The organism is Acinetobacter calcoaceticus, from assembly GCF_051947995.1.
Taxonomy (GTDB): domain Bacteria; phylum Pseudomonadota; class Gammaproteobacteria; order Pseudomonadales; family Moraxellaceae; genus Acinetobacter.
The window spans coordinates 1-57,671 of the sequence record NZ_JBLVVH010000005.1 but is presented as its reverse complement, the minus strand read 5'-3'; the positions used below and the strand labels follow the sequence as shown (position 1 = coordinate 57,671).

50 protein-coding genes, 1 tRNA gene, 1 other RNA gene and 1 pseudogene (1 of these 53 running past the window's edge) are annotated in these 57,671 nt (G+C 43.1%); 22 read left to right on the top strand and 31 right to left on the bottom strand.

What is annotated here, in order from left to right; all coding sequences use genetic code 11:
• From ACNQO6_RS11215 to ACNQO6_RS11205, 3 genes are all read left to right on the top strand, one after another.
• Positions 1 to 934, top strand: the 3' portion of a protein-coding gene (locus tag ACNQO6_RS11215) for an aminopeptidase P family protein (RefSeq protein ID WP_440209003.1). It extends 869 nt beyond the left edge of the window; the window shows 934 of its 1,803 coding nt (coding positions 870-1,803); its start codon lies beyond the left edge, outside the window; the stop codon is at positions 932 to 934.
• 296 nt (positions 935 to 1,230) lie between these two features.
• Positions 1,231 to 1,815 carry an anthranilate synthase component II gene (locus tag ACNQO6_RS11210; RefSeq protein WP_202740705.1) on the top strand — a complete coding sequence of 195 codons (585 nt, stop codon included), beginning with the start codon at positions 1,231 to 1,233 and terminating at the stop codon, positions 1,813 to 1,815.
• A 360-nt stretch (positions 1,816 to 2,175) separates the two neighbouring features.
• Positions 2,176 to 3,540, top strand: a complete 1,365-nt coding sequence (locus ACNQO6_RS11205; protein ID WP_440209002.1) for an L-cystine transporter — start codon at positions 2,176 to 2,178, stop codon at positions 3,538 to 3,540.
• A gap of 59 nt (positions 3,541 to 3,599) precedes the next feature.
• Here the strand turns inward: ACNQO6_RS11205 and ACNQO6_RS11200 are convergent.
• Positions 3,600 to 6,366: pseudogene (locus ACNQO6_RS11200) on the bottom strand (M1 family metallopeptidase).
• Between the two features lie 13 nt (positions 6,367 to 6,379).
• Positions 6,380 to 9,112 carry a TonB-dependent receptor plug domain-containing protein gene (locus ACNQO6_RS11195; protein WP_440209001.1) on the bottom strand — a complete coding sequence of 911 codons (2,733 nt, stop codon included), beginning with the start codon at positions 9,110 to 9,112 and terminating at the stop codon, positions 6,380 to 6,382.
• Positions 9,113 to 9,463: 351 nt separating this feature from the next.
• Here ACNQO6_RS11195 and trpD point away from each other — a divergent pair, with 351 nt between their 5' ends.
• Positions 9,464 to 10,513, top strand: a complete 1,050-nt coding sequence (gene trpD / locus ACNQO6_RS11190; RefSeq protein WP_440209135.1) for an anthranilate phosphoribosyltransferase — start codon at positions 9,464 to 9,466, stop codon at positions 10,511 to 10,513.
• Positions 10,514 to 10,522: 9 nt separating this feature from the next.
• Positions 10,523 to 11,329 (top strand): indole-3-glycerol phosphate synthase TrpC, encoded by an 807-nt coding sequence (trpC, locus tag ACNQO6_RS11185; RefSeq protein WP_440209000.1) that lies wholly within the window; start codon positions 10,523 to 10,525, stop codon positions 11,327 to 11,329.
• Positions 11,330 to 11,398: 69 nt separating this feature from the next.
• On the opposite strand, the gene ACNQO6_RS11180 is transcribed toward trpC, so the two are convergent.
• Entirely contained in the window at positions 11,399 to 12,136 is a 738-nt protein-coding gene (locus ACNQO6_RS11180; RefSeq protein WP_440208999.1) for a hypothetical protein, read from the bottom strand.
• Between the two features lie 94 nt (positions 12,137 to 12,230).
• On the opposite strand from ACNQO6_RS11180, the gene ACNQO6_RS11175 reads away from it, so the two are divergent.
• The 4 genes from ACNQO6_RS11175 to ACNQO6_RS11160 all read left to right on the top strand — a co-directional run bounded on the left by ACNQO6_RS11175 (position 12,231) and on the right by ACNQO6_RS11160 (position 14,699).
• Positions 12,231 to 12,824: a TetR/AcrR family transcriptional regulator C-terminal ligand-binding domain-containing protein gene (locus tag ACNQO6_RS11175; protein ID WP_440208998.1), complete on the top strand. Its 594-nt coding sequence runs from the start codon at positions 12,231 to 12,233 to the stop codon at positions 12,822 to 12,824.
• A 174-nt stretch (positions 12,825 to 12,998) separates the two neighbouring features.
• Positions 12,999 to 13,685, top strand: a complete 687-nt coding sequence (locus tag ACNQO6_RS11170) for a Smr/MutS family protein (protein WP_440208997.1) — start codon at positions 12,999 to 13,001, stop codon at positions 13,683 to 13,685.
• A gap of 91 nt (positions 13,686 to 13,776) precedes the next feature.
• Positions 13,777 to 14,325, top strand: coding sequence for a GTP cyclohydrolase I FolE (gene folE / locus ACNQO6_RS11165; RefSeq protein ID WP_171062185.1), 549 nt, complete (start codon positions 13,777 to 13,779; stop codon positions 14,323 to 14,325).
• Positions 14,326 to 14,339: 14 nt separating this feature from the next.
• Entirely contained in the window at positions 14,340 to 14,699 is a 360-nt protein-coding gene (locus ACNQO6_RS11160; RefSeq protein WP_440208996.1) for a cupin domain-containing protein, read from the top strand.
• Between the two features lie 3 nt (positions 14,700 to 14,702).
• Here the strand turns inward: ACNQO6_RS11160 and ACNQO6_RS11155 are convergent, their stop codons facing one another.
• From ACNQO6_RS11155 to hemE, 5 genes are all read right to left on the bottom strand, one after another.
• A complete protein-coding gene (locus ACNQO6_RS11155) occupies positions 14,703 to 15,545 on the bottom strand; it encodes a PoNe immunity protein domain-containing protein (protein WP_440208995.1) in 843 nt (280 codons plus the stop codon).
• Complete coding sequence (locus ACNQO6_RS11150) at positions 15,545 to 17,425, bottom strand: Lnb N-terminal periplasmic domain-containing protein (RefSeq protein WP_440208994.1); 1,881 nt, start codon at positions 17,423 to 17,425, stop codon at positions 15,545 to 15,547. Before ACNQO6_RS11150 ends, ACNQO6_RS11155 begins: the two co-directional genes overlap by 1 nt.
• A gap of 78 nt (positions 17,426 to 17,503) precedes the next feature.
• Positions 17,504 to 17,974 carry a DUF3015 family protein gene (locus ACNQO6_RS11145; RefSeq protein ID WP_440208993.1) on the bottom strand — a complete coding sequence of 157 codons (471 nt, stop codon included), beginning with the start codon at positions 17,972 to 17,974 and terminating at the stop codon, positions 17,504 to 17,506.
• 171 nt (positions 17,975 to 18,145) lie between these two features.
• Positions 18,146 to 18,940: a DUF817 family protein gene (locus ACNQO6_RS11140; RefSeq protein WP_343578777.1), complete on the bottom strand. Its 795-nt coding sequence runs from the start codon at positions 18,938 to 18,940 to the stop codon at positions 18,146 to 18,148.
• A 44-nt stretch (positions 18,941 to 18,984) separates the two neighbouring features.
• A complete protein-coding gene (hemE, locus tag ACNQO6_RS11135) occupies positions 18,985 to 20,058 on the bottom strand; it encodes a uroporphyrinogen decarboxylase (RefSeq protein ID WP_032866303.1) in 1,074 nt (357 codons plus the stop codon).
• Positions 20,059 to 20,257: 199 nt separating this feature from the next.
• Between hemE and ACNQO6_RS11130 the strand changes: the two genes are divergently transcribed.
• The gene (locus tag ACNQO6_RS11130; RefSeq protein ID WP_440208992.1) at positions 20,258 to 21,463 is read left to right on the top strand and encodes a L,D-transpeptidase family protein; all 1,206 of its coding nucleotides are present in this window, start codon (positions 20,258 to 20,260) and stop codon (positions 21,461 to 21,463) included.
• 62 nt (positions 21,464 to 21,525) lie between these two features.
• Here ACNQO6_RS11130 and ACNQO6_RS11125 read toward each other — a convergent pair whose 3' ends face one another.
• Positions 21,526 to 22,797 (bottom strand): diguanylate cyclase, encoded by a 1,272-nt coding sequence (locus tag ACNQO6_RS11125; protein WP_440208991.1) that lies wholly within the window; start codon positions 22,795 to 22,797, stop codon positions 21,526 to 21,528.
• A gap of 162 nt (positions 22,798 to 22,959) precedes the next feature.
• On the opposite strand from ACNQO6_RS11125, the gene pyrC reads away from it, so the two are divergent.
• The 3 genes from pyrC to ACNQO6_RS11110 all read left to right on the top strand — a co-directional run bounded on the left by pyrC (position 22,960) and on the right by ACNQO6_RS11110 (position 24,739).
• Complete coding sequence (gene pyrC / locus ACNQO6_RS11120) at positions 22,960 to 23,994, top strand: dihydroorotase (protein WP_440208990.1); 1,035 nt, start codon at positions 22,960 to 22,962, stop codon at positions 23,992 to 23,994.
• Positions 23,979 to 24,644: a ribonuclease T gene (rnt, locus tag ACNQO6_RS11115; RefSeq protein ID WP_032871505.1), complete on the top strand. Its 666-nt coding sequence runs from the start codon at positions 23,979 to 23,981 to the stop codon at positions 24,642 to 24,644. Before pyrC ends, rnt begins: the two co-directional genes overlap by 16 nt.
• 19 nt (positions 24,645 to 24,663) lie before the next feature.
• Positions 24,664 to 24,739: transfer RNA gene (locus ACNQO6_RS11110), tRNA-Glu, on the top strand.
• A gap of 82 nt (positions 24,740 to 24,821) precedes the next feature.
• Here ACNQO6_RS11110 and ACNQO6_RS11105 read toward each other — a convergent pair.
• The 6 genes from ACNQO6_RS11105 to ACNQO6_RS11080 form a co-directional block, all read right to left on the bottom strand.
• Entirely contained in the window at positions 24,822 to 26,066 is a 1,245-nt protein-coding gene (locus ACNQO6_RS11105; RefSeq protein ID WP_440208989.1) for an NADH:flavin oxidoreductase/NADH oxidase family protein, read from the bottom strand.
• Positions 26,067 to 26,165: 99 nt separating this feature from the next.
• Positions 26,166 to 27,770: an ABC transporter ATP-binding protein gene (locus tag ACNQO6_RS11100; protein WP_440209134.1), complete on the bottom strand. Its 1,605-nt coding sequence runs from the start codon at positions 27,768 to 27,770 to the stop codon at positions 26,166 to 26,168.
• Positions 27,748 to 28,761, bottom strand: coding sequence for an ABC transporter permease (locus tag ACNQO6_RS11095; protein ID WP_440208988.1), 1,014 nt, complete (start codon positions 28,759 to 28,761; stop codon positions 27,748 to 27,750). The genes ACNQO6_RS11100 and ACNQO6_RS11095 overlap by 23 nt, the downstream gene beginning before the upstream one ends.
• Positions 28,758 to 29,828, bottom strand: a complete 1,071-nt coding sequence (gene yejB, locus ACNQO6_RS11090; protein ID WP_440209133.1) for a microcin C ABC transporter permease YejB — start codon at positions 29,826 to 29,828, stop codon at positions 28,758 to 28,760. The genes ACNQO6_RS11095 and yejB overlap by 4 nt, the downstream gene beginning before the upstream one ends.
• Positions 29,829 to 30,157: 329 nt before the next feature.
• Complete coding sequence (locus tag ACNQO6_RS11085) at positions 30,158 to 31,999, bottom strand: extracellular solute-binding protein (protein ID WP_440208987.1); 1,842 nt, start codon at positions 31,997 to 31,999, stop codon at positions 30,158 to 30,160.
• A gap of 6 nt (positions 32,000 to 32,005) precedes the next feature.
• Complete coding sequence (locus tag ACNQO6_RS11080) at positions 32,006 to 35,266, bottom strand: LysM peptidoglycan-binding domain-containing protein (RefSeq protein ID WP_440208986.1); 3,261 nt, start codon at positions 35,264 to 35,266, stop codon at positions 32,006 to 32,008.
• Positions 35,267 to 35,596: 330 nt separating this feature from the next.
• On the opposite strand from ACNQO6_RS11080, the gene dnaQ reads away from it, so the two are divergent.
• The 3 genes from dnaQ to nudC all read left to right on the top strand — a co-directional run bounded on the left by dnaQ (position 35,597) and on the right by nudC (position 39,472).
• Positions 35,597 to 36,946, top strand: a complete 1,350-nt coding sequence (dnaQ, locus tag ACNQO6_RS11075) for a DNA polymerase III subunit epsilon (protein ID WP_440208985.1) — start codon at positions 35,597 to 35,599, stop codon at positions 36,944 to 36,946.
• 127 nt (positions 36,947 to 37,073) lie between these two features.
• The gene (locus tag ACNQO6_RS11070) at positions 37,074 to 38,720 is read left to right on the top strand and encodes a chemotaxis protein (RefSeq protein ID WP_440208984.1); all 1,647 of its coding nucleotides are present in this window, start codon (positions 37,074 to 37,076) and stop codon (positions 38,718 to 38,720) included.
• Positions 38,720 to 39,472, top strand: a complete 753-nt coding sequence (nudC, locus tag ACNQO6_RS11065; protein WP_396513719.1) for an NAD(+) diphosphatase — start codon at positions 38,720 to 38,722, stop codon at positions 39,470 to 39,472. Before ACNQO6_RS11070 ends, nudC begins: the two co-directional genes overlap by 1 nt.
• Positions 39,473 to 39,510: 38 nt before the next feature.
• On the opposite strand, the gene ACNQO6_RS11060 is transcribed toward nudC, so the two are convergent.
• Entirely contained in the window at positions 39,511 to 40,014 is a 504-nt protein-coding gene (locus tag ACNQO6_RS11060; RefSeq protein ID WP_440208983.1) for a hypothetical protein, read from the bottom strand.
• Positions 40,015 to 40,225: 211 nt separating this feature from the next.
• Here ACNQO6_RS11060 and ACNQO6_RS11055 point away from each other — a divergent pair, with 211 nt between their 5' ends.
• Positions 40,226 to 40,495: a helix-turn-helix domain-containing protein gene (locus ACNQO6_RS11055; protein WP_440208982.1), complete on the top strand. Its 270-nt coding sequence runs from the start codon at positions 40,226 to 40,228 to the stop codon at positions 40,493 to 40,495.
• A gap of 52 nt (positions 40,496 to 40,547) precedes the next feature.
• On the opposite strand, the gene ACNQO6_RS11050 is transcribed toward ACNQO6_RS11055, so the two are convergent.
• The 4 genes from ACNQO6_RS11050 to ACNQO6_RS11035 form a co-directional block, all read right to left on the bottom strand.
• Positions 40,548 to 41,420 (bottom strand): alpha/beta hydrolase, encoded by an 873-nt coding sequence (locus ACNQO6_RS11050; protein ID WP_005288016.1) that lies wholly within the window; start codon positions 41,418 to 41,420, stop codon positions 40,548 to 40,550.
• Positions 41,421 to 41,423: 3 nt separating this feature from the next.
• Positions 41,424 to 42,134 carry a BON domain-containing protein gene (locus ACNQO6_RS11045; RefSeq protein WP_343579995.1) on the bottom strand — a complete coding sequence of 237 codons (711 nt, stop codon included), beginning with the start codon at positions 42,132 to 42,134 and terminating at the stop codon, positions 41,424 to 41,426.
• Positions 42,135 to 42,199: 65 nt separating this feature from the next.
• Complete coding sequence (locus ACNQO6_RS11040; RefSeq protein WP_396513715.1) at positions 42,200 to 42,607, bottom strand: YraN family protein; 408 nt, start codon at positions 42,605 to 42,607, stop codon at positions 42,200 to 42,202.
• 11 nt (positions 42,608 to 42,618) lie between these two features.
• Positions 42,619 to 43,551 carry a penicillin-binding protein activator gene (locus ACNQO6_RS11035; RefSeq protein ID WP_440208981.1) on the bottom strand — a complete coding sequence of 311 codons (933 nt, stop codon included), beginning with the start codon at positions 43,549 to 43,551 and terminating at the stop codon, positions 42,619 to 42,621.
• 16 nt (positions 43,552 to 43,567) lie between these two features.
• Between ACNQO6_RS11035 and rsmI the strand changes: the two genes are divergently transcribed.
• Positions 43,568 to 44,410: a 16S rRNA (cytidine(1402)-2'-O)-methyltransferase gene (rsmI, locus tag ACNQO6_RS11030; protein WP_440208980.1), complete on the top strand. Its 843-nt coding sequence runs from the start codon at positions 43,568 to 43,570 to the stop codon at positions 44,408 to 44,410.
• A 66-nt stretch (positions 44,411 to 44,476) separates the two neighbouring features.
• Here rsmI and ACNQO6_RS11025 read toward each other — a convergent pair whose 3' ends face one another.
• Positions 44,477 to 45,118: a cation transporter gene (locus ACNQO6_RS11025; protein ID WP_440208979.1), complete on the bottom strand. Its 642-nt coding sequence runs from the start codon at positions 45,116 to 45,118 to the stop codon at positions 44,477 to 44,479.
• A gap of 61 nt (positions 45,119 to 45,179) precedes the next feature.
• On the opposite strand from ACNQO6_RS11025, the gene ACNQO6_RS11020 reads away from it, so the two are divergent.
• Positions 45,180 to 45,629: a MerR family transcriptional regulator gene (locus ACNQO6_RS11020; RefSeq protein ID WP_343579989.1), complete on the top strand. Its 450-nt coding sequence runs from the start codon at positions 45,180 to 45,182 to the stop codon at positions 45,627 to 45,629.
• 25 nt (positions 45,630 to 45,654) lie between these two features.
• On the opposite strand, the gene ACNQO6_RS11015 is transcribed toward ACNQO6_RS11020, so the two are convergent.
• From ACNQO6_RS11015 to ACNQO6_RS10995, 5 genes are all read right to left on the bottom strand, one after another.
• Positions 45,655 to 45,903 (bottom strand): hypothetical protein, encoded by a 249-nt coding sequence (locus tag ACNQO6_RS11015; protein WP_343579988.1) that lies wholly within the window; start codon positions 45,901 to 45,903, stop codon positions 45,655 to 45,657.
• Positions 45,904 to 46,077: 174 nt separating this feature from the next.
• A complete protein-coding gene (locus ACNQO6_RS11010) occupies positions 46,078 to 47,310 on the bottom strand; it encodes an FAD-dependent monooxygenase (protein ID WP_440208978.1) in 1,233 nt (410 codons plus the stop codon).
• Positions 47,307 to 48,518, bottom strand: a complete 1,212-nt coding sequence (gene ubiH / locus ACNQO6_RS11005) for a 2-octaprenyl-6-methoxyphenyl hydroxylase (protein WP_440208977.1) — start codon at positions 48,516 to 48,518, stop codon at positions 47,307 to 47,309. The genes ACNQO6_RS11010 and ubiH overlap by 4 nt, the downstream gene beginning before the upstream one ends.
• 912 nt (positions 48,519 to 49,430) lie before the next feature.
• A complete protein-coding gene (locus ACNQO6_RS11000; protein ID WP_440208976.1) occupies positions 49,431 to 50,744 on the bottom strand; it encodes an aminopeptidase P N-terminal domain-containing protein in 1,314 nt (437 codons plus the stop codon).
• A gap of 69 nt (positions 50,745 to 50,813) precedes the next feature.
• On the bottom strand, positions 50,814 to 51,446 hold the full coding sequence (locus ACNQO6_RS10995; RefSeq protein ID WP_005231702.1) for a UPF0149 family protein: 633 nt from the start codon (positions 51,444 to 51,446) through the stop codon (positions 50,814 to 50,816).
• A gap of 66 nt (positions 51,447 to 51,512) precedes the next feature.
• Here ACNQO6_RS10995 and ACNQO6_RS10990 point away from each other — a divergent pair, with 66 nt between their 5' ends.
• From ACNQO6_RS10990 to ssrS, 3 genes are all read left to right on the top strand, one after another.
• Complete coding sequence (locus ACNQO6_RS10990) at positions 51,513 to 52,067, top strand: hypothetical protein (RefSeq protein ID WP_004773773.1); 555 nt, start codon at positions 51,513 to 51,515, stop codon at positions 52,065 to 52,067.
• A 2-nt stretch (positions 52,068 to 52,069) separates the two neighbouring features.
• Positions 52,070 to 52,357, top strand: coding sequence for a cell division protein ZapA (locus ACNQO6_RS10985; protein ID WP_440208975.1), 288 nt, complete (start codon positions 52,070 to 52,072; stop codon positions 52,355 to 52,357).
• Positions 52,358 to 52,447: 90 nt separating this feature from the next.
• A non-coding RNA gene (gene ssrS, locus ACNQO6_RS10980) (6S RNA) lies at positions 52,448 to 52,629 on the top strand.
• Positions 52,630 to 52,646: 17 nt separating this feature from the next.
• Here ssrS and ACNQO6_RS10975 read toward each other — a convergent pair.
• The 5 genes from ACNQO6_RS10975 to ACNQO6_RS10955 all read right to left on the bottom strand — a co-directional run.
• The gene (locus ACNQO6_RS10975) at positions 52,647 to 53,390 is read right to left on the bottom strand and encodes an NAD-dependent epimerase/dehydratase family protein (RefSeq protein ID WP_440208974.1); all 744 of its coding nucleotides are present in this window, start codon (positions 53,388 to 53,390) and stop codon (positions 52,647 to 52,649) included.
• An 89-nt stretch (positions 53,391 to 53,479) separates the two neighbouring features.
• Positions 53,480 to 54,718: a putative solute-binding protein gene (locus ACNQO6_RS10970; RefSeq protein ID WP_440208973.1), complete on the bottom strand. Its 1,239-nt coding sequence runs from the start codon at positions 54,716 to 54,718 to the stop codon at positions 53,480 to 53,482.
• 285 nt (positions 54,719 to 55,003) lie between these two features.
• A complete protein-coding gene (locus tag ACNQO6_RS10965) occupies positions 55,004 to 55,204 on the bottom strand; it encodes a hypothetical protein (RefSeq protein WP_005231707.1) in 201 nt (66 codons plus the stop codon).
• A 251-nt stretch (positions 55,205 to 55,455) separates the two neighbouring features.
• The gene (tpgA, locus tag ACNQO6_RS10960) at positions 55,456 to 56,247 is read right to left on the bottom strand and encodes a trimeric autotransporter adhesin/peptidogylcan-associated protein TpgA (protein WP_440208972.1); all 792 of its coding nucleotides are present in this window, start codon (positions 56,245 to 56,247) and stop codon (positions 55,456 to 55,458) included.
• A 57-nt stretch (positions 56,248 to 56,304) separates the two neighbouring features.
• Positions 56,305 to 57,671, bottom strand: a 1,367-nt coding sequence (locus ACNQO6_RS10955) for a YadA-like family protein (protein ID WP_440208971.1), incomplete at its 5' end; no start/stop codon positions are given.

Below are 57,671 nucleotides of genomic sequence, written 5' to 3'. Positions count from 1 at the left end.
GGTTGTCTACGACATCAACCCAAGTACACTTTTTAAATCGCGTAAGCATGAAAGCGAAATTGCGCATATCCGCCATGCCATGCTTAAAGATGGGGTTGCCCTTTGTCATTTCTTCCACTGGTTAGAAAAAGCTCTTGATCGTCAGGAGAACATTTCAGAACTGACCATTGATGAGAAAATTACTGCCTTCCGAGCTCAACAAGACGGCTTTATAGGGCCAAGTTTTGCGACGATTGCAGGCTTTAATGCCAATGGTGCATTGCCTCACTACCGTGCAACGCCAGAACACTACTCATTCATCGAAGGTGATGGTCTATTACTGATTGACTCTGGCGGGCAGTACATCGATGGCACCACGGATATCACCCGCGTTGTTCCCGTTGGGACACCAACAGAACAACAAAAACGTGACTATACGCTGGTTTTAAAATGTCATATTGCTTTGGCAAAAAGCATTTACCCAGAAGGTTTAGCTGCACCGCTCCTTGATTCAATTTGTCGTCAGACTTTATGGCAGCATGGTCTGGATTATCGCCATGGCACAGGACACGGTGTAGGTTTTGCGCTGAACGTTCATGAAGGACCGCAAGTGCTTTCTTATTATGCGCCAATACATGCCTATAGCAAATTGCGTGAAGGCATGATTATCTCCAACGAACCTGGGCTCTATCATGAAGGGAAATACGGCATTCGCATCGAGAATCTGGTTGCAAACCGGCTGCATGCTGGCTTTGAAAAAACCTACGGTGAATTTTTAGAGTTTGAAACACTCACCCTTTGCCCCATCCATTTAGATTGCGTCGTGGTAGATATGCTCACGCAGGAAGAGAAAGACTGGATAAATCGCTACCATCAAACCGTTCAAGAAAGACTAGCCAAACATCTCTCTGGAGAGGTTTTAGGCTGGCTGATTGATAACACCCGTAAGATTTAATCTTCTTCCATGACCGAGGCAGAATGTTTTTTTATGTCTAAAGAAAAGCTGATTCTGCCTTGATTGTCGTGATCTCTGTGAACAATCATATGTGCCCCCCGTTAAAGCTTTTTTCTGCAAAGTTGTAATGAATGAAATAGTTAAACTGGCCACTTCATTTTTTGTTATATTAGCCGCTGAGAAAGCGGCTTTTTATTTGATCAAATAAAGGTACTTTTTCAATATTGAGTATAATTGTGAGTACAATTTAAACTTTGAAATACATTCCTTCTACTTATTAGTGAGTTAATCCTAAAATGCTTCTAATGATCGACAATTACGACTCTTTTACCTATAACATCGTCCAGTATTTTGGCGAGTTAAATCAGGACGTAAAAGTAGTTCGCAATGACCAAGTCTCATTAGAGGATATTGAACGATGGCAGCCAAAATATTTAGTGATTGGACCGGGGCCATGTTCGCCAAGTGAAGCAGGAATTTCTATTCCAGCGATAAATCACTTTGCAGGAAAAATTCCTTTACTGGGTGTGTGCTTAGGTCATCAAGCCATTGGACAGGCGTTCGGCGGCAACATTATTCGTGCGAAAACCGTGATGCATGGTCGCTTATCCGACATGTACCATACCGACAAGGGAATTTTTAGCAACCTCCCTTCTCCATTCGCAGCGACACGTTATCACTCCTTGGTCATTGAGCAGGAAACACTACCAGAATGTCTGGAGCTCACTTGCTGGACCAATCAGGCAGATGGCACGATTGAAGAAATTATGGGTGTTAAGCATAAAACGCTTGCTGTGGAAGGTGTCCAGTTTCATCCCGAATCAATTTTAAGCGAACATGGACATCAGATTTTTAAGAACTTTCTAGAGCAGTATGCTTAAAAACCCAAACGTGATTTCCTATTTCGGCCTGTAAACAGCTTATTGCTTCCCAATAGGCTGTTTTTATTTTGAACATATAAAAACAATATACAACTTATACAAACTGCCTGTTTTTTAAGCTTTAAAATTAAACAATGGGCTATACCATTAACACAAATCATTCTTTTTCAATAATTAATCCACTTTTCACAGATTATAAAAAGTAAAGCTGCGACGGGATTTCAGATTAAACAACTCCCTTTTTACTTTTTTAGATTAACTATAGTCATAGGAATGATTAAGTTTCAGGGCAGCTGGATGGTAGAATCTATGCCATTATTTTTTAGCATCCCCCTGAAATATCAATCAGGACAACCTATAGTGAATACCTTGGTTTTATTGAATATTATTATTTTTGTCCTGCTTATGGCCGGATTGTTCTTTTCCTACCGAAAAGATTGGAGCCTTTCCAAGAAAGTTCTGATCGGTATGGTGGTGGGTATCATTTACGGCCTGGCGCTCAAAACCATTTATGGTGACGTTCAGATCATTGAACACTCAGTCGCATGGTTCAACCTGGTCGGTAATGGTTATATCCAACTGTTACAGATGGTGATCATGCCGCTGATTTTCGTTTCAATTTTAAGTGCGGTGGTGAAATTACATCAAACCACATCCCTTGGAAAAATTAGTGTTCTGGTCATTGGTATCCTGTTAGCGACAACGGCGATTGCTGCGCTCGTAGGCGCCACTATTACCAACCTGTTTGGTTTAACCGCAGAAGGTCTGGTTCAAGGGACCAAGGAAACAGCGCGTTTAGCCGCCATTCAGAGCCAATATATTGGACAGGTCGCCGACTTGGACATCCCTAAACTGTTACTTTCTTTATTCCCGCAAAATCCGTTTGCAGATTTAACCGGTGCTCGCCCAACGGCAATCATCAGTGTGGTCATCTTCTCTGCATTTTTAGGTGTTGCCGCTTTAAAGCTGATGGATAAAGATAAGGTTAACGGTGAAAGAATCAAACATGGCATTGAAGCCTTACAAGCTTTGGTGATTAGCCTTGTGCGTCTGGTGATGCAATTTACACCTTATGGCGTGCTGGCATTGATGGCCAAAATGGTTGCCACTGCGAATCTTGCCGATATCGTAAAACTTGGCGAGTTTCTGGTGGCCTCTTATCTTGGTCTTGCGATCATGTTCCTGGTTCACGCACTGATTCTGGTCTTCGTACGCATCAATCCGGTCGATTTTTTCAAGAAAGTCTTTCCGGTATTGAGCTTTGCCTTTATTAGCCGTTCAAGTGCTGCCAGCATTCCACTAAATATTGAAGCACAAACCAAGCAATTGGGTGTACCCGAAGGCATTGCCAGCTTCTCGGCTTCATTTGGCGCGACGATTGGTCAAAATGGTTGTGCAGGTTTATACCCGGCGATGCTTGCTGTCATGGTTGCACCTACGGTCGGTATCAATCCACTTGATCCCTTATGGATTGCCCAACTGGTGGTTGTGGTCACACTGAGTTCAATCGGTGTTGCTGGTGTGGGTGGCGGTGCAACTTTCGCGGCTTTAATTGTACTGCCTGCGATGGGTTTACCGATTACCTTGGTAGCTTTACTGATTTCAATCGAGCCATTGATTGATATGGGCCGTACCGCATTAAATGTGAACGGTTCAATGACGGCGGGTACAGCAACCAGTCAGTTATTGGGGGTCAGAAATCCTGACGCTGCGGATGATGCCTAAATTATCCTGAAAATAGAAAAGCCAACTTTTCATAGTTGGCTTTTTTTATGACGAGTAAATTACAACTTCAATTGCTGCACGATTGAACCATCCTGTTTTGCAACTAAGGATTCACACAGTTGAATCCGCTCTTTGGTCTGATTCAAACCGCGTTCGACTCCAACCAGCTCTTTGGTGCGTGGTGCAAAGAAAGTGTTGAGCTGTGTTGCTTCCTGTTGCGTACATGCCGCGCCACTAAACAAGGCCGGAAAACGTCCAGCAGAAGACTTGCCCAAGCGATCAAACACAGCCTCATGATTGTCCTCAAACCATGCCCATAAACCGCCTTGCTCTCCGCCATAGTTATTGATGGCGTTAATCACGGTACGTACTTCACCGACTTTCACCCGCGGATCTAAAACCAGTTGCTGTGCCAATGGACGTGTTTCAGTCTGGTTGGCTGAACCTAAAGCAGACAGGATGGCCAGACGTTGTGTCGGTTGGGTGACACGTTGTAATTCTCCAGCTAAACGATCAAACGCAGGCTTGCCCTTTTCTTGCACACGGACTGCCAGAATCGCCGGCAATAACTCTGGCGTAAGCTGGGCAAAGTTCAGTTGTGTCTGTTCAAATAAAGTATCCGATTGCTTTAACAGTTGTTGGCGTACTTCTGGTACCTGAATATCCAGTGCAAGGAACTGCGCCAATTCACTCCGCCATAAACTGTCTTCGGCAGACTCACCTGATTTACTGGTATAGCCCAATTGCTTCAACTTTGGCAGATATAAATTCGTGAGTACTTTTCTAAAATGTTCACGTTCCGCCGCGGTTTTTAACACATGGCGATGAATCGTGCTCAATTGCGGGAATAATGCAGTACTGATTTGACGACTGTCTGAAGCAGCGAATTTCTTGGCGACATCCACCACTGCCAATAAATTAATATCACCATGATTAAACGCTGCCGAAACGGCATAGGCATAGGCCAATTGTTCGCTGTTGGATAATTTCCCTGTCGCAGCAGTTAAACGTGCCAACTCTTTTGCCGGCAAACTGAACTGGTAATAACCTGCCGCACCGGCATTCGGAATATACCAGCTATTCACGGTTGCGCCTTTGAGCTCAATTTTGGCATGGGCCTGATCAATCAACTCACACTGAATTTTACTTGAGGCATTCGGTACCTCGTAACGTACACATAAAGGAACGCCCCAAAGACTATTGGCATCACCTTTAGAACCGACAGGGAGATAACGCGTTTGCTGCACATTTAAAAAGACTTTGTTCCCTTGTTGTTGTAAAGAGGTATTCAGCAAAGGTACGCCCGGTTGATCAATAAAACTTTTCATCGCCTTGGCAAAGCGCTCGCCTTGACCCGACTGCTCTGCTAACGCGCTGATTAAATCATTGGCTGTAGCGCTGCCATATTGATGCTTTTTAATATAATTGCGCACCCCTTGTTTAAATTTTTGTTCTCCGAGATAGCTTTCGAACATATTTAAAACCGCTGCGCCTTTTTGATAGGTGATCCCGTCAAAAGCAGTTTGAATATCAGCATTGCTTAAAATCGGCTGGCGGATACGGCGTACACTGACCAGACTATCGCTTTTCATGGCACCCGCAGTATCAACGACGCGTTCCAGATTTGCATTAAATTCAGGGTGCAATTGTTGAGTGATTTTACTTTGCATCCACGTCGCAAAAGATTCATTCAACCACAGGTCATCCCACCACGGCATGGTCACCACATCCCCGAACCATTGATGCGCCAATTCATGTGCATTGACATTAAATGAACTTTGTACAAATGACACAGGAGAGTCTTTATCCAGCAGCATCAGATAATCTCTGAAGGTGATCAGTCCCGGATTCTCCATCGCCCCAGCAGCAAAGTCAGGTGCAGCAAGTAAGTCCAGCTTGTCGAACGGATACCCAAAGGCAAAATAATCTTCTAATGTTGTTAAAATTGCTGGCGTTTCAGATAAGGCATGCTGCATTTTTTCAGCCTTGCCATCGGGTGCAAGTCCACGTAATTTGATCGTTTCTTTACGCCATGCTGTTGCACCAATATCAGGGCCTTTTTGTACTTGCCATGGTCCAACTGCCAGTGCCAGTAAATAGGTTGGTAAGGGTTTTGTTGGAGCAAAGCTAAGGGTTTTCCAACCTGATTTTTCGGTCTGTTCAGCAACCTGAGTGGTATTGGCGAAGCCCGAGTATTTACTTGGAATGGTTAAACGAATGTTAAAGGGTGTTTTAAAACGTGGTTCATCAAATGAAGGAAAAGATTGACGTGCACTGATCGCTTCCATTTGAGTCATGACATAAGGTTTACCCTCAAATTCAATTTTATAAATACCATCCAGTTGCTGGTCATAATCGGCATTAAAATCCAGTACCAAGCTGTACTGACCTGCAGGTACAGCCTTGGCAAATTTAATTATACTCACTCCATCGACTTCTGAAGCCTGCTCATATTTGGCCGTGGTTTTCTGCCCAGCTGCCGATAGGATATAGGCATCTTTTACCGACAAAGATTTACCATGAAGCCAGACATGATCGGTAGCTTGGGTCAGCTTTAAATGAATGGTGGTTTTACCAGTATAGCTTTTTTGTGCTGGGTCAATTTTAAAATCCAGATCATAAGATTCAGGTATGGCCCATTCAGGTAATTTGCCGATAGGAATCTGTTCATTGCTGTTTGATGCAAAAATCTGTGTAGCAGATAAAGAAAGTAATGTTGTCAGTAGCAATTGTTTTTTAAATGAAGGTTTGACCAACATAGGAGATCTGTCCTCTGTAGTTTTTAAAATAAAAAGATGCAGCAAATGCTGTACCACTTCGCTGCATCCGTACATCGTTGTTAGAATTTGTAGTTAAACTCCAGCCAAGCCTGACGGCCGAATGGTGAATAAGATCCTACTGGATAATATGGCCAGCCGCCTGTGTCATCGTGTTTCACTTTGTCAAACAGGTTATTCACAATGATTGATGCAGAGGCTTGAGGTGAGATTTGATAGCTTCCACTCCAGTTCACTAGATAAGTCGGGCTTAGATAAGCCGTTTGATTACCGTTTGGAATCTTGCCATAACGATTGACGAGCACCGTTGATGACCAATCACCACGACTCCAGCCCAGACTGGTATTAAAGCGGTCGCGCCAATCTGGAATGGTCAAATCTTTTAAATAGTTATCTTTCTCGCCATCTTTGGACTGTTGATATTCACGTTCAAGCACACGGCTATAATTCACAGTCCATAAGAAGTTACCCAGACGCTCTGTTTTCCAGCGCCATTTACTGGTGAAATCAATCCCGCGGGTATGGTCTGAGGCCGCATTGATCGGAACAATGTTGATATTGTTGATCACATTTGGATCAACCACGGCATTTGCAGGGTTGCGCTCAACTCGTGCTAATGCATCAATACATGGCGCAGAATTGATATCTTGCGTACCTAAACGACACGCAGCTTCTTGACGTAGAATTTTATCTGGACTGAGATTGGTCACCAGATTATCAATTTTGATATCCCAGTAGTCGACAGAGAGGTCAAATTTATTACTTGGTGACCAGACGAAACCTGCCCCATAAGATTTACCCTCTTCAGGTTTTAGATCTTTATTGCCTGTTAAGGTGTAATTGGCACCCGGCGAATAATCTTTAAAACTACATTTGTCTAAAGGCTGGCCTGTTTGACTGCAACGTAAATAATCGGTGGTACTTGGAAAATATCCCTTCTGTTTATTTAAAAACAGATAATTCATATCTGGAGCGCGGAAACTGGTCGCGTAGTTACCACGAACCAATAAGGTTGGATGGGGCCTAAATTCTAGTCCCGAACCGAAGGTGAACTTATCAATACTATTATCTGACAAGGCATAGCGGTCGTAACGTCCAGATAAGGTTAAATTTAATGGCTTGGCTAAAGGTAAGAACAACTCTGCACCCAAGGCTTGACGGGTACGTGCCCCACCATATTCACCACTGGACGTCGCATTATAAAATTCACCATTTTCCAGCGCTTTATCCGGTTTAATAGAAAAACCTTGACGACCAATTTCTGCCACTGCCGCAAGCTTGGCAGTTCCGGCAGGTAATTCAAACACGTCGCCATTTGCACTCAGGGTTAAACTTTGTGCCCATGACTTATCATTTTCCTCAGTCGTGCCTGAAATAGCTCTAAATTCACTGGCGCTCAGTGGTCGACTGATACGATCTAAATGCGGTGAATATATCGGAATGCCATCGGCATCTGTCCCCAATTGCCGGCCTAAGAAATATTCATCAACATTTGAACGGACCAGACCTTGTTTGCGTAATTGACTGGTATAAATCGAGCCATTATAGGCTGCTTCATAGCTCCAACTGCTGTCCCCAATATCGCCACGGATACCAAAGTTTAAATTGGAGGAGAGTTCCTTCCATTTTTTATTGGCTTGCTCAACGCCACCTAGTTCTTCTGGCGCAAAACGTCGCGTCCAGATTTCATAATTTCCTGTGTCTTGATTGAGGAAATAGCCACTACTTGCACCTAAAGATGTCCATGTCGGTCCACGGGTATTGTTTTCAATTTGATTGGCCCCAATCAAAACATCTGCGAATAATTGAGTTTTCTCATTGAGTTCATAATCCAGACCGAGATAGCCATTCTGGCTGCGATTCTTGGTCTGCACTGTCCAGTAGGTTGGTCGTGCCAGACCACTGGCACAGTTATCTACACCTGCTTTTCCGATATTTTTTACTGAACCTTTAAATAGTCCATCAAATGCGTCACACCCACCAATAGAAAGATACTGGCCAGTGTTGGCATTTTTACGCCCAACAATCGTGTCTGGCTTTTCTCCCCGACGGGTTCGGCTGGTCATAAAGTCCCGGTCTGCTGCCCAGATCGGTTCGCGTCCACTCAGCTCAAGTCCGTATACCAGATTGAGCTTATCCAGTGTTTTACTGCCACTCAGTTGTAGGCGTAGGTTCTCCCCACCTTCTTTGGTCCCACCTGCCTTGATATTGAATTGTGTGCCATCGGTTTTCTTTTTCAGGATAATATTCACGACTCCCGCAATCGCATCCGATCCATAAATCGCGGAAGCACCACCATTTAAGATCTCAATCCGATCAATAATCGCCGTGGGAATATTGGCTAAATTGACAAAATTGACCGCACCATCATAAGGTACAGGATAGTCAGCAACACGATGCCCGTTAATCAAGGTCAAGGTATGGTTCGGTCCTAATCCGCGTAAACTGATCGCATTGGCAGCAGGCGTAAAGGTATTGCCATAGTCAGCCCCTTGTACAAAGCCGGTATTTTGGGTCAGGTTATTTAATGCGTCGAAAGCATTGCTATAGCCGTGTTTTTCAATATCGGCCGCGGTAATCACCGTCACACTGGTCGGACCATCTTTTTGAGCTTTGGAAATACGTGAACCTGTCACTGCAACACGTACCACTTTATCCGACGTCGTCTGGGTTTGTGGTTTTTCTACATTGGTCTCAGCATAGCTTTCTAATGGATGAAGGCATGCAAAAAAGACAAAAACAAAACAACCTTTGTTTTTCACAGCCCCAAGATATTTCAAGTAATTTAGATACATATTTATGGATGCATAAAATGAAGACCGACCTAATATATCCACTTTTATTTATTTGATTTATACTCATTTTTTCTAGTGATATGTAGGATTAAGATATACCAAAAGGTTAATTCCTTATCATAAAAACTCAGAATAAATTAAAGCCTTTTTCCATAAAAAATTGGAGTGAACGCAACATACTGGATTGGTAAACCAGCAATTTTTTTAAAACTCTGATCGAACAACAAAAATCTTTGTTTATTTTCTGATAACATAGCTCACAACTTGTGAATCATGGATCACAAAAAGCCAATCCACCCAGACAACTGACCTCACCCAAAATTTCAATCATTAATGCTATAACTCATGACTATGAATATCCAACAGGCGCTGAACCACATTACCAAAAACATTCATCTGACCCAGTCTCAAATGGAAGATGTCATGCGTAGCATCATGCAAGGCGAAGCAACTGAAGCCCAGATTGGTGCGCTGATGATGGGTCTGCGCATGAAAGGTGAAAGTATCGATGAAATGACGGCGGCTGCACGGATCATGCGTGAATTTGCCATCAAGATCGATGTCAGTGATCTGCCTCATCTGGTGGATATCGTAGGTACGGGGGGTGACGGCCAAAACCTGTTTAACGTTTCTACCGCGTCAAGCTTTGTGATTGCTGCCGCTGGTGCAACCATTGCCAAACATGGTAACCGTGGGGTGTCGAGCAAATCAGGTTCTTCAGACCTGCTTGAACAGGCCGGTATCCATCTTGACCTGGACATGCAACAAACCGAACGCTGTATTCGTGAAATTGGCGTCGGTTTCCTGTTTGCACCGAATCATCACAAAGCCATGAAATATGCCGCAACACCCCGTCGTGAATTGGGGATTCGCAGTATTTTCAACTTGCTTGGACCATTGACCAATCCGGCGGGGGTCAACCGCTTTGTAATTGGTGTCTTCTCCGATGAATTATGTCGCCCAATTGCCGAAGTATTAAAACAGCTGGGTGCAGTACATGTTCTGGTGGTGCACTCTAAAGATGGTCTGGATGAAATCAGTCTGGCTGCACCAACCACTGTTGCTGAACTGAAAGATGGTGAAGTGACCGAATGGACACTCAATCCGGATGATGTCGGTATTCCTTCTCAAACCTTGTCAGGTCTAGTGGTCAACAGTTCAGAAGAAAGCTTAAAACTGATTAAAGATGCATTAAGCCGTGATAAATCAGAGATTGGCGAAAAAGCAGCAAATATGATTGCACTGAATGCAGGTGCAGGAATTTACGTTGCAGGGATTACCAAAACCTATAAACAAGCGGTTGAGCTGGCTCAGGATATTCTTTATGGCGGACAAGCACTCGAAAAAATGAGTATCTTGGCTGAATTTACCAAAACGTTGAAACAATATCAGGCAGACTAAGGACTTCTCATGATCGATATTCAAAATACCATTTTAGGTAAAATTGTTGACCGCAAACATGAGGAGCTGGCAACACGTTTAAAACAACGTAGCTTGCATGATGTTGAACAATGGGCAAAAGAGGCAACCCCTGTGCGTGGTTTTGCTAAGGCCTTGCAACATAAACGCCCGGCTGTGATTGCCGAAATTAAAAAAGCATCGCCGTCTAAAGGTGTGATTCGGGCGGATTTCAATCCGGCAGAAATTGCCCAGCAGTATGAACAGGCAGGTGCTGCGTGTTTATCGGTATTGACCGATGTGGATTTCTTTCAGGGCGCCGATGAAAATATTGCCATTGCCCGTCAGCATTGTGCCCTGCCAGCTTTACGTAAAGACTTCTTGATTGATCCTTATAACGTGGTTGAAGCACGTGCTTTACAAGCCGATTGTATTTTATTGATCGTGGCCTGCCTATCTGATCAACAGCTGGAAGAAATGTCGAAAACGGCCTTTGAGCAACAGCTGGATGTGTTGGTTGAAGTGCATGATGAATATGAATTAGAACGTGCTTTAAAGCTGTCTGATCAATGTATTTTGGGTGTCAACAACCGCAATCTTAAAACCTTTGATGTGGATTTAAATACCTCATTGCGTTTAAAGAAATTATTGCCTGCTTCTCGTATCTTGGTCACTGAAAGTGGCATCGCTACACCTGCTGATGTAGACATGATGCAAGCCAATGACATTCATACTTTCCTAGTCGGAGAAAGCTTTATGAAACAGCCTCGGCCAGATCAGGCGTTTAATGAATTATTTGGACAACCTGTGCAAATTTAAGTAAATCAGGCTCAAGGTAAAATTCTACCTTGAGCCTCGATCTCTCTATGTATAAAAAGAATAAGTGGACTACTTTTTCTCACTCAATGACCATCCAAATGCACTACTGATCCAGTTAGAAAACTCATTTGCCAGATGCCATTGATGTCCTGAAATAACGGTTGGCAAAATCAACAAAGGATATTCAACGGTTAATTTTGCCCTAAAACCATTCCCCTCGTTCCGAAATTGATGTCGAACTCCACCAATAGCCAACCCATGACGTGATCTTGCAACACCTGCGATTTGCAAAGGAAAGTCTGGATCAATATCAGAACGTAAGCTGGATAAGTTTTTGTAGTCGATATAGAAATGGGCTGCTAAAGGTGAACCGCCATTGGTTTCAATCACTTCCTGAACACCATGCGCCGTTGAAATAAGGTAATGATCAGGCGTGCCAGCCAGCATCGCGTCTTCATCATTCTCTTTAGTACACGTTTCAAACCATTCTACAAACTGCTCAGCTCGCGCGTTTTCTACCAATATTTCAGTCACACTTAATCGACGATAACCAAATGATAAACGGGCAATCAAATCCGCAAAAAAATCTGAAATTCTTAACTCATTTTTCAGACGTGCTTTAATTCCCTCTTGCCCCAGTTCGCTCTTTCTTTTAAGTAAAAGCTGTCTGAGCACAATTAAATCATTGCTGTTAGGGCTGACTCCCAGTTTTTTTAATACCAGATGAGCCCGTCGCTTTTCCCATTTAAGAATCGCGGCATTTGCTATGTGCTGACCGTTTATATAAACATGAATGTTAGAATACATTGAAGAATCACCCTTTATACAACCCACTAAAGCAACTATAGTTGCTTTAGTGGGTTGTATAAAGAATTATATGCAGTTTTGGATGAATGGTCAGATGCCAAATACAGAATCAGAAGTTAAAAAACAAAGACGTCCCGGAGGACGTGCTGAAAGAATGGTGACAGCAATACATCAGGCAACTTATCAATTATTACTAACAACAGATTACGAAAATATTGAAATACCAGATATTGCAAAATTGGCACAGGTCAATAAAACAACGATTTATCGCCGTTGGCCAACTAAAATTGAACTGATTCTGGATGTAGTATCCACACGAATCAAAGCCGATGTGGCGTTACCCGATACAGGCGATACGCTTAAGGATCTCTGTTTATTTTTAAAGAATATTGTGATCAGCCTATCTAGCCCCTTTACCCTCAACCTTCTAAAAGCAAGCTTAAGCCATCCGGATGAACAGGTGCAAACAGCAAGGAAACATTTTTGGGAAGAGCGTTTCATGTTAGCAAAACCCTTGATTGACCGAGCTATTCAGCGAGGTGAATTATCCGCTTCAACACAGGTTCGTGATTTTTTTGAGCTCGCCGCCGCACCTATATTTTATCGGGTTTTCATTACTGCAGATGCGATATCAGATCAGGATATCGCTTTTTTTGCCCAAAGAGCGCTTTCTTATTATCATCCTTGAGGGACATTAGCTTACAGGGTGATAGCACAAAAATATTATATTGAGGGTTTAGAATGGTTTTACGATTTATCTTTTTAACTGATACAGTGACCATGCATACAATCGGTTCAAATTATCTCGGTTTCAGACTATAATTTCACACCTCTCTGGTATCTTGCCTATTGTTCTAAAATTATGAGTAAACATGATTCATCGCTTTCTAAAGATCAGTTTAATTTACTGAAAGCCTTTAAAAAGCAAATCTCTAATCCTCAATCCAGCGCGATTGCGAAGCAAGCCGAATCAAAAAAAGCTCAAGCTGCTGAAGAGCTGGAAGATACAGAACTGTTTAAAAAAGCCCTGCTTGGGGTCAAACCCATCGACAATAACAATATTGCCGATACCAAAGTGACGCGTAGCAAAAAAGTTGATGCCCAAACGCTGGCGAAACGTGCTGGGGCAGAAGGTGGTGCCGAGCAAGAGCTGACCGAAATTTCGGATACCCAAGCGATCTTGAACCCGGTTGCAAGTCAGGCTGCTTTAAGCTATCGCATCGCTACCTTACAGCACAAAGTATTTGAAGACTTAAAAGCCGGTAAAATCCGTTGGTTTGAAGCAGTGGATCTACATGGTTGTACTGTTGAACAGGCGCGTGCAGCGGTTCTGCAAATCATTCAAATGGCAAAAGACGAAAACCAGAATGTCATCAAGATCGTGCACGGTAAAGGCCCCGAAGCGATTTTAAAAACCTATGTCAACGGCTGGCTCAGACAACACCGTGATGTATTGGCTTTTGTCAGCGCACCTGAAAATCAGGGGGGTACAGGAGCAGTTTTGGTCTTGCTGAAACGTGCTGAAAAGAACCCTAAATTCAAACAGTAATCGGCCTTTATATCAAAATTAAGATTTTTAATCGTTTTCTGATACAATTGCCGTTTTTGTTCAACCCACCTAAGTGAACATTGTTATGTCTATGCAGCAATCGTACGCAAATATCTTAACTGCCGTTGGTGAAGACCTGAATCGCCCGGGCTTACAAGATACACCGATGCGTGCGGCGAAAGCTTTTTCTTTTTTGACTTCTGGTTATAGCAAAACGCTTGAAGAAGTTACGAATAGCGCACTCTTCCCTTCCGATAACCATGAAATGGTATTGGTTAAAAATATCGAATTTTATTCGCTTTGCGAACACCATTTATTGCCATTTTATGGCCGTGTGCATATCGCCTATTTACCTGAGGGTCAGGTACTGGGTCTATCAAAATTTGCACGTATTACTGAAATGTTTGCACGTCGCTTACAAGTTCAGGAAAACCTGACCCAGCAGATTGCCGAAGCCGTTGCTCAGGTGACTCAGGCCCGTGGTGTTGCTGTAGTGATTGACTCTGCACATATGTGCATGATGATGCGTGGTGTGGGCAAGCAAGAATCGACTACGCGTACGGTTTCTTTTATCGGTGACTTTAAAACTGACAAAGACACGCGTCGCGAGTTCTTGAGCGCTGTGCCAGAAAGCTATTAATACGAGTACTGCATATGTCATCCATTCAGCTCGCCGGTTTCGGTCTTTTAAAAAATGAAGCCAGCATTGATTATCCTCGGCCAGATCGTCTGGTTCAGGGTAATCCTGAACGGCTCACCTATGGCCTGTATCAACATCCGCAGATGGACTGTGGCATCTGGCACTGCGAAGTCGGTGCATGGAAGATTCAATTTGCTGAAAACAAGCAAGAATTCTTTCAGATCATTGAAGGCATGGTGCGCATTCATGATGCAAAAACCAATTCCTTTATTGAAGTGGCTGCTGGCCAAGCAGGCATTATTCCACCTGCATTCGTCGGAACATTTGAAGTGGTGGAAGCTGTGAAAAAATACTATGTGATTGTAGAAGTCTGATCATTAACTTTGATCTAAAAATACGTCAGGAAAACTCTGATATTGCTTCATTTCATCTAGGTCGATTTGATAAAGTTTACATAGAATTAAGGCCTCAAAACGCCACTTTCCAAATAATTCAATTTGATGAAAAAACTTCTTTGACCAATACTTACCTTGTTGCTGGTCCCGCTCGATCTGCTCTAAATACTCCCCTACGCTTGAAGCATCTACACGTGTATTCAGGAGCTGATCGAGCTGTTGAAATGGATAATTCACCGCGTAATCAGGACTAATTGATTCCAGCTCAAGGTAAGGGTAACTGATCAGATCAATTAAACAATCTGAAGGATAACCCAGTAACCCATCTATTATTTTTACAATGTCGGTTTCATCTCCATAACAGATTGCACAGCAAAGTAATAACAAGGCATGTGCATAGTCAGTGGTGAGTTGAATCGCAGTAATACCAGTCGAATGTCCCTGCTGTTGAATCAAGGAAAGTAAATCAGCATAAGCCAGCCAGAATGCATAGACAGACTGATAAATATCGCGGATTTGGTGAGCTTCCAGGCCAAGGTCATAGCCAAGGCGAATCAGATAAGTGATCTCGAGACAGAAATTTTTAAAATAGATTTCCAGTTCTAATAATTGATAAATATCGATAGTTGCTGAGGGATAGGGATCAAAAAATAAAGATTTGTTCTGTTTATATTCAATGATTTGCTCTTTAACGCTATGCCAGTGATCTAAACAACCTGGCTGTGGCACTCTCCAGTTCTGTATATCAGAAACCACGCCGTTTAGCGCTTCAAGGCATTGTTGTAATTTCTCAAATTCATCAGTTAGATCAATATGATACATCATTAGAAAAACCGTACATATCCCACGCCAATTTTATTCCAGTCTTGATGATCCTGCTGCTCAAAATCCCAATTGAAACGCATAGCATCATTTGCACTTAAACGATATTGCAGTTGGGTACCCACTCTTAGATTCCACTGACTTAAATCTTGCCAATACGGCAATTCCACCTGTACCACGCTGTTGATCTTGTCTGACCATAAATTCATACACCCGACTGTAGGCCCCGCGCCAACACGCCAACCCTTATCTAAGGCCTTTCCACCTTGAATATGACTTTGTAACTGGGCATAGCATAAATGTCGACGATCATAATCCGACAAACTGTAACCCACCTGCATATTCAGATTCATCACACCATGTTGTTGGTCTTCACTAAATTGGCCTTTCTCAATGCTTTCCTGTTTCCAGCCTAGATTAAAACCCCAGCTTAAGGGCGATTTAAAAGGCTGAATCGGGTTATATGAGTTGACCGATAACAGATCCAGATGCTCAAGTTTAAGCTTGTCATCACGATATTGCAGGCTGCCATCCAGAAACAGTAATTGAGTACCTGTGCGATAGCCTGCTTGTGGATCAATCAAGTCATGATAGGCCTGACGATGCCCCAGCTCAACAAACTTTTGCCCTTGGATTTCTCCCATATTGAGCGATAAATTACGTGCATGATGCCCTTCTACAGGCTGCTTTTCCGGTCGGATCGGTTCCTGACGCTGTTTAGGTACATCAATCTGACTACGTTGAGCAAGTAACTGACGTAATTGTGGCTGGGCAAAATCTGCATCGACTTGGTGGCTAATATATTGCAGATATAAATCGTCATAAGCCATTTCAAGAATTTTGGCCTGATCTTGTGGCTGATATGGTTTTAACACAGCTTGAGCTTTATCCATTTCGATGAAAGCAACTTGATGAGCGGCCTTGGCTAAAGGGCTACCATGCTGTTTGGCTTGAGCAAGTAACTGGGTTTCCAGTGCTGGACGGTAGACCACTTCTTTGACCAGATTTTGTTGATCGACCGCTTTTAAGGTTTCAATCGGAATCGCTGCATAATTGAACTGTTGTTTTAAGTTTAAATGTGGCCGTACTAGATCAATCAAGCCAAGCAAACGATAAGCACAATTATCGCTGACGAAATAGTAGGGAAAACTGACGTGCTGCATTTCCCAGATATGCTCGACCAGAAAGCGGGTTTCTTGCGGTGTCAGATTAAGTTCATATTCCCACAAATCTCGGCTTTCAAAGTCACCATATTCTTTGACTTTACGGTAGTACGGCATCAATGAATATTCACCCGGATACTGTCCGGTTAAGCCCTTCCATGCATAAGACCAGTTATCTTCCCCTTTCACTGTAGCAGCATAGTTCACTGCATAAGAGACCAGATTGAGCTGCTTCTGATCTTTAGGGTCCAGGCGCAATAAAGTATGCCCAAACATGGAACTTGGATTGCCCATAAAGTCGGTAGCATAAATCAGGGTGGCCTTATACGGCTTGATCTGGTTAATCCAGTCCTCAAATTCAGCACAATTCACTTGGGGAAGCTGTTGAGCATCAATTTGAAGTTGCTGCACCAACCAACGGCTACGGGCTGGGAATTTACATCGAATCGATTGATTATCTGCAGCTTCCAGAAACAAAGCTTGAATATCTGCCTGTAATTCGCTGTTTAAATTTGTTTTTCCATCTTTAGCGTAAAAATACCCTGCATAATCCACTTCACTGTTTTGTTTGTGATCGGCATACATCAACCGTTGCCATGTGATGTGCCGGTCTAATTGTTTTTGTTGAGCAAGGTCTAAATATTTCTGTACATCGGATTCAACCGTGGCATGTGCAAAGTGGCACGACAAAAACGCAAGCGCAAAAGTAGCTAATTTCATTCAATCGCAATTTTAAAAATAATAGGAATCGGTATAAGAAAACCCTGCCATCGGGACAGGGTTTTATCATGCAGCAAATTAAACGTATGCTTTAAGCACGGCGTCTTTTGCCATCACACCTTGTAAAGCATCTAGAACTTGCAGTGAATTTGTATTTTTACTTGAATAAATTTGCGCAAAATTGGCTTTAGATACAGCAAAGAAACGTGCTTTATCATTGGATTTAATTTGCATTAATTCAGCAAGCACATTTAAGCTTTCGCCTTGGCCAACTGCCATATCACGCGCTAAGGCTTCAGCATTTTCATTGGTAAATGTCACCACTTGTGCGGTTACAGTACCCCCTTGACGGCATCCTAAAGTACCAAAAGTAATACCTAATAATTGGTTCGTAAAAATACCATTGGTTGTCGCAGCAAGAATTTTAGGTGCAACACCTTTTTTACCTGCCCAAATTTGTGTACCAGCGCCACAACCGACATCATTATCAGCCATTGCCACAGATGAACCAGCGGCTAACAACGCAGCTAATGCAATTTTTTTTAACATAGGAACGATCTCCAGTATCAATTATTTTTAACTATTTGTTATCACTATTGTGTTGTGTAATTCTGCTTACACAGGATTTAAAATAACCAGCTTAGTCTGTTTTAGCAATTAAATTTTGAAATATATCTGAAATATTCATATCTGGGGCAAGCATGTCATTCACCTGACGATTTAATTTAAGCGCCATGCCCCATGTTTATCTCGGGTACCAAGAATCTTTAATACCAAAACCAGACTCAGTAATAATAATAAATACCAGGAACCTAACTTGCCCCAACCGACCATATGCCATGCATCCACCTGACTTGGATAGAGCCAGATTTGATAGAAAGTACTAATGTTTTCAGCAATCCAGATCAGAAACGCCAACAGGAGTAAAATCGGTAGCATCGGTACTTTAAAGCGATGGTGTTGCAACTGAAAATAAAGTTTGGTCTTCCAGAAAATCACAACACTCCAGATAAATAAAGCGCCCCGAATATCTGGAATAAAAAACTTGGTCATAAAGTTTAAATAAGATAAAACCGCCAGACACAGCATATTGCCAAATTGCGGTAAACATTCAAAAGAGACTTGATAAAGCCGTAATGACCGAGCAAAAAAACTGCCCACGGCTGAATACATGAATCCAGCAAACAGTGGCACAGTCCATAATTTTAAAATAGCCGGTTGCGGATATTGCCAGGAGGCAATCGCAGGATGGGTCAGGAATATCTCCATCCCCATGGCCATGATATGGAACAAGGCAATAACCTTCGCCTCTGCCCAAGATTCTAACTTTAAGTAGATCAGACAAAGCTGAATGATCAAGGCATAAAACAGCAAATAATCATAACGAAAAAAGCCCCAGTACTCATGACTTCCCATGGGTGCTGTGACTGCAAATGCGATCAGCAACAATAACCCAAATAAGGCAGCCGAAGCTGCCTTAGTGATAAAACTGAGTGGTAATACAATAAACTGCACGAAACTGATCCTGGCGTGTTTAAGATTGAAAGGTCTGTTCAATATCAGCCTAAATATTTCGCGCTGTATTCATGTACGGTATCCACAAAAATCTTCGGACGTGCCGGGTCAACCCACTGGGTAATACCATGCCCCAGATTGGCGATATAACCTGTTTTCTCACCATTGGCATAAGCATCATCCAGCATGGCTTTGACCGATTTCTCAATTGAAGCGGCTGAACCATAAAGCACGGCTGGATCTAGGTTACCCTGTAAGGCAGCACGTCCTGCAATAACCTCACGTGCAGTATAAAGTGGTGTGGTCCAGTCCAGACCAAATGCATCTGCACCCGTAGTCAGCATATTTTCCAGCCACTGCCCGCCACCTTTGGTAAAGACAATAATCGGAATACGGCGACCATCTTTTTCTCGCTGCAATCCGGCAATGATTTTGGTCATATAGTTCAATGAGAACTCAACATATTCTCTATGCGCCAGTGCACCGCCCCAACTGTCAAAAATCTGGATCGCCTGAGCACCCGCATCAATCTGTGCATTGAGGTAATCAATCACTGAATCTGCCAGATGATCCAATAACGCATGCAAGACTTCTGGCTGTGCATACATCATATGCTTGGTAAAACGAAACTCTTTACTTGAGCCACCTTCAATCATATAAGTCGCTAAAGTCCAAGGACTGCCAGAAAAACCGATTAATGGTACCTGACCGCCTAAAGCAGATCGGATCGTCGATACCGCATTCATGACATAGGCCAAATCTGACTTGGCATTAAGTTTAGGTAGATTGGCAACGTCTTGTTCAGTACGTACTGTTTTATGAAACTTTGGGCCTTCACCAGTTTCAAAATACAGACCTAATCCCAATGCATCGGGAACCGTTAAAATATCCGAGAATAGAATCGCCGCATCTAACGCATAACGGCGTAGGGGCTGTAAAGTCACTTCACAAGCAAAATCAGTATTTTTGCATAAAGAAAGAAAATCACCTGCCTGTGCACGCGTTTCCCGATATTCTGGTAAATAACGTCCTGCTTGACGCATCATCCATACGGGCGTGGTGTCTACAGGTTCACGTAATAAAGCTCGTAAAAAACGATCATTTTTCAACGTTGTCATTACCAATCTCTAAATTTTTTCATATAACGCGCATGATAACAAAGTTAGACTGGAATTTATAATTTGAATTCCCTACAAAAATCCAGCCTTAAAATAAATTTTCGCTTTGACACAAAACTGCTACTGCAAGCGCGCTCATTTTCTGTAATACTTGCAATATCTTATATCTCAATATGAATAATTCATAAGGTTGAATTACATGTTTGTTCGCTCATTACTCGCTATGAGTTTAAGTTGTATTCTTGCTAATGTTGCTTTCGCTGCCCCAACAACTGAGCAACCATTAAATCCAAAAAAAATCGCTGGTTCAGTACAAGATCCGATTGATCCTCTGGCTATCGAGCGTCCAGCTTCAAGTGTTACGGCCCAGCCTGCTTCGAGTGTTGTCGCACAAGCGGCATCAGAACCACAGGTAAATACTGGGGCTGCTTCTGCTGTATCGCAAAAATTAGAAAACACACCGGATTCAACGACAGCAACTACCGCTACCCCTGCCGCTAAAGTGTCATGGACACTGGACAGTATGAATAATGCCGAATGGCCTGAAGGTTTACCGAAAGGACAACTTCCGGCCTATGCACGTGCACATGTCATGCTCAACAATGCCCATGCTTCTCCTGGCGCTATTGATGGTTCAAATGGTAAAAATACCTTAAAAGCCATCGCTTCATTCCAGCAAATGAACGGTATTACCCCAACAGGTCAGCTGACCAAAGAAACATGGGATGCGCTCGTTGCCAAGCAAACCAAGCCAGCTTATGTAGAATACACGCTGACCGATGCTGACTTTAAAGGCCCTTATGCGGATTCAATCCCGTCAGACTATGCCTTACAAGCAAAAATGAAAGGTTTGTATTACACCCGTGTCACAGAAATGCTGGGTGAAAAATTCCATATGGATGAAGGGTTCCTGAAAAAACTGAATCCTACAGCAACCTTTAAAAAACCGGGTGAAAAAATTATTGTGGCCAATGTCCGCAATGATTTACCTGAAGATATTCATTTGATCGTGGCACACAAAGGCGCACGTCAACTGTATTTATTCAACAGCAATAACCGGATGATTGCCTCATTTCCTGCAACAATTGGCAGTACTGATACGCCTTCTCCGACAGGTACCTATAAAGTAGTGGGTGTAGCGAAAAACCCTTGGTATAGCTACTCTCCTTCAAACTTTGTACAAGGTAAGAACCTTAAACCGCTTTCTTTACCCCCAGGTCCTAATGCACCTGTCGGTAATATCTGGATCGGTTTAAGCAAGAAATCGTTTGGTATCCATGGTACGCCTAATCCGTCTTTGATTTCTAAGACAGCATCACACGGTTGTATCCGTTTGACCAACTGGGATGCCAATGATCTGGGTGCAAAAGTACGTTCAGGTGTAACTGTAAAATTCTTGGAATAATTCAGAATTGTTCTAAACTTAAAAAACCGGCTATCAGTTTTGATATCCGGTTTTTTTATTGCTTAAATATTTTCTTCTACATGAGGTAAAGGCTGATAATAGATCTGGTTACGTCCAAGCTGCTTGGCTCGATATAATGCTTTATCGGCAGTATGGATCAGCACGTCCTGACTGATTTTGGCATTGCCATTAAATACCGTAATTCCCAAACTGATGGTCACAAAATGAGACACCATTGACCTTTGATGCGGAATCATTAAGCGATCAATTGCACGGTAGATATTGGTTGCAACCGCATAAGCCCCTTGAGCCGACGTTTCAGGGAGTAGAACCACAAATTCTTCGCCACCATAACGGGCCACAAAATCCATATGCCGAATTGAGCTTTTGATCGTTTTTGCAATTTCGGAAATGACCTGATCTCCCATTTGGTGACCATAAAAATCATTATAATTTTTAAAATAATCAATATCGATAAACAGCACCGACAAGGCGGTATGTTCTTTACAGGCCTGCTGATAATAATAAGTGCACATTTCCTCAAAAGTACGGCGGTTTGAAACATTGGTCAGTTCATCATGCTGACTGAGATGTAACAGTTCAGAGGCCTGCAGACGTAAAATCTGCTCATCAATTTCCGAAATTTTTGACTTAATAAAGATTTTTCTCTCTTTAGAGGTCAGCATCACACTAATTGAAAAACCCAATAATAAACTGCCAATTAGAGTCCTGCCGATCATGAGAAAATCACAAGGAATACTCAATACATATAGAAATAAAACAATGCTCAAGGCCGCGAAAGCACCAATCCACAACATATGTACCGGTCGAATGCCACTCAGGATAAAGCCTAACATGTACAGGAATGCCACCAGCACCATAGCCTGATTTTGCAAAACCACATTGGAGACACTCATCATTAACAATGAGGTCAATACGATAGTCAGAAAAACAATCACACAAACAGCCGGATAGAATAAGGCACTTAGTTGTTTAAAACGGGATACGGCCCAGAACAGGAACAGCGCTGTACCGACTACAATCAGGCTGAGGATGCTATAAATGAAATCCAGAACAAAATTTTCACTGTTGCGAATTACAATGAAATTGGTGGGTAAAATCAGCAACACGAAAATCGTATAGGTAATAACACCCTGACCGAAAAATTGAATGGCATTTATCCGGGTCCGGTCGATATTAAAGTTCCAGAATTCATTTTCCAGATTTGGGGGTAAAGTTTGATGGGCATTTTTGGACTGGACATGTTGGGCAACAAGCTGCTCTAGATCTTCTTTTGACCTCCTTAATTGATCAAGATCATATTGCTTATCCATCCCGACGACTCTTTTTATAATGCACTGTTCTTGTGCCGCATAAAAATAACACAATTTCTCATTTTGTCATGTGCTTTGCTTAACCACTTATCCGTAATTGTAGTTACCATTTTCACGGTTTATGCATTATTATTTGTATTATTTTTAAGTTTGAAGTAGACCTTGAATACTCTTACACTCTTGCAACCCGATGATTGGCACGCACACCTGCGTGATGGTTTAGCTTTAAAACGTACTGTCCCTGATTTAGCCAAACAATTTGCCCGCGCAATTTGTATGCCGAATCTTGTTCCACCTGTTAAAACGGTCGAAGAAGCTTTGGCATACCGTGAGCGTATTCTGGCTCATGTACCAGAAGGCCTGAATTTTGATCCACGCATGGTACTTTATTTTACCGATCACACCTCTCCGGATGAAGTTCGTAAAATCAAAGAATCAGAATTCGTCAATGCAATCAAGCTCTATCCTGCCGGTGCAACGACCAACTCGGATAATGGTGTCAGTGATATCCGTAAGGTATATGGCGTGATTGAACAACTTGAGGAACATCAGGTTCCTTTATTGCTACATGGGGAAGTAACACATAATCACGTCGATATTTTTGATCGTGAAAAAAGATTTCTAGATGAAGTCCTGTCACCACTGCTCAAGCAATTCCCGCAATTAAAAGTCGTGCTAGAACATATTACAACAAGCGATGCGGCTAATTTTGTGCTTGAACAGGATCGTAATGTTGCTGCAACAATTACCCCGCAACATTTACTGTTTAACCGTAATGACATGTTAGTTGGCGGTGTTAAACCGCACTTCTACTGTTTGCCAATTTTAAAACGTCAAATACACCAAACCACGTTATTAGAAGTGGCGACCAGCGGTAATCCAAAATTCTTCCTCGGTACAGACAGCGCACCGCATGCGCAAAATGCCAAAGAAAATGCATGTGGCTGTGCAGGCTGCTATAGCGCACCCAATGCCATTGAGCTGTATGCACAGGCATTTGACCAGGTCGGCAAGCTGGAACGTCTGGAAGGTTTTGCCAGCATGTTCGGTGCTGATTTCTATGGTTTACCACGTAATACTTCAACCATCACCTTGGTGAAAGAAGAAAATACGGTTGCCGAGTCTTTTGATTATCTTGAAAATCAAAAAATTATTCCACTTCATGCAGGCAAAACGCTGCAATGGAGAAAAGTGTGACACAAGAAGAAAACAAAGCGCCTGTAATTGGTCAGCGTTTTCGTGGATTTTTGCCTGTTGTGGTTGATGTCGAAACAGCAGGTTTTAACTCACAAACCGATGCACTGCTTGAAATCGCGTGTATTCCAATTGTTTACGATGAAAACGGTCAATTTGTACCGGGCCCATCGTTTCAAGCGCATATCAATCCGTTCGAAGGTGCCAATCTCGATCGCCGCTCACTCGATTTCATTGGCATTGATCCTTCTAACCCAATGCGTATCGCCATGGCTGAAGATGAACGTACTGCTTTACGCCGTATTTTCAAATCTTTAAATGAAGTCCGCAAAGCGCAACATTGTACTCATGCCGTGTTGGTGGGTCATAATGCACACTTCGATTTAGGTTTCCTACAAGCTGCGATTGCACGCTCAGGAACGAAGAACCAGAATCCGTTCCATAGCTTTTCAGTCTTTGATACGGTGACGCTAAGCGCGGTGATGTTCGGACAAACCGTGTTGGCACGTGCCTGTATTCAGGCTGGAATCGAGTTTGATGGTAAAGAAGCGCATTCCGCATTATACGATACCCAGAAAACGGCTGAACTGTTTTGCTATATTTTGAACAAACTGTCTCCTCACCTTCTTGACACTTTGGTGACAGAGCCCTAATATACACCCACCTCAAGAAGTCCCTATCGTCTAGAGGCCTAGGACATCGCCCTTTCACGGCGGTAACCGGGGTTCGAATCCCCGTAGGGACGCCAAATTTGAAAAAGCCACTGCACCTTAAGACAGTGGCTTTTTTATTACCCCAATAAAAAGGACTCCGAAGAGCCCTCACATAAATTACGCTGACTTACGCGAATTGACACGCCCTTTGACCACCGCCTTGATATTTCCTTTGGCATAATTCAAGAAGACCAATAGCGGCGATAGTTTTGGATTTGGTTTTTTGCCTTGCCCAATCGCCTTAAATTGCGCTGCATACCAGATGATTTCCATGATGGCCATTTTATCGACAAATGGAATTCCAGTTTTAATCTGATTCACCGCATAACGGACATTATGTCCTGCGATTAAACGTTCAGGTAAATCAACTTCAACCGCCAATGGACGCGCAATTCCAATAAAATCACATGCGCCACTGGCCAAAGCCGCATTCATTCCTTCCACAGTTCGGAAACCACCAGTTACCATCAGCTTACATGACACATGCTGACGGATCTTTTCGGCAAATTCCAAGAAATAGGCTTCGCGGGCAATGGTGCTGGCTTTGCGTTTTTCCGCTTTTGCACCCGCCATCGCAGGCGCTTCATAGGTACCGCCAGAGATTTCAATGATATCAACACCAGCTGCATCAATTGCCTTAAATACGGTAATTACATCTTCTTCGGTAATTCCACCACGCTGGAAATCAGCGGAATTTAATTTAACTGAAATGATGAAGTTTTCAGAAGTGACTGCACGTACGGCCGTGTAGATTTCCAGCAAGAAACGCATCCGGTTCTCAATGGAACCACCCCATTGATCAGTACGTTTATTGGTTAAAGGTGATAAAAACTGGCTGATCAAATAACCATGTGCACCATGGAACTGTACCCCTTCAAAACCTGCCTTTTCACACACCGCAGCAGCAGTTGCAAATCGCTGGATAATATCCAGAATTTCTGCATGCGTCAGCTCACGTGGCGTGCCAAACATAGTTGCCAATACCGGACTAAAAGGCACTGCAGAAGGTGCAACCGTTTCTTTATTTAAACCTTTAGGACACTGGCGACCTGGATGTGACAGTTGAATCAATTGCACCATCCCGTGTTTTTTCCCCACGGCAGCCCATTGCTTTAACTTTTCCAGATCACGTTCACTTTCAATTGCCACTACACCCGGTTCATTCTTGGCCCCGATATTGACCATCACATTGCCTGTAATGGCACAGCCTAAACCACCTTTCGCCCAGGCTTCATATAATCCAATCAGCACATCATTTGGTTGTCCTGCATCATTGGCAAGCGCTTCACTCATTGCCCCTTTAATGATGCGGTTCTTAAATGTGGTATTGCGTATCTGGATACTGTCTGCAATCTGACTCATGGTCATCCTCTGCTTTAATTAGAGTGTTTGCTCTAATTTAATCTGATTATTATGGCTGTCAATAGCTGTTCCAATAAATTGACAATACCACATGTCAGTTTATTTACAATACTCATATCGGCTAGCAGCAATGAGCTGACGGGTGTATTCAGTTTGAGGTTGGGCAAATAACGTCTCGGCTGCCTGATATTCCAAGGCTTTCCCTGCATGCATCACCAGCACTTGCTGACACAAGGCTTTTATGACTTGCAAGTCATGACTAATGAACACATAACTGATCTGCTCTTGCTGTTGCAAACGCCGTAATAACTGAATGATGGCAAGCTGGGTAAATCGATCCAGCGCTGAAGTAGGTTCATCCAGAATAATCAGTTTCGGCTGTACCACCAGCGCACGTGCCAGTGCGACCCTTTGTCGTTGCCCGCCTGAAAGCTGATGTGGATATTTGTGTTTATCCTCTGGCGATAATTCAACCTTGAGCAAAACTTCTGCAATTTTTACAGCGCATTGTTGTGGGGACATGGACTGTAATTCAAGTCCTTCGGCAATACTCTGCTCAACCGTCATTCGCGGATTTAAACTACTCAAAGGATCCTGAAATACAATTTGCAAGTCACGACGAACCGGTCGAAGCTGTTTCTGGTTAAGCTGATTCAGGTCTTGGCTCTGAAAACTGATTTCACCTGTACTAGCAAGTAAACGGGCGATTGCCAAGGCGATTGAGGATTTGCCTGAACCGCTTTCCCCGACAATGCCTAGCGCCTCACCTTGCATGAGCCTGAAACTGATGGATTCAACGGCAATCTTATAAGACTGAATCCGGTTCAATACACCTCGTTTTAATGGATATTTTACTGTGACCTGTTTGAGTTCAAGCACAGGCTCTGTCGCTTGCAAGGTCAAAGCTTGCCCAAAATCGTGATTCAATAAATTTTGTGTATAGACGGTCTGAGGACAGCTAAAGATTTCCGTGCTGCGGCCCTGCTCTTCTACACGCCCTTGATTCAGCACCAGCACATGATCTGCATATTGCTGAACCAGACTAAGATCATGGCTAATCAAAATCATTGCCATCTGACGTTGTTGCTGTAGTTTTTTTAATAAGCTCAAGACCTGTGCCTGTAACACCACATCTAAAGCTGTGGTCGGCTCATCTGCAATTAATATCTCGGGCTCTAAAGCTAAAGCCATGGCAATCATCACACGCTGACGTTGGCCGCCGGACAACTCATGAGGATAACGCTTTAAAATGTGTTCTGCTTCCGGCAGCCCCACCTCATGTAATAAGCGTAGCGTGTGCAGTCGTAGCGTAGCTTTTGTCTCACCCTTCAAAAACAGGCTTTCCCCAAGCATTTTTTCCACGGTATGTAAAGGATTCAATGCCGTCATCGGCTCTTGAAAAATCATGGCAATTTTTTTGCCACGTATGTGCTGCAACTGCGGTTGGCTCAATTTCAGTATGTCCTGACCCTGAAATTGAACGACTCCTGTCACTTGCAGGGTCTTCGGCAATAGCCCCAACAATGCCAGCCCAGTGATAGATTTACCGGAACCACTTTCCCCCACGATGGCAAGCGTCTGTGTAGGGTAAATTTCAAAACTGACCTGCTCAAGCAGCATTTCTGAACCATGACCAATACTGAGCTGCTGTACGTTGAGTAAAGGTTGCTTTAGAGGAAAATTATCGTCTTGGGTCAAATGCATCACGTGCCGCCTCCCCAATATAAATCAGCAAAGACAAAACCATCGCCAAGCTAAAAAAGCCCGACAACACCAGCCATGGTGCATCCAGATTATTTTTCCCTTGTAATAATAGTTCGCCGAGCGAAGCCGCATCCGGTGGCAAGCCATAGCCCAAAAAATCCAGTGCAGTTAAGGCAATAATATTGGCCGTGAGCATAAAGGGAATTTGTGACAGGCTAGAACTCATCGCATTAGGTAAAATGTGTTTAAAAATAATCTTATGCTGACTGACACCCAAGGCTTGCGCTGCACGAACATAATCCAGATTGCGGGCACGTAGAAATTCGGCACGTACCAACCCCACAAGCTCGGTCCAGCCAAACAGCAGCATGATCACAAACAGCCAATACACACTCGGACTAAACATACTGACCAGAATCATCACGATGAAAAGCATCGGTAAGCCACCCCACACTTCCAGAATGCGTTGTCCAATCAAGTCAACCCAGCCACCATAGTAACCCTGTATTGCCCCTACCATCATCCCGACCACCGCAGAACAGAGTGTGAGTGCGAATCCAAACAGCAACGAAATCCGCAGACCGTACAGGATTCGGGCAAATACATCCCGTCCCTGATCATCGGTGCCCAGCCAGTTCTGTGCGCTTGGGGCAGAAGGTACAGGTACAGCAAGGGAAAGATTCGGGGATTGATAGGAAAAAGCCACCGGTGGAGAAATCATCCAGCCCTGCGCCTGTATCAACTGCTGTACCACAGGGTCTTGATAATCCGTAGCTGTTTCAAACTCCCCACCAAAGGTGGTTTCCGGATAATCTTTCAGAATCGGAAAATAAAATGACTGCTCATAACGCACCAGCAAAGGTTTATCATTGGCAATTAGTTCTGCCAGCAAAGACAGTCCGAAAATAATCAAGAACAGCATCAGGCACCGAAAGCCCAGCTTATTTTGCCGAAAGCGTTCAAATCGCGCTTGCATCAACGGTGATATCATTGTCCACCTCTTGATTCAAAATCAATTCGCGGATCAATGAGCTGATAAAGTAAATCACCCAGTAAACGTAAAAGCATGCCGAATAGGGTAAATAAAAATAAAGTGCCAAAAATAACCGGATAATCACGTTGGGTAATTGCCTCAAAGCCTAATAAACCAATCCCATCCAGATTAAAAATGATCTCGATAAATAAATTACCGACAAAGAAAATACCCACCAGCGTTTCTGGCAAAGCAGCAACCACAATCAGAATTGCATTACGAAATACATGTCCATACAACACCTGGTTTTCGCTTAAGCCTTTGGCTCGGGCCGTTAATACATAAGGCTTGTTCAGCTCTTCTACAAATGCATATTTTGTCAGGTAAGTCCGTGCGGCAAAACTGCCAAGCAGCATACTCAGAATCGGTAAACACATGTGCCACAGATAATCTTTTATTTTTGCCAGCAAGCTTAACTGGGAGAAATTTTCAGACACCAGCCCTTGCAATGGAAACCATTGCAAATAACTGCCACCTGCAAAAAAAACAATCAATAAAATGGCAAAAACAAATGATGGAATGGCATAACTGACCGCCAATAATAACGATGTGGATTGATCAAACAGCAAGCCATTATTTTTTGCTTTTTTAATCCCGAGTGGAATGGCAATCAGATAGATCAGGAAAGTACTCCACAATCCCAAAGACAAGGTCACAGGCAGCTTTTCATAGAGCAGTTGCGTGACAGGTTTATCTTTAAAAAAACTGGTGCCAAAATCCAGATGCATATAGCCCTTCAGCATCAGCCAGAAGCGTTCTGCAACAGGACGATCAAAGCCATACTGGGCTTTAATCTTTTCGATCATTTCAGGGCTTAAACCCCGTGCACCCTGATATTGTGCCAGATTCGCCAAACTCGTCTGTCCACCTACTCCAGCGCCTAAACCTTGCGCATTTTGAATTTGCTGAATCGCCTGTTCAACCGGCCCGCCAGGCGCAATTTGTACAATCAAAAAATTAATCAATAAAATCAAAAATAATGTCGGGATCATCAACAACATTCTTTTTAGAATATAGTGAACCATTGCAATCGAACCCTTATTCATTAATTTACTCAGTTTTTATGAAATCTAACATGAGATAAAATACGCGGAAATGTCATCCACAAGCTGCGTGGTTTAAACAAGATCATGTTGTTGCGAAATAATAAAAGAGGTCCAATAAGTAAACAGGTTTTGCGGTGAGCTGCGATTATAGCAGCGCAACAAGCCTTGCTTCTGCAGCGTCGCTGGTTATTAGGCGAAGCCAAAGTCACTCCAGCTGAAAGCTTATCCTCAAATTAAGATGAGAACTCGATAAGACACCGTCATATTAATCTAACAACTTCATCAAACGCCAGTCAAAAGCATGCTAATTAATGCTTTTGAGCAGACTGCCCCTGTTTCCTAGCCTTCTCTGCATCCACCCACCAATATTCCCATCCCACAGAAAGCTTTGGCTTCACTGACGGTTGCTGATAAATATCCCAATAGGCAAACCAGCGTTCAGGTTTTCCATAGGTCAGAATCTGGTAATAACCTGCACGTAACAAACGATCAAGCACACGGGTATAGAGCACAACTTCTTCACGTGTTTTGGCCCTGACAATTTTTTCAATCATCTGATCAATGACAGGATTTTTAATCCCTGAATAGTTATAGTTACCCGCTTCATCTGCTGCAGCACTCCCCCAGAATTGGGCCTGTTCTTTACCGGGCGTTAAGGTCTGTGGCAATTTCAATACCATCATATCAAAATCCTGACGGCGAATCCTTTCCATGTACTGAGGAACATCGACCTGTCTCAGATTAACCTGAATCCCCAGTCTTTTCAGGTTCCGTACAAAAGGCATCAGCTCACGTTGCGGATTTTCCTGCTGCATCAACAGTTCAATTTGAATGGCTTTGCCGGTGCGATCATATAATTTGCCATCACGAATCCCATAACCCGCAGCTTTTAAGAGTTTTTGCGCGATCAATAAATTGTTTCGGTTAAAGCCACTGGCATCGGAAACCGGATAACGCCAGTCTGCCAATACCCCTTGTTGCATCAACGGATTCAGTTGTGCCAGATAGGGCTGCAATACTTTCAATTCCGCAGCACCGGGGCGACCTGTGGCAGCCAGATCGGTATTGTCAAAATAACTTTGTAAGCGCTGATTTTGATTAAAAAACAACGCTTTATTCTGCCATTCAAAATCATAGGCATAGGTCAATGCCTGACGTAGATGAATGTCATTTAAAGGCTTGCGACGGATATTAAATACCAGACTTTGAATATCAAGCGGTGTGGCTAAACGTGCTTTGTATTTTTTGACCAAGCCTGCTTTCGCAGCCGGGAAATGATAGGAGGTGACCCAATTCCGGATATTTTTTTCTTCGTATAAATTAAATTGCCGTGATTTAAAGCCTTCAAAACTGACCTCTAGATTTCGGTAATACACGTATTTCAATTGATCAAAATTATAACGGCCTTTATTCACCGGTAAATCTTTGGCCCAATAGTTTGGACTGCGTTTATAGGTAATACTACGCCCGGCATCAATACGTTCCACCATATAAGGCCCTGAACCGACTATGGGTTGCAGCGTGACACGGCTAAAATCTTTATTTTTCCAGTCCTGTTTTGAATAGATCGGTAAGCTCGCCACGATCAGGGGCATCTCGACATTATTCTTGGACTTAAAAATGAATTTCACCTGATGCCGAGACAGCACGTCCGTTCTGGCCAGATCAGACAAATACATTTGAAAGCCAAGATTGGCTTTGGTTTGGTAGGTGTCAAAAGTAAATTTGACGTCTTCTGCCGTTAACGGCTGCCCATTATTAAAACGGGCTTTGGGATTTAGATGAAAGGTGATCGACTGTAAATGATCCGGATCATAACTGACCTTTTCTGCCAGTAAGGGATACATCACCCGAGGTTCATCCAGCGAACGATCCATCAGGCTATCAAACAGGTAATTCACTCCTTCGGTGGAACTGCCCTTGCCATTCATGCTATTTAAATTATCAAAGGTTCCCAGACTGGATTGACTCAACACTCCACCTTTGGGCGCATTGGGATTGGCATAAGGCATTGCCTTGAGCTGGGCATATTTAGGCTGCACATGCATGGCCAAATAGGGTGTGGTGTGGATGGCTGCAAATGAAAGCGGAGCAAAAAGGCTTAGTCCATACCATAGACTAAGCCTTTTTATGCAAAGCAATAAATTCATGCTGAATTACAGGCTAGGCACTTTAATCACATCACCAATACGTAATTGAGTACTTGGGGTTAAGTCATTCATTTCTGCCAATGCATTGGTTTCCATACCATAACGACTTGCTAAACCAATCAGCGTATCACCACGTTTAACTTTGTACTCGGCAATGGTTTTCGGTACCAAGATATTTTGGCCACGTTGCAGACTGGTATTGGCTTTCAGATTATTTAAATCGGCCAACTCACGACCCGACATACCGAAGCGATTGGCAATACTGTTCAGCGATTCCCCTGCTTTTACACTATAACGCTCGGTATTGCGGCTTGGTGCTACGGCCTTAGGTGCTGTTTTCGCTGTGTCTACGCTTGCTGCCTCAGCCTTAGGCGCTTCTCCCGTGAGTTTCAAGCGTTGACCGATACGCACGTTACTGCTACGGGTTAAACCATTTAAGCCTGCCACATAATCCAGCTGTAAATTATAACGGTTGGCAATATTGCCTAAGGTGTCACCCGACTTGACGGTGTAGACTTCTGGCGTGCTGTCTTCTCTCGACTTTGTATTGCTGCCAGTCGCTGTTTTTGCAGGAACATCGCCTGTTAATTTCAAGCGTTGACCTACACGTACGCCCGCAGTTCGTTCCAGACCATTCAGGTCAGCCACATAGCTCAATTGCAGGTTATATTTAGCAGCAATCGCATTCAGGCTATCACCTGACTGGACCACATACTGGTCAGGCACGGTTGAACCAGCTGGGATCTTTAAACTTTGACCTAAACGGACACCGCTATTTGCCTTTAAATTATTAAGTTCAGCCAGTTCACTCAAGCTGATTTTTGACTTGGTCGCAATACTGGATAAGGTGTCGCCCCGTTGCACAGTATAATTTTCAGTTTTATAACTGGTCGATGCCGTTACATTTTCATATTTAACAGTGTTTTTAGCAGGCTCAGCAGCTTCTTCTGTTTGTGAAACTTCATGCAGGGGCACATTGATTTTTTGTCCCACAAATAAACTGCTGCCCGCAGTTAAGCCAGAGGTTAAAGACGCCAGCTCCTGATTCGATAATGCATAACGATCAGCAATCAGTTTCAAATATTCGCCACGCTTAACCGTATAAGATTTTGTTGCGACCTTGGCAGCTGCAGTTGCTTTGGTCTCGTTATTACGGGCGCTTTGCTGGGTCGTACGTACATTATTCTTAGGCTCGATCAGCGTAAGTCGTTGTCCAACGAATAAGCCATCCGTCACTGACAGGTTATTATAATCGGCAAGCTGCTTCAGGCTTAAATCAAAACGTGAAGCCAGATTGGTTAAGCTATCGCCTGATTGAACCACATAGCTGTCAGGTTTCTCTGCTGCTTTAGGTGCTTCAGCTTGGGGTTTGGCATTGTATAAATACAAGCTTGCGCCAACAAACAAGGTACCATTTGGATCAATCTGGTTCCATTGTGCGATATCGCGCCAGTTCACACCATTTTTCTGGGCAATAACCGCCAAGGTATCCCCTGGTTGTACCACATAGGTACTGCGTTTACCCTTCGGCGCAGTTACAACGACATCGGTATCGGTCTTGATATAGGGCTTGCCCTGGTTACGTTTAGCGTCTTCACTATTTGCTGTCGCACGATCTTCAACCAGATTTTTCGGATAAGCAAAGCCCTTACTGACTTCCTGACCCTTCTCATCGGCAACAGATTGGCTGGTTTGAATCGCAGTTAACTTAATTTTGCCATCAAACGGATCGACAATCTCGGTCCCTTTCGGTGCAATTGCCTTAATTTCTGCAACCACCTGATCCCGTTCAGCCTGTGTTGCTTGTGGCTCTAAAGCTTGAGCAACGGTTTCCTTCTTACCCTCTTCCTTGATTGCAGCCGTGATTTGCTCACGCTCTTGCACAGAAATTGGTGGCTCCGTTTTCACAGGTTTGATATTTGCAGCAGGTGTAATTGCCACGGGAATACGTGGTGCACTTGGCACGTCTGCCGCGGCTGCAAATGAAGCCAGCGCATCAGATCCTCGAGGTGTATTGACTTTCGTCTTTGGGATCGTTGATGTCGTGGTACGCGTTGTATTACTTGCTGTTAAATTCGGTGGTGTCTTGGTCGATGGACTCACCGGTTGTGCCGTGTTGGTTGTGGTACGAATGGTCGTTGAAGTATTCAACGAATTATTTGTCATGGGTGGTGGTGTCTTATTGCTTGCCCAGAAACCACCTGAACTTGATTTACCAGAACGTAGCTTGGCATCAATTGATGGGCTTAAATCTGCTGGAATTAAAATTCGCATCGGGCTCATTGGATCAACCATTTCACCACGATAGCCCGGGTTCAATGCATATAATTCGGCACGACTCAAACCGGTAATCGAAGCGATCTGGTTTAACTCGAGTGGTGCTGACAAGCTCACTTCACGGAAGTGAGGACGGTTGGCAATCGGCGGTAAACTCACGCCATAGGCCCCCGGGTTTTTAATAATTTGGGCAACTGCCAAGAAACGCGGTACATAGTTCATGGTTTCTTGTGGCAGTTTTAAGGACCAGTAATCAGTTGGCAGGCCCGCTGCGCGGTTACGGTTAATCGCCTGCTGAATACGGCCAGGGCCAGCATTATATGCGGCAAGTGCAAGCTCCCATGAACCAAACTGGTTATACAAGCTTCCAAAAAACTCATAGGCAGCACGGGTTGACTCTACAACATCACGGCGACCATCATACAGGCTGGTTTGTTGCAAACCATAAATACGTCCCGTACTGGGAATAAACTGCCATAAACCTGCAGCCGCAGCACTACTGGTCGCTGCCGGATCGTAAGAACTTTCAATAATCGGAAGTAAAGCCAACTCGGTCGGCATACCGCGACGTTCAGCTTCTTTGACCGTGTGATATAAATAACGACTGGCACGGGCGCTCAAACGGTCTAGGTAAGGTTGACGTGAAATAAACCAGCTACGTTGCGCTTCAATCCGGGAGTCCCAATGATTCAGGTCCATCTTGAAACCGACTGTCATGCGTTTCCACACATCACCGTGTTTTAACACCAGTAAACGATCTCCTTCCACAGCACGCATATCGGTTGCAGAAAGCAAGTCTTCCAGTGAATCTAAACTGCTTGCGTCCAGATAGCCTGAACCCACCTGTTTAGAAGATGAGGTTTTCCCTGATTGAGGTGTTGAAGAACAACCCGTGGTAATTCCCAACGCGGCTAGAGCAGAAGTGAGTACAGTGATTTTGAATAATGATGTTGCAGATGTTTGCGACATCAATTTGCCCGATTTATACATAAAAACTTCCAGTCAACTCACGCTAGTTTTACTTTAGATTTGCCATTGTATTAAAGCATGTCACTTAGACAAGGTAATAATTTAACGTGATTTGCATGGAAATGTTACAAGAAATTAAAAAAGATGAGTTTTGTAACGTTCAAAAACAGAATTTGGCTTTACAATATCCCTTCGCGCATGGGAATGCTAAAATTCTCAAATGACCAGAACTCAAGTCAGCACTTGTCTTCTGGTTAGGTTGTCAAATCCGCAACTGAATATTGAACTTCTTTTACGGATGACCAAAACTCAAATTTTTCACGCTGCTTATTTTATTGTTCAGGTTCAGATATGTCACAAACAATCACGCTTTACGTTGATGGCGCATGCAAAGGAAACCCAGGTCTCGGTGGTTGGGGTGCTTATGTCATTACCGAACAAGGCGAACACAAGCTTTGTGGCGGTGAACCTGAAACAACCAATAACCGTATGGAACTGCAAGCGGCAATTGAAGGCGTTTCCTTTTGCCCTGTAGATGCCCATCTGATTATCTGGACAGATTCCAACTATGTCAAACAAGGGATTACCGAGTGGATTCATGGCTGGAAAAAGAAAAACTGGAAAGATGTTAAAAATCCGGATTTATGGCAAAAACTGGATGCTGTCTGTGCCAATCGAAACATAGAGTGGAACTGGATCAAGGGACATGCTGGTCATGAAGGCAATGAAATGGCCGACCAGCTGGCAAATTTAGGTGCAGAACAAACGGCTCAACAATTAAAAAATGCAACACAGGCTAACGCTGATACAAAAAAGCCTGAAGCTGACTGGCTCTTAAATGATCCTTTTGGCTTGGATATGGATGCAGAAGCGGATGATGTTGAGATGATCGAAGAAACTGAAAATAATGTTCCAGATGAAATTGAAACTTCAGAAGAGACATTCTCGGTACCGGTTTCCAGTCAACATCCACAGATTGTTGTGACTGAAGCAAAATTAAAGCTGCAAGGCCCCCGTCAACTGATTCTGGATACCGAGACTACCGGTTTTTACTTTCAGGATGGCGACCGGATTATCGAGGTGGGTGCGATTGAGATGATCAACCGTAAACTGACCGGTAGCTCGATTCATATTTATATCAATCCGGAAAAACCGGTTGGTGACTCTGAAAATGTCCACGGTATCAGCGATGACTTTCTGAAGGATAAGCCGAAATACGCCGAAATTGCCGATGTTTTATTTGCTTACCTGAAGGGCGCTGAAATCATTGCGCATAACGCCACCTTCGATATGAACTTCCTGGATATGGAGTTCAAACGCACAGGATTACCTGCACTTTCAGAGGTTTGCGACGTCACCGATACCTTGGCAATGGCCAAAAACAAGCATCCCGGTCAGAAAAACTCACTGGATGCATTGGTACGCCGTTATGAAATTCCTGCACGCGATCGTACCTTCCACGGCGCGTTACTCGATGCAGAGATTCTGGCAGATGTGTATCTTGCCATGACCGGTGGGCAGGTCTCTTTTGACATGGATGCCCTCTCGCAGACCGAACAAAATCAGAATAAAACCACACGTCAACGCGTAGAAGTCGATTTACCTGTGATCGAGCCTTCTGAACATGAATTAAATGAACATGAGACCTGGGTCAAACAATTCGAACAAAAACATGGAGAGCCTTGCCTTTTCGCAAAATAAATTTACTGCTCAATGTAACTTTTTGTATTTCAAGTTTTAAAACTTACGTTATATTAACTCTTAAAGAATCAGGCCTTCTTTTTCAGAAGGCCCATGGATATAACAACTCAGGAAAGGTGTAGGTCATATGTCTTACCAAACCTCGATTCACTTCGACCCAACGGCATTATTAATAATAAAAAATGAGATCGATAATTCGATTAAACTGGTAGAAACAGCCGTCAATACCCTTGCCGAAGAACAGGCCTTACCCTTCGGGATTGATGATGCGCTCAACCAGTTTGAACAATGTACTCAAGTACTTGCTCTGATTGATATGCCTCACTTATCACAGATTACTCAATATTCTGCTGAGCTGATGCGTAAAATCATGGCTCAACCGCAACAGGTTCAGACCTGTGATGTGGTTGCCCTCAGTGAAGGCACCACCATGCTCAAGCGCTATATTGAGTTTATCTGCCTACGCGAAGTGAAAGTGCCTCAGTTCCTGCTAGATACCCTCAACCGTTTAGAAAAAGCATTAGGTAAACCGCTCACCAAAGAAGGTCAGACCGTTCAGCCATTGCTGGAATTGATTACCCCAAGTTTTAATTTGCCGCAGACGCCTACGCTGGAGCAATCACAATATATTCATCAATTATATAAGCTTTGTCTGAACAAACTGATCAAACAATCTGAAACAGCACTTGACCTGCAAGGCATTAAATTAGTGGGTGTTTATCTTGCTGGTTTAGCATCGGGCCAACCTAGCCAGCAATACTGGCAACTGGTGAATGTTGGCTTGGGCCACATTGACGAACTTTCGATTACCGAAGCTCGTTTACGTACCCTCATCCAGATCGAAACCAATATCGGTAAATTTCTGGCACAACCCCATGCTTTCAAAAATAGCATTGCTGATCTGGCAGACATTTTATGTATCTGTATCAGTCAGGAGGATGAAGTTTCTGAACATATTCGCGAACAGTTGAATATTGGTGATGAGTTACTCAGCGATACCCAGCTTCAGGTGCTAAGCCGTCATTTATATGGTCCTGACTATGAAACGGTGCATACCATTAGCCAGTTAATGACCAATGAGATGGTGCAAATCCGTAACGAAATTGAATACAACCATCAGAATATGTCGCCTGAAAAGACGCAGGAAATTCAGCAAAAGCTGAAGCAGCTTTGCAATGTTTTCAAGGTATTGAATCTCAACGAAGCCGCAAGAGAATTAACCCAGCAGGCGGAAAAACTGAGTTTGCCAAATACCTTGACCGATGCAACTTCAGTGCAGCAGCTCATGAACAGCATCCTGGCATCGATGAACTCGATTGGGATTCTGGAACGGAATTACACCTCAAGCCGTTTACAGTTACGAGTCAATAATATGCAGATCTCGCTGGATCGTTTAGATGAAGCGCATCAGGCCTTATTGACTGAAACCAAAACACTGGTGGAAACCTTGACACAAACGTTAAGCCTGTATGTTCAAGACCCGGCCTCCCATAGTCTAGAGGCTTTGCCAGGCTATTTGAAAGAGCTTGCGGGTGCTGCCCTGTTCCTTGGAAGTTCGGCACAGCAAAATGCCTTAATCGGTGCCGCACAATTTGCCCAGCATCGTCTGGTACAAAATCAGACCTTCTCTGCGGAAGAAATTAATTGTATCTTAAATGTTGTTGCAGGTTTGGATTTACTGGTGGATAACCTGAAGAACAAGCAACCCGTCTTGCAATCTATGTTTGATGTGGCATTATCAAACAGTCAGCAATTACAATCTAAAGCCGCATAATGACTCAACTATCACTTGCTTATATTTTTCAACACCAGAAACTTTTAGTAGACGAAAACTTTCAACTGCCTAAGGTTGAAAAGTTGGCAAGTGACCTACCCATCCACCAGAACGATCAAGTCATCGCACGTGATCTTTTGGAAGATGAAGCCATTCCAGAAGGCTATCAACTGATTCCAATTCGGGAACTCATTCAAAGCTGGTCAAGCAGTGATTTTTTGCAAGCCAGCCGCGCCGTTCAATTGCTGGAATGGCGACGCAACCACAAGTTCTGTAGCCACTGTGGTCATGCAACCGAAGTACATGCTAAAGAATATGCCATGGTCTGTCCTGCTTGCGCTTATCATCAATATCCGCGTGTTCAGCCATGTATCATCACGATTATCACCAAAGGTGACAATGAAGTGCTGCTGGCTAAATCAGCGCACAATAAAAGCAATATGTATGGACTGATCGCAGGCTTTGTTGAGGTCGGCGAAACCTTGGAAGAAGCGGTACAACGCGAAGCTTTTGAAGAAGTCGGACTGAAACTGAAAAATATTCGCTATATGTCGAGCCAGCCTTGGCCATTTCCAAGCAACCTGATGATTGCCTTCCATGCCGAATATGAATCGGGTGATATCCAGCTGCAGCTTGAAGAAATCAGTGATGCACAATTCTTTAAATTCGATCAGCTACCAGAAATTCCATTCAAAGGCAGTATTGCGCATAACATGATCATGCAAATGATCAAAAGTAAAACCGTGGCCTAATGGCTTTGATCAGGTTCTAGTCCATACACATTGCCTAATCAATGGATGCCCTTCATTCCAGCAATAATCTGCTGCATGTGTGCTGAATCAATCTGTAATGCTTGTGACAAATGCTTCAGCACATCACGCACCTGTTCATCTGACCATTGTTGGAAAAACATCAGACTCAGGGTCTGCTGAATTAACCAGCAATGCGTCTGCTGATCGAGGAGATGTGAAATACTCAATAATTGCGGGCCAATATGTTGCAATCGCATGCTGGAACTTGACTGAAGTATGCGTTGAACCAGCTTCTGCTGTGCGTCAGGATAGTGCTTAAACAGGCTCTGAATGACTGGCACTAGTCTAGCTTCACATTGTCCTTTTTTATTACGGATCAAAAAATGAAATAGATTTGCCAATGTTGCAGGCACGACTTCTGGGGGAAATATCTCAGGATCCAGCAATTGCGGCGCTAAAGACAACAGCTTCGGGGGAGACTTCTCTTTTAGCAACGCTTTGGCCCAATGTTGTATATCATTGTTGCAATTCATGTCCGCCATACCATTGCTCCTGTTTTCGCACTCCCTTTGCCCTCCAAGAAAACTCGCTGGAATGGCGATTTTTTATAGCGACTGCCTAACATTCAATCCCCCTCAACCTGTGTAAATTTTTATTGATCTATGTCGCAACTTCAGATTTTTTTATGCTCAATCCGACACCAACTTTGTACCTATTTTGGGTAATTGAGTTAATTTACCATAAATAGGTACAATGACAAGTAGTATTCATACCGATGAAATGAACATTTTGTGCCATTGGCTTAAACAGCAGCGCACAATTCAACAATTGACCATGCGTGAACTGGCCTCACGCATGGCTAAGCCACATTCATATGTACAAAAAGTGGAGCAAGGAGAACGGCGGCTGGATGTGGTGGAATATGTCTGGTACTGCACAGCGCTGAACATTGATCCACACACAGGGATTCATCTCATTCTGGATGCCATGCAATTACACGAAAAAATAAAGGCAGATCACTGAGTTTCAGTAATCTGCCTTGAATATCTTATGGATTGATCAGATGAGTCCTGTTTTAAGGCTCCAATGCCTCATCCAGAAAATGCAGGATAGTCCGCTTGGTCTTGAAATAATGGCTCATCAAGCTCGCCAGCGTCGCCACTATCGTGATATGACCTGTCTTTGGAATCACGGCGATATGACTATGATTACCCTTCGCTCTTAGCGCCTTATCCAGATCAAAGCTATTTTCCTTCGCCACCAGTTGATCCTGTTCAGCCATCAATAAATAATGTTTAATCTGGTTCGGCTCAATAAAGTAATAAGGCATAACTTGCTGATAAGAAACTTTCTGATCAAAAGCATGCTCTGCCAGTGGATCGCCCTTATAGTCGAAATGATAAGGACCAGCCATGCCGACAATTGCACGGATCTTATCTTTATATTTAAAGTTTTGTGAGTAAGCAGAATACACCACAGACATCACATTAAAAGCGCCCGCCGAGTGCCCCATCAAAATGATATTATCGGTAGAAATATTCAGCTTGTCCTGATTCTGGCTCAGGTAGTGAATTGCTTGCGCAATGTCATCAATAAAGGTTGGAAAGATATGGGCTGGAGCAAGATGATAATTGATCACCGCAACATCATAGCCCTCTCTGGCAAAACTTTCACCCACAAATAAATAATCACGCTTATTGCCATGCTGCCACGAACCACCATGCACAAAGACAATCAGTGGTCTTTGCTTTTTCGGGGTTTTGGTCCGATACAAATCCAGCCGCTGTCTTGACTTGAGCCCATAGGCCAAATGCTCGTGTTTTTCAAACGTATCTTTCGGCGTTAAATAGTTAATCGAATAACTGGCAAAATCATAAAGGCGAAACTCCTGATAGAATGTTTTCGCCTTGATGACATTTTCTTGTACTTGTTGGATGAGTTGCTTCATAAATTAAGGATTAGTTGGAGTAATGGTCGCAGGGTCCGCCTGGTCTGGATCAATTGCAACAGGTGTCTCAACTAAAGGCTGTGTCGTCGCAGTATCCACCATTGGTGTTGCTGCTGTTGAACTGGCGACAGTACCTGAAGGCTGGTCCACATTGTCAATGAGCGTCACAATTTTAGTCACATTTCCAACTTTTTGTAAGACGTCATCCAAATCTCGTGATTCAGCTGTATTTAAACGTCCCATCACATAAAGCACACCATTCTCGGTATGTACCAGCACTTTGCTATCCGACACTACCGGGGCTTTCATTAACAGGCCACGAGTATTGGCAGTAACCGTCGCATCTTGCATGATGGTGTTATATCCGACTTTATCACCCACGGTAATATAGTTGTGTACTGCTTTGACATCCGACATTGAACGTAAGTTATCTTCAGCCAACTGTTTCAAATATGGATCAGGAACCTGCCCTGTCAATAAAACATTGCTGTGAAAACTTTCAATGTTGATACGTGACTGTTTAAAACGGTGATCTAACTTATATAAATTGATATTTGCAGTACGCTTGATTGAAGAATCAATAAAAATCTGCCCCAGACTACGTTCACCACTATTTGTTCCAACTGGCGACGTGCCCGTACCACCAGAAATAAAACTCGCACATCCCGATAAACTTGCAGCGCAAAGCAACGTAATCGTTAAACGTTTTAACACTTGGCAAGACTCCCTAACTACAAACAAATTTGTTCAATTTCAATATTTAGCTTTAGACCGTACATTCACCCGTCTAAACTAAATGCATGTTCAATCCATTGCTGATCATACTTCAATTTTGAAAAATCTGGTTGTACTGTTTTTGCAATTTTCTGTGGAAAATCAAAACAAATCACATCAAAACGACAGTCAAAGTCATAATATTTAGGATATTTCTGTAAAAACAGCTGCGCAGTTTTAATGATTTTTCGTTGTTGGGCCAAGGAAATGACCTCACAGGCTTCAGCGTAACTTCCAGCAGATCTGGCTTTGACTTCGACAAAGACCAGCTCATGCTGGCGCTGGACAATCAGGTCAATTTCACCATAGCGTGAATGATAGTTTTTCGTTACGCAGACATAGTGATGGGATTGTAAAAAGGCAAGCGCTGTCTGTTCAGCCCATTGCCCTAAATCCAGAAAGGAAGCTGGCATGGAGAGATGATCTACTTCAACAGCTGAATGCCATTTTTCTGCTGTTGATAACAATACGGCTGTCGGTAAATTTTACCGTCCTTTACCTCAATTGCACCGGTACGACCTTCAAAATTAAATTTCCGGTCTGGACTGTTTATAAATTGCTGACTGATGGTCCAGGCATCTCCACCGAATGCCAGCAAGCGCTGGAACGCCATATTTTCGGGTTGCTCTTTATAAGCCTTGATGACATCAGCCCACTGTCCATTATATAAAGCCGGTGTATCACAGAAACTTAATCCTGTAGGAATCGGTTTATCCTGCTCTATACTTAGCGCTGTGGCATAAATATTCTTTTCTGGCAGTGTGCCCAGTTGCGCTAGCCATTGCTGGTCTCCGAGCAATAATAGCCCTTCTTTACGTGCCAGTTTTTTCGGCAGTTCATTCACGACATGAATATCTGAACCAAACTCGGACATCAACCCCATCATAAACAGTTCTGTTGCCGACTCAGTTCCCGCCTGACGTAGCACCAGTAGCTTTTTGATTTTATCTTTTTTCAACAGTTGATTCAGTGCCACCGCATCATGCTGTTTGGCCAGACTGAACTGCCAGACATTGGTCGCCTGAGTATTCACATCATTCAAAGCCAGCACCGGAATCGCCGGATTACGCTGCATCACATTTTCAATATCCGGTCGGGCCAATGGTCCAACAATCAAACGAGTCTTGTTATTAACCCGCTTTTTGAAAATCGTATCGATCTTATTTTTGGCGGAATCTACAAAAATGATTTTTTCTTTGCTACCAGATGCTGTATAAGCACTCAAGAAACCGCGTTTGATGTTCTGACCGGCTCGCGCCATCGCACCAGATTCGGGTAGAATCACCAGTACGTCCGCATAAACCGGACTCACAATTGCTGCCAAACTGAGTAGCAGCCAATATTTTTTGTAATACATGAGGGAGTTACCTTTTATGAGTGCTCAATTATTTGTTGTAGCAACCCCGATTGGGCACTTAGATGACATGACCTTTCGTGCAATTGATATATTAAAATCCGTTTCGGTGGTTGCCGCAGAAGACACTCGTCAATCTGCTCAATTATTCAAACACTATAATATCTCAACTCCGCTAACTGCGTGTCATGATCACAACGAAAGTAACAAAATTGATCAACTTCTCCAAAAAATGCTAAATGGTGAAAATGTTGCCTTAATTAGTGATGCTGGAACGCCCCTGATTAGCGACCCTGGTTTTAAACTGGTGCGTGCTGCTCAAGAGCACGGCATTCGCGTGATTCCTGTGCCCGGTGCCTGCGCTGCGATTGCTGCATTAAGTGCGGTGGGTTTACCCAGTGACCGTTTTAGCTTTGAAGGCTTCTTGCCATCGAAAGCGTCGCAACGGATTAGCCAGCTGGAAAAGCTCAAAGATGAAACCCAGACCCTGATTTTCTATGAAGCGCCACACCGTATTCTGGCCTGTATTCAGGATATGGTTCAGGTCTTTGGTGAAGAACGTCCTGTCGGTTTTGCCCGTGAAATCACCAAGACATTTGAGACCATCAAGAAAATGACCTTAAAACAACTGGTCACTTTTATTGAAAATGATCACAACCAAGAAAAAGGTGAAATCGTGGTGGTGGTCGGCGGTGCTTCTGCCGAAAAAGATATGGAACAGGATAAACTGGATGAGTTATTAAAACGTTTATTACAGGACTTATCCGTCAAAGCGGCATCACAACTGGCTGCTGATTTGACCGGCATTAAAAAGAAAGTGGCTTATCAGCGTGCTTTGGAACTGACCCAACACGATCAATAAAACATAAGGGGGAGATTATAAAAATCTCCCCCTTAACCGTTAAATATGAAATAACAACACGCTGTTTTAAGCCTTGGTAATGAGATGAACTTGATCCATTTTCCTCTCTGCTCTGGCCTGTTTAATCACGCTTAAACCCGAAGTTACACCGAGATAAGCAATTACAAAAGCCACCAATAAATCAGGGAACATGGTGCCTGTGCCAAAAACGCCGACAGCGGCGATAATAATCGCAATATTGGCAATTGCATCATTCCGGCTGCATAGCCACACTGAACGCATATTGGCATCACCATCACGGAATGCGTAAAGCATCAATGCTGAAACCACATTCACGGTCAATGCCAGTACACCGATTGCCCCCATGAGCATCGGTTCAGGTGTGATTCCCAGCCACCATGACCAGAACACTTTCACAATCACAAAAATACCAAAGGCCGCCATGGTCATCCCTTTCACCAAAGCTGCGGTCGCGCGCCAATACAAGGTCATGGAAAGTACGGCTAGAGAGATGGCATAGTTTGCTGCATCACCAGCAAAATCTAGTGCATCCGCCCAAAGTGAGACTGAACGTGCCTGTGATCCTCCGATAATTTCGACAAAGAACATCAACGCATTGAGGATCAAAGCAATCCATAAAGCCTTTCTAAACTTTGGGCTAATCTTTTGTGTTGGGGAACATGTTGTGTTGCAACCACATCCTGCCATGACTTTTCTCACTTAATCTTTTATAGTGATTTAAAACCCTAGAGTAACTCCAGAGTCAAGCATGATAAATCTTACCATTGGGCAACTGGCAAAAAAGACTGGCGTATCAGTAGATACCATCCGTTATTATGAAAAAATTGGGCTGCTTGAAAAAGCCAAACGTACGGCGGGAAATTACCGGCACTATTCTGAACAGATGCTGTCCGAACTTCTGTTTCTCAAGCATTGCCGCGAACTGGGCATTACCTTACAGGATATCCAAAAGCTCAAGGATATGTCAGAGAACCCCGATCAAACCTGCATGGAAGTCGATCATCTGATTGATCAATATCTGGCTGAGGTTTCCCAGAAAATTAAAAATCTGGAACATCTCAAACAGGATCTAACCCATTTAAAACAGCAATGCTCACAACATCGCACCATTGAACAATGTGGAATTTTAAAAGAACTCCATCAGCCACTGGAGTGCGAACACGAATCACACCAGCACAAAAAAGCACCACAATCGTGATGCTTTTTTGCTGTCTTTATTCGACTTAATCTTGATGTTCATCTGGCGGAACTTCAGTAATGCGTCCACCACGTGCAAGAAACGCAGCAACTTCATCCTCTAAAGCCTGGCGTTGTTTCTGCTTTGCCGTTACCGTTAAGGTTTCAGCCTCGGCAAGATCGGCATCATTGGCGCTCGACTCTTCACTATCTGCACCAGTTTCAGCGGCCTTCGCCTCTTCGTCGTCTACAGCAGAATCTTCTGTGTTGTCGTCGTAATCATTCATTTCCGTCATATTAATCTCCCCACAATGACTAAACTTCTCATCATCGCTATTTGGTCATCAGAACTTGATGAAATTTAGCAAGCTCTTTTCAATTCGCAAAGTACAATATTGCTAAAATCGTATTTTTTGCGACCAAATTCACTCTGATTTATAAATGATTGTTTAAAAAATATCTACTCTTTTTTAGCAAGCGTAACGGGTGTCTTTTAATACACCCAATCCATTGGCCTGTTGCATGAAACGATCCTTAAACCAGTCAAATTGTTCAACCTGTTTTAAGCCAAAATTTCGCGCCCAGACAACCGGAAATAGTTCCGAACTTTCCAGCCAGCCAATCGCAGACATGCTATGCATCATCGCATCATTCTGCCCCTTACGCTGATGCTCGTAACGCAACAAGGTCTGCTCATTGGCCCACGCCCCACGCTTTAAGTCATGTAGTAATACATCACAAAGCACCGCGGCATCCAGACAACCAATATTTACGCCTTGTCCTGCCAGAGGATGAATCACATGTGCTGCATCACCAATCAATGCCAGCCCCGATTTAATATAGCGCTGTGCAGCACGTGCCTTGAGGGGAAATTGTGCTCTGGAACGCACCTCAACCACTTCACCCAGCATTTGCAGGCTTTCCTGAGTCAGCAATTGCATAAAGTCTTGATCACTGAGTGCCGAATATTCATCGGCATAGTCATCGGGCAATGTCCAGACGATCGATTGCCAGTAACCATTGTCCTGTGCATCCAAACTCGCCATCGGTAAATAAGCCAATGGGCCTGTTGGCAAGAAAATCTGGCGAGCCACATACTGATTCGGTTGTGTGGTTTTAATCGCACAACTGATGGCAGCCTGTTTGTAATCCAATATATCTAAATCGATATATGCCTGCTCACGTACAAATGAGTTTGCGCCATCTGCACCAATCAATAACCTGGTTTTTAAGGTCGTACCATCTGCCAGTTGAATCGACCAGCCTTGGGGAATCTGTTCAATCCGAATGACCTTGACCTGGGTACGGTAGTCTTTAAGCTGCTGCAACATCTTTTGTTGAATGGCAACATTGAGGACACTCGGCTCAACCATCGAACCTAAGGCCTGATCTGAGTGCGGTGGCTGCTCAGAAGCATGGCCAAAATTGATTTCGCCATAGCCATTTTTATTCCAGACCTGCATGCCTGAATAAGGCATTTGTCGTGCCAGATCATTCCATACATCAACCGTTTTGAGTAAGTGAATGGTTGCCTGACTGAGTGCCAATACACGCGGATTCATAACCGCCAAAGTCTTGTCCTGATCAAGCACAGGCGCAGCATCCAGTACTGTGGCTTGTACGCCACCTTGGGCCAACAATAAAGCGCTTAGACCACCTACCAATCCACCACCGACGATGACCACATCTAACAGTTCACTCATGCTTTTAGCCCCATCGCATAGTTAGCAACCAAAGGCTTAACCCCCGGAATCACATCAAATGCAATCAACCCTGTATTACGCAATAATTTAAGGATCGGATTCTGATTACTAAAACCACGCACCACCGAATCACAGAACTTGATTACACGTTGCTGATCCTTTAAACGGGATTGCTCATAGGCCAGTAAATTTTCAGGCGCGCCAATATCATCGGACTTCGCCAGTTGCTCCATTAGGAAGCGAACCAGTACATCGGCATCACGCAAGCACAGGTTAAACCCTTGTCCTGCAACGGGGTGAATGGTATGTGCAGCATTCCCCATCAGCACCACACGTCCAACAGCCTGCTTATGCGCCAACACTTGTGACAATGGATAACTAAACCGCTTGCCGGTTTTTTCAAATTTACCCGCACGATCACCATAGGTTTCCTGTAAAGCATTGAGGAAGTGCTGATCATTTTCCTCACCTAACCATTCTGCTTCTGTGCCTTTCTTCACCGGCCATACCACTGAACGACGATATTCCCCCGGTAAAGGCAACAATGCCAATGGTCCTAATGCGCTAAAACGTTCAAAACCAACATGCTGATGCGTTTTAGAGGTTTGTACGGTCGTGACAATCGCGACCTGGTCATAATCATGCTCATCTACACCGACACCAATGGCTTGTCGACAGAAAGAATCACGACCATCGGCTGCAATTACCAACCTGGATTTCAAGGAATGAATATATTCACCATTGCGCATCGCTTCGATGTGAACCTCATCTTCATTTTGCGTGAGTGAGGTCACTTGCACCCCGTCAATCAGCTCGATTAACGGCTGCTGACGCACTTGGGTCAGTAATACACGTCCTAGCCATGCATTCTCGATCACCTGCCCAAAGCTTTCGACTTTTTCTTGTTCAGCAACGAGGCGTGCCTTACCAAAACTGCCCTGCTCGGTAATATGCACTTGCAGAATTGGGGTGGCATGTTGCTGTAAAGCTTCCCACAGACCTAATTTTTGGTAAATCTGTACGCTACGACGTGACAATGCGGTATTACGCGCATCAAAGCTGGAATGATAAGGGGCAACATTTTCATCGTCATAATTCGGATATTTCACAGCTTCTAATAGCTTTACCGCGATATTAGATTTTGCCAACATTAAAGCAAGGCTGAGTCCAACCATACCTCCACCGACAATGATGACTTGTTGCTGCATAATATTATTCCTTATCAGTTTTTCATGACTTGATGTTAAGGGTCTGTTGATATTTCATCTATGGTTGCGTTGTAGGCTAAAACAACTTAAACGAGGCATGAAACGTAGGCAATGGCGAACTCCCTTGTCAAGTTTCATAACAAAGTTTAAGGAAGTTTTAGCCACAACCCTGTGGGACAGGGACATTTTTTGACGCTACGGCGTTATGGCTTATTTATTTAGAATGACTAAATTACATAAGCCATGCCTTGTATCACCTAAAAAATGTCCACTGTCGCAATGAGAGCTTTAGCTCGTAAGGTGAAATATTAACAGACCCTAGCCTATCTTACTCTAACTTAAATCAGGAAGGGAATTTGTACTTTGTTTGGTCTATGTTTTTAAAATATCTTCAAAAGTTGTTTTGAGCATCGATAGCAAAGAAACACGCTTATCTATCTTATTCAGCCTTCTTACCTTAGTAGGTCTTTCAGCAGGAAAGAAGATAGAAGTCGCTAGATTAAATATATTTTCTTGGGAGATAGACGATAAAAAATGAACTCATCAAACAAAAATAAATAAAATACAAAGCCCACTCAATAGATCGATATTTCCCAACGTTATAAAAAATAGTATAGATAAACAATGCCGTTACACTGACAAAAAATATAAAAGAAATAAACAGCAGGGAAAGTATCTGTCGATCTTCATGCCACTCCCACCGTGTCAGATAAAAGTAATAATAATGAACCTTTAAATATACATAAATTAATAAAATCAAATAAATGTCAGTGACTATTCGATAAACACAGCTCGACAATTTCATATAAGCCTCTTATTTTTCTAAATATTATTATAATTTTTGTTTGCCTCTTCATACATTATGAAGAGGCATTCATTAAAACTAAGGCTTCAGTTCTGCAACTAGACGGATTAGCGACTCGCCATCAAGCTTTCAATCTCTTCAACAGTTTTAACCACATTCTTGGTCAGAACCAATGGACCATTTTCTGTCACGACAATATCATCTTCAATACGAATACCAATACCACGCCATTTTGCATCGACCGTTTCATCATCAGATGCAACATATAAACCTGGCTCAACAGTGATCACCATACCTGCTTCATAAACACGCCAGTCTTCGCCATTCTTATAAGTGCCGACATCATGTACATCCATACCGAGCCAATGCCCTGTACCATGCATAAAGAATTGACGGAATGCTTCGCTTTCAACCAGCTCGTCCACATTGCCACTCATTAAACCAAGATCAATCAGACCTTGAGTTAAAATCTTCACAGCCACTTCATGTGGATATTTATAGTGATTGCCGATACGGGTTGCATCAATCGCAGCCAGCTGTGCTTCAAGCACCACGTTATATAACGCTTTTTGTTCAGGGCTAAATTTACCATTTACCGGAAATGTACGGGTAATGTCTGATGCATAGAACTCATATTCACAGGCCGCATCGATCAGCACTAGATCACCATCTTTTAACGGCTTATTATTCTCAACGTAGTGCAAGATACAGGCATTTTCACCACCGCCGACAATACTGTTATAGGCTGGCACACAGCCATTTTGACCAAAGATATAATTCAGTTCCGCTTCGAGTGCGTATTCCATCATCTCAGCTTTAACCGTTTGCATGGCACGGGTATGCGCTCCTGCACTGATATCCGATGCAATCTGCATCAACTCAATTTCTTGTGCTGATTTTTTTAAACGCATTTCATCAACAATACGATCAAGCTGTACGACTTCTGCGGGCGCAGTACCCCCGCGATGTGCATCCACCTTTTGCATCCATTGACTTACACGTGCATCAAATTCAGCATTCTGAGCAATACGGTAGTAAAGACGGTGTTTATTTAATAACTTGTCGATGATTTCTTCATCAAGCAGATCAATTGCATAAGCTTCATCAGCATCATAGATTTCAATCGCGCCATCAATTCCGGCACGATAGCCATTCCAGATTTCCATTTCACGGTTACGTTCACGGCAGAATAAGCTATAGCTATATTCCTCACCCTCTTCAAAGGTTTCGATCACGGCAACCGCTTCTGGCTCTGCAAATCCGGTCAGATAATAAAAACTACTGTCGGCACGATATTTATAATCCGCATCGCGGTTACGATACATTTCTGCCCGCGTCGCAATAATTGCAATGCTATTGCTGCCTATATGTTGAGCGAGAAGATCACGACGTTGTTTAAAATCGGCCTGACTTAATTTCATATTGTCCTTCTGATGAAGATGAATGATTGTAAGTATGTTTATTTATAAAAGTTTAAGGCACCGCCCGAGTTAACTCGGACGATGTGGGGTAAACATTTCTACCACGGTTTGCGGATCTGAAGGGTTGTCTGAATTTCTGCTTTTAGCATGAAAATTTTGTAACAAAGAACTTTCAGCCACAGCAATCTTTTTACGACCAATCGATAAGCTCACAGGAATCAGGCGTACAAACTCATACAATTCCTGATAGCTTTCTTCGCCCTCTTCATCGTTATCCGAGTCTTCAAACTCAACCGCTGCAACATCTTGTAAATGTTCAATCAGCTCTTGCTCCTCACCACGAATATGACCCGAAGCCAAACCGAAACCCAGCACCACTCCGGCACACCAGTCAGCCAATGCCTGCACACGATCGACCAGCAAATGACTGTCATCTGGGAGCATTGGTAAGTAGTCTAATTCATCATCAGATAAAGCATGCGCCACATCCTCTGCTTCATCCGTCAAACTGTCCAGTGCTTGGGGTTGTAAAGCAGGTACATTAAGGGTGTTTAAGATTTGTGACCATTCATCTGCGGTTGGCGCTTGTGTCACACAAACTATACCAGTGAGTAAACCATGTAACTCACTTGGACTTGAAATTTCTTCAATCCCATCAAAATGGGCATTCCATTCCGTCCAACCTGAAATATCGTCTTGCATTCGTTTATCCAATCTCTATACTGCTGTATATATTACCTTTGATTGCAACTCTGTGCGACCTTCGTTATGTTAGAACAATTACAGCGTCTACAAGCGCATATTGGTGTTTTAAAAACACGCCTACATCACTTTGAGCGAGAAAATACATCGCTCACTGAAGCTAAACAATTAGCTGAAACTGACCATCATGCACAAGTTGTGCAGAAAAATAGCATCATCACGCAAAAGCAGGAAGAAGTTGATAACTTAACTGAACAACTGACTCAGTTACAAGATCAATTTAAACAACTGAATCAAGATGCAACAACTTTAGCGGAACGTTATAGCCGTTTAGAGAAAAGCACCACCGATTTAAAAAATCGCTTTCAGGAAATTCTGGCTGAACGTAATGACTTGCGTGTCAACAAAGAAAAATTACAGGCACAGCAACGTCATAGCCAACAAGAAATTCAGGATTTACAACAGGATCGCGATCGCTTGTTGCAAAAAAATGAACTTGCAAAATCTAAAGTGGAAGCCATTATCCAGCGTCTTTCTATTTTAGGTACGGCCCAAGATCAACATGCACAAGAAATTCAGCAACTCGCTCATCCAAATGCTGAAACTCACGAGGAGACCTGATCATGAGTGAATCCATTGTTGTCGAACTTCGCTTGATTGAACAGACTTTCCGTTTAAACACGACTGAAGATAAACGTGACGAGCTGGAACGTGCGGCTGAATTGCTAAATCAGAAGTTTCATGACATGCGTCGCAATGCGCCACGCGTAGAACATAATAAACTTGTGATTATGGTGGCCCTGCAAATGGCGCAGGAAGTGTTTAGCCTGAATAAGTCTTTACAGGAATATGCACATTGCGAACGTCTGCTCCAGACCATTTTGGAAGATGTCGAACAAACTGTTGAGTAAAATTGCACAAAGCCCCATCAATTAGTAAGTATCTTTACAGATAACTGCCTTGCAAGGATTGTCATCGCGTAAAGATCAGTTATACTAAAACTGTCTCTAGGGTGTTCGCCAGTACGTCTAGTCCCCTGCCGATACTTAAATTTATGGATGTGTTCTGTGTATTTTGAGTGTATGCCTGCCTCGAGTAGGAAACCCATTAAGTACGCGTCACCTCCACCTTGAACTCATCGGGTTCAGGGTAACGACCATGCAGCGGCACCTCTGGAGCATTATTTTAAGTATTCAATACTTAGCTCATATAAAAACGATAATCTGGATTAAACCCCAACTCTCTTTTTGCTTTTTCATTCAAGTATAACTGTTCATTTTCCACAATCTGATAAATTCCCTGTCCTTTCTCGATCGCGAGATAAGCAGCATGTGCAGCCGCATCAACATGAATTTTACAGAAATCCGCTGCGATACATCCGGTCGCCTCTCCATATAATTTTCCATATCGTAGAATCACGTGATTTAGCCCACTGCTTTGAATCTGCTTTTCCAGTTCATCAATACTTTCTGCATTCAATCTCGTTATAGGATTGGCTGAATTTAAATCTAATTCTGTTTGTTCATTATAGTATGGCTGGTCAGGTACACAGGCAAAAGCAATACTTTGGACAATCAGCTTACAGGCCTTGTTTGTAACAGCCTGAACAAGATTGTCAGTCCCTATCTTCCTGATTTTTGCATTTCTGATACGTGCCTGTTGCATGAACTCAGGCTGTAAACCATAAGGCAAATCCGTGAGTTGATGAATCACCACATCTGGCTCAATTTCACTTATGATCTGTTTTATTCCTTCTCTATCGTAAATATCGGCAATTCGCGGTTCTACACCAATTGCTTGCAAAAACTTGGCCTTATCTACAGAACGGGTCATCCCATATACTGTAAAGCCCTTTTGCTTGAGAATAAGACAAAGCTTATAACCAATGGCGCCTGTTGCCCCTGCAATAAAGACAACAGGTCGATGTGGATGATGATTTTTCATTTAAAAAAGTTTTTTAGTCAAAGGAGTAATAAAATAATGCCGATATTTTCGACACTATTCTAGACTCTGGTTTTCTTAATCAAGCTTAATCACTCATCCTTCAAAGCACACTCATAATTGCTTGGCTCTTGTGAACAACGCACCTGCTTCAACAACTTCATCATATCTTTGTCGTAGAAGCCTTCTTTGGTCATTTGAATCCGCGCTTCACGCATTAAGCGTACATAGCCTGGCTTATCACTTTCATTCAGCTTTAACCAGAACTTGTCTGGAATCTTGGCTTCGATTTTATCGACAAATTCAAAGGCTGGATTCAACTGTTTGGAAATTACTTCACGAGCAATCGATCCCATCCCTGCCGGAAACTTATTGCGATGCATAATCAAGGTTCCTGTCACCTGTATCACAGGAAATTTAATAATACCGCCAACCGCTTTACCTGATTTATCGGTCATGCCTTTTTGTAGTTCCAATGGCTCAAATAAAATCGCTGGCCCAGCCATGATATCGACTTCTTTATTATTAAACTTTCCGCCCACTGTCACCAGATCCACAGAAACCGGTTGTGCACCGACATTCTGCACCAGTTTCTTTTGCGTTTCATCAAACTGGAATACCGCGACCTTTTTACCCGCAGCTTTTGCCAAGGTATTAATATTATGATCGGTCACCATGATGTAGGCGGCACCCAAAGGTACGATTCCCACGACTTCATAATCTTTATTGACCATCTTTTCATCGAATTTTGGATTAGCCAAAACCTGAATGACAGAACTGAGCTGCTTATAGGTTTGTAATGCACCAATCGCATCGATACTGCCGACGAATTTATTAAATTGTTTGGCACGGAGGTTACTGATTCCAGCCCCATCACAGCGCTTGCTACGGAAATCTTCAGTCAATACCGCTTCATTGGTATAGACCTTGAGATTGACTAAGGTTGAGGCCTGTTTTTTTAATTTGGGGTAATCAAAATCCAGTTTAAATTGTAAATGTGAAGGCCGGGTCACATTCATATTGACGCCGAACTGTTTTGCAACACGAACCATGCGCGGGATTTCAGTAATATAACTAGTGGCCTGCTCAAAGGCTTCACTATGCTCACCATTGGGTGAAAATACACATAAAGTGACTTGCTTGGGTATCTGTTGCCAGGTTTTCGGGTCATTGAGCAACTGTTTGATCTTATTTTGTGAATGTGTCGAAAGCGTCAAGTCCAGTTTGCCTTCGGGTGCTGCATAAGCTGTATTCATCAGCAGAATTGAACTTGCCAAAGTACAATGCACCAAAAAGGATTTTGTAAATTTGATAAATTTATTATTTTGCATAGTCCGATCCATTTTTAGCTATTTCCCAACAGTTTTATTCAAGTTAAGGAGAAAAGATAAAAATAGAATTGACTGTATTTAGTTAGCCGATGTCAATTGAGTCAACATAAATCAGGCGCTTAAATCTAAGCGCTAAAAGATGCTTGGCAATACAAGGATGTAGTATTGAAACAGGAATTGCGCGTTTATCGGATATTTTTATAAATCGGTAGATTTAACTGAAATATGGTAAATAAGCTGCTCTTTGACGTATTAAAACCAGCAGCTTATCCAATGCTTTTTAAATTAAATAAATGACCAGAGCACATTTTCATCCTGAGGTTTTAACAAAAAGCTGGTCTGAGCATCATCTTCTACCACGATATGCTGATTCGAAATCATTTTCACCTTGAGCAAAGTATCATTTTCATAAACCAGATCACGTTTACCTTCTTTTTTTAAGACAAGCATTTGATCCAGAACAATAAGATTTTTTGATTCAAACATGTTTTTCCCCTCGTAAGCGATACCCGGTGAAATACTTTCTCAAGCAACTATTTCACGCCGTGCATTTTAGATCATTAATTAAGCATAACTGTATATTTTGTCTAACAGTTCACAAAAAAATATTTTTTTGCTTCAAATAATGCAAAAGTTATTGTTACAGACTTACTGCGCTCGACGGGATTTAGCGGATTGATATTATGAAGAAATAAAAATGGCCACTTTAAAAGCAGCCATTTTTACTCTAAGCAGAATTACCAGCTTACATTAACGCGTCGGTTTGGTGCCAAACAACCCACAAGTTTAGCGTTGGCTTTGCTGCCTGCACATTGCTGATATAGGTCTGTCTGGCTATTTGCCTGGATCTGGATACGGTTTGCATCTACACCTTCATTTACCAGCAACTTCGCGACCGTATTGGCACGTTGTGCTGATAATTGGTGGTTATACGCAAATTTACCCAATGGATCCGCAAAGCCTGCAACAAGAATTGGACCTGTCGCATTACTTTGTTTAATGCGTTGTGCAATTGCTGATACTGAAGCCGCCCCCTGTTCAATGGCATTGGCATTGAAGCGGTCAAAGGCAAAGAATACGCTACCAGAACGTGCCGTATTTACGTTTGCATCGCTCGGCACCTGATTATTTGCACCCCAAGCCATTAAACCTTCACAGGCTTCACCTTTCCATGACAATCTTTCTGACAAATATTTTTTGTCAAAATCGACGCGGAGTTGGCAACGTAAATAGTCTTGGCTATTCGGCTGACGAATATCTAAAACATAGTTCCAGGTTTTTACAAAGAATACGCCTTCGCTAAATTGAGGATTCCCCAATAAATGACGGATCTGATCTTTGGTTAAACCTGTATCTAAACGGGCAACGTCATCATATTCATAACGCTTTACCTGTTTTAAATAACTTTTTTCAACCGCAGGAAACTTGATTTCTTCCTGTTGAACTACCGCTGTATCTTCGTCTGCATAAGTCGCTACCGAGAAACCGGCAAGAGCTGCTACTGCCAAGCATTGAATCGTTTTTTTCATTTCATAACTCTCTTGATATGTTGAGTAAGGAGAGCCTACGCTCTCCCCGCCAGTTTCTTAGTTAATGACACCGCTGATACCGATACGTACACTTGGGTCACCTTGAGATGCCGCTGCAACACCACCGGTAATTGACCAACGACCATTATCCGAAGTTTTACGTAAGGTAACGCCGACTGCATTTTCACCGCCATGGTAAGCAGCACCCGCAGCATAGGTATATTTACCTGCAACGAATGGAGCTGCTTCCAATGCCATTGCTGCAGCAATACCCGCATTGGCTTTTTTCTCTACGCTATCAATACGCTGGTTTGTATCGTAGAAGGCTTGTTGTAACTGATCACCCAAGTTCGTAATACGGTTATCCAATTCCTGATTTGACTGGTTCAAGGTACCAATCGCATCATGGATATTGTCTTTACCTGTACCACCAATATTGTTGGTTTTAATCGTACCGTCCGGGTTAACCGTGGTGTTACCACCGATGCTGTTCTTGATGCTGTCAGAGATCTTATGGATCTGACCACCATTCACCGCTTCTTTAGAACCTTTTGCAATGGTTCCGTTATCTACACCCTTAACAACACGGTCGCCATCTTTACCTGCCATATTGACACTCTTACCGCCCGTGTCTTTACCAACCGTGATTTCACCTTTCGGATCCTGTTGCTGAACAAGACCAGACTTACCATTGTTGATGTTGTTGATATTGTTCTGGATGTTCTGGATGTCATTGGTGTTCTTGTCAACATTCTGTTTAACATCCCACAATTGACCGCCATTCACCGCATCTTTAGAACCTTGCTCAACCTTACCATCAGCAACATTCTTCAAGTTCGTGCCCTTATCGCCACCACCTAAAGTCACTGAGTTTTTATCAACATTGCCATCTTTGTCTTTGTCATACTTCACAGCATTATCAGACAAATCACCAATCTCTTTACCGATTTGGTCTTTAACATCATTGATTTGCTTGTCCAGCTGGCCTTTATTCACAGCATCTTTCGCATCGACACCGTCAGCAACATTGGTAATTTTCTTACCACCAGCATCAACACCATTAATGGTGATACTTGGGCCACCTTTAATTACCAGGCCATTGTTGTTCAATACTGTATTACCTGTGGTAATGCTGTCGAACTTCGCATCTTTCAACAATTCGATCTTGATGCCATCTTCTGTAGTACGGGTAATGACATTTTCACCGCTAGTCTTGTCTTCTGCTATTGCAGCATCCGCTCCACCTACGATGTTGAGCTTGTCACCCAACTTACGATGAACGTCTTTACCTGCATTGCCAGCAAAGTTCAAGCCTTTATTGGTCAGGTCATTCACACCATTGGTCACCTTGTCATCGACTGACTTGATCGCATCATTGATGTTGTTTTTACCTGTACCACCAATGTTATTCGTCGTGATGCTAC

Bases quoted from the DNA above. Each gene is read 5' to 3' on its own strand.
- ACNQO6_RS10995 (WP_005231702.1), bottom strand. From the start codon at position 51,446: ATGCAAGACGATATTTCAGGTTGGACGGAATGGAATGCCCATTTTGAT.
- ACNQO6_RS11055 (WP_440208982.1), top strand. From the start codon at position 40,226: ATGACAAGTAGTATTCATACCGATGAAATGAACATTTTGTGCCATTGG.
- ACNQO6_RS11100 (WP_440209134.1), bottom strand. From the start codon at position 27,770: ATGCATTTGACCCAAGACGATAATTTTCCTCTAAAGCAACCTTTACTC.
- ACNQO6_RS11195 (WP_440209001.1), bottom strand. From the start codon at position 9,112: ATGTATCTAAATTACTTGAAATATCTTGGGGCTGTGAAAAACAAAGGT.
- rsmI (WP_440208980.1), top strand. From the start codon at position 43,568: ATGAGTGCTCAATTATTTGTTGTAGCAACCCCGATTGGGCACTTAGAT.
- ACNQO6_RS11015 (WP_343579988.1), bottom strand. From the start codon at position 45,903: ATGACGGAAATGAATGATTACGACGACAACACAGAAGATTCTGCTGTA.
- folE (WP_171062185.1), top strand. From the start codon at position 13,777: ATGCAGCAATCGTACGCAAATATCTTAACTGCCGTTGGTGAAGACCTG.
- ACNQO6_RS11130 (WP_440208992.1), top strand. From the start codon at position 20,258: ATGTTTGTTCGCTCATTACTCGCTATGAGTTTAAGTTGTATTCTTGCT.
- ACNQO6_RS11125 (WP_440208991.1), bottom strand. From the start codon at position 22,797: ATGGATAAGCAATATGATCTTGATCAATTAAGGAGGTCAAAAGAAGAT.
- ACNQO6_RS11070 (WP_440208984.1), top strand. From the start codon at position 37,074: ATGTCTTACCAAACCTCGATTCACTTCGACCCAACGGCATTATTAATA.
- ACNQO6_RS10975 (WP_440208974.1), bottom strand. From the start codon at position 53,390: ATGAAAAATCATCATCCACATCGACCTGTTGTCTTTATTGCAGGGGCA.
- tpgA (WP_440208972.1), bottom strand. From the start codon at position 56,247: ATGAAAAAAACGATTCAATGCTTGGCAGTAGCAGCTCTTGCCGGTTTC.
- ACNQO6_RS11040 (WP_396513715.1), bottom strand. From the start codon at position 42,607: ATGCCAGCTTCCTTTCTGGATTTAGGGCAATGGGCTGAACAGACAGCG.
- ACNQO6_RS11175 (WP_440208998.1), top strand. From the start codon at position 12,231: ATGCCAAATACAGAATCAGAAGTTAAAAAACAAAGACGTCCCGGAGGA.
- hemE (WP_032866303.1), bottom strand. From the start codon at position 20,058: ATGACAACGTTGAAAAATGATCGTTTTTTACGAGCTTTATTACGTGAA.
- ACNQO6_RS11010 (WP_440208978.1), bottom strand. From the start codon at position 47,310: ATGAGTGAACTGTTAGATGTGGTCATCGTCGGTGGTGGATTGGTAGGT.
- rnt (WP_032871505.1), top strand. From the start codon at position 23,979: ATGGAGAAAAGTGTGACACAAGAAGAAAACAAAGCGCCTGTAATTGGT.
- ACNQO6_RS10985 (WP_440208975.1), top strand. From the start codon at position 52,070: ATGAGTGAATCCATTGTTGTCGAACTTCGCTTGATTGAACAGACTTTC.
- ACNQO6_RS11105 (WP_440208989.1), bottom strand. From the start codon at position 26,066: ATGAGTCAGATTGCAGACAGTATCCAGATACGCAATACCACATTTAAG.
- ACNQO6_RS11060 (WP_440208983.1), bottom strand. From the start codon at position 40,014: ATGGCGGACATGAATTGCAACAATGATATACAACATTGGGCCAAAGCG.
- ACNQO6_RS11025 (WP_440208979.1), bottom strand. From the start codon at position 45,118: ATGGCAGGATGTGGTTGCAACACAACATGTTCCCCAACACAAAAGATT.
- ACNQO6_RS11170 (WP_440208997.1), top strand. From the start codon at position 12,999: ATGAGTAAACATGATTCATCGCTTTCTAAAGATCAGTTTAATTTACTG.
- ACNQO6_RS11150 (WP_440208994.1), bottom strand. From the start codon at position 17,425: ATGAAATTAGCTACTTTTGCGCTTGCGTTTTTGTCGTGCCACTTTGCA.
- ACNQO6_RS11155 (WP_440208995.1), bottom strand. From the start codon at position 15,545: ATGATGTATCATATTGATCTAACTGATGAATTTGAGAAATTACAACAA.
- ACNQO6_RS11080 (WP_440208986.1), bottom strand. From the start codon at position 35,266: ATGTATAAATCGGGCAAATTGATGTCGCAAACATCTGCAACATCATTA.
- ubiH (WP_440208977.1), bottom strand. From the start codon at position 48,518: ATGCAGCAACAAGTCATCATTGTCGGTGGAGGTATGGTTGGACTCAGC.
- ACNQO6_RS11085 (WP_440208987.1), bottom strand. From the start codon at position 31,999: ATGAATTTATTGCTTTGCATAAAAAGGCTTAGTCTATGGTATGGACTA.
- ACNQO6_RS11160 (WP_440208996.1), top strand. From the start codon at position 14,340: ATGTCATCCATTCAGCTCGCCGGTTTCGGTCTTTTAAAAAATGAAGCC.
- nudC (WP_396513719.1), top strand. From the start codon at position 38,720: ATGACTCAACTATCACTTGCTTATATTTTTCAACACCAGAAACTTTTA.
- ACNQO6_RS11180 (WP_440208999.1), bottom strand. From the start codon at position 12,136: ATGTATTCTAACATTCATGTTTATATAAACGGTCAGCACATAGCAAAT.
- ACNQO6_RS10970 (WP_440208973.1), bottom strand. From the start codon at position 54,718: ATGCAAAATAATAAATTTATCAAATTTACAAAATCCTTTTTGGTGCAT.
- ACNQO6_RS10965 (WP_005231707.1), bottom strand. From the start codon at position 55,204: ATGTTTGAATCAAAAAATCTTATTGTTCTGGATCAAATGCTTGTCTTA.
- ACNQO6_RS11000 (WP_440208976.1), bottom strand. From the start codon at position 50,744: ATGAAATTAAGTCAGGCCGATTTTAAACAACGTCGTGATCTTCTCGCT.
- ACNQO6_RS10990 (WP_004773773.1), top strand. From the start codon at position 51,513: ATGTTAGAACAATTACAGCGTCTACAAGCGCATATTGGTGTTTTAAAA.
- ACNQO6_RS11035 (WP_440208981.1), bottom strand. From the start codon at position 43,551: ATGTATTACAAAAAATATTGGCTGCTACTCAGTTTGGCAGCAATTGTG.
- trpC (WP_440209000.1), top strand. From the start codon at position 10,523: ATGATCGATATTCAAAATACCATTTTAGGTAAAATTGTTGACCGCAAA.
- ACNQO6_RS11210 (WP_202740705.1), top strand. From the start codon at position 1,231: ATGCTTCTAATGATCGACAATTACGACTCTTTTACCTATAACATCGTC.
- ACNQO6_RS11095 (WP_440208988.1), bottom strand. From the start codon at position 28,761: ATGATATCACCGTTGATGCAAGCGCGATTTGAACGCTTTCGGCAAAAT.
- ACNQO6_RS11020 (WP_343579989.1), top strand. From the start codon at position 45,180: ATGATAAATCTTACCATTGGGCAACTGGCAAAAAAGACTGGCGTATCA.
- trpD (WP_440209135.1), top strand. From the start codon at position 9,464: ATGAATATCCAACAGGCGCTGAACCACATTACCAAAAACATTCATCTG.
- dnaQ (WP_440208985.1), top strand. From the start codon at position 35,597: ATGTCACAAACAATCACGCTTTACGTTGATGGCGCATGCAAAGGAAAC.
- ACNQO6_RS11050 (WP_005288016.1), bottom strand. From the start codon at position 41,420: ATGAAGCAACTCATCCAACAAGTACAAGAAAATGTCATCAAGGCGAAA.
- ACNQO6_RS11145 (WP_440208993.1), bottom strand. From the start codon at position 17,974: ATGTTAAAAAAAATTGCATTAGCTGCGTTGTTAGCCGCTGGTTCATCT.
- yejB (WP_440209133.1), bottom strand. From the start codon at position 29,828: ATGGTTCACTATATTCTAAAAAGAATGTTGTTGATGATCCCGACATTA.